Below are 54,447 nucleotides of genomic sequence, written 5' to 3'. Positions count from 1 at the left end.
GCGACAGCGAGATCCGTCGCGTGAGCCAGGTGCTCACCCGCCGCACGAAGAACAACCCCGTCCTGATCGGGGAGCCCGGCGTCGGCAAGACGGCCGTCGTCGAGGGGCTGGCGCAGCGGATCGTGGCGGGCGACGTGGCGGAGAGCCTCGCGGGCAAGGAGCTGATCGCCCTCGACATCTCCGCGCTCGTCGCGGGCGCGATGTACCGCGGCCAGTTCGAGGAGCGCCTCAAGAAGGTGCTGCAGGAGATCACCCAGTCCGAGGGGCGCGTGATCACCTTCATCGACGAGCTGCACGTGCTCATGGGCGCGGGCGGCGGCGAGGGATCCGTCGCAGCGGCGAACATGCTCAAGCCGATGCTCGCGCGCGGGGAGCTGCGCATGATCGGCGCGACGACGCTCAACGAGTACCGCGAGTTCATCGAGAAGGACGCGGCGCTCGAGCGGCGCTTCCAGCAGGTCTACGTCGGCGAGCCGAGCGCCGCCGACACGATCGCGATCCTGCGCGGCCTGAAGGAGCGCTACGAGGCGCACCACAAGGTTGCCATCAGCGACAGCGCGCTCGTCGCCGCCGCCTCGCTGTCGCATCGCTACATCCCCAGCCGCCAGCTGCCGGACAAGGCGATCGACCTCATCGACGAGGCGGCGAGCCGGTTGCGCATGGAGATCGACTCCGCGCCGCTCGAGATCGACGAGCTGCGCCGGCACGTGGACCGGCTGAAGCTCGAGGAGCTCGCGCTGAAGAAGGAGAAGGACGCGGCCGCGAAGGAGCGCCTCGCGGCGCTGCGGGAGACCCTCGCCCAGCAGGAGGAGGAGCTGTCCGGCCTGCAGGCCAGGTGGGAGGCCGAGCGCGCCACGCTCAACCGCGTCGGAGACCTCAAGACGCGGCTCGACGCCGCGCGCAGCTCGGCCGAGCGCGCGCAGCGCGAGGGCGACCTCGAGCGCGCCTCGCGCCTGCTCTACGGCGAGATTCCCGGGCTCGAGCGCGAGCTGGCTGACGCGGAGCGCGCCGAGCAGTCCGACGACCGCATGGTGGGCGACCAGGTCACGGACGAGGACATCGCGGGCGTGATCGCGGCGTGGACGGGGATCCCCGTCGGCCGTCTTCTCCAGGGCGAGAGCGAGAAGCTCATCCACCTGGAGGCCGAGCTCGGTCGCCGCCTCATCGGCCAGAAGGACGCGGTGACCGCCGTGTCGGACGCCGTGCGGCGCTCCCGCGCCGGCATCAGCGACCCGAACCGGCCGACGGGATCCTTCCTGTTCCTCGGCCCGACGGGCGTCGGCAAGACCGAGCTCGCGAAGGCGCTCGCCGAGTTCCTCTTCGACGACGAGCAGGCGATGATCCGCATCGACATGTCGGAGTACGGCGAGAAGCACTCCGTCAGCCGCCTCGTCGGCGCCCCTCCGGGGTACGTCGGCTACGACCAGGGCGGCCAGCTCACCGAGGCCGTGCGGCGGCGCCCCTACAGCGTCGTGCTGCTCGACGAGGTGGAGAAGGCCCACCCGGAGGTCTTCGACGTGCTGCTCCAGGTGATGGACGACGGCCGCCTCACCGACGGCCAGGGTCGGACCGTGGACTTCAAGAACACGATCCTCATCCTCACCTCGAACATCGGATCCCCCATCCTCGTGGATCCGGCGATCGCCGCCGAGGAGAAGCGGACGCAGGTGCTCGAGCTCGTGCACCGCGCGTTCAAGCCCGAGTTCATCAACCGGCTCGACGACATCGTCGTCTTCCAGGCGCTCGGCGAGGACGACCTCGCGCAGATCGTGGAGCTGCAGGTCGACCTGTTGCAGCGCCGCCTGGCGGATCGGCGGCTCACGCTCGCCGTGACCCCCGACGCGCGAGCCTGGCTGGCCGAGCGCGGCTACGACCCGGCGTTCGGCGCCCGGCCCCTGCGCCGCCTCATCCAGAAGGAGATTCAGGACCGCCTCGCGATGGCGATCCTCTCCGGCGGGATCCACGACGGGGACACGGTGCGCGTCGATGTCGCGCCGGAGGGAACGCACCTCGCGCTGACGGCGTAGCCGGAGCGGCACACGGCGCCCCCGTCCCCACGAAGGGGACGGGGGCGCCGTGTGTGCGAGGTCAGTCGTTGACGAGAACGGTCTCGGCGAGCGCGCGGCGCTCGCGCGGGGCGAGCTCGCGCTCGCGCATCGCGTCGGGAAGGATCTCGGGGTCGCCCGCCTCGCCGAGGGCGAGGAGCGTGAACGGCCGGAAGCGGTCCGCCAGGTCGAAGCGCTCGCTGACGACCGCCGGGTCGAAGCCCGTCATCTGGTGCACGAACAGGCCGTCGTGGTGCGCCTGGACCGAGAGGTGCGCGACCGCCTGGCCGAGGTCGTACTGCGCGGTGACGTTGGCGCGGCCCGCCTCGTTCTCCGTCTCGGCGATCGCCGCGATGAGCACGCCGGCGCGCGTCGCCCACGCGGCGTTGAACTCGACGAGCGCGGCCGACAGGCCCGCGAATGCCTCGGACCCGCGCCGCGCCACGATGAACCGCCACGGCTGCGAGTTGTACGCCGAGGGGCTCCACCGGGCGGCCTCGAGCGCGCGGGCGAGGGCGCCCTCGTCGACCGTCGCGGTCTCGTCGTACGCGCGCGGGCTCCAGCGCGCGGCGAGGATGTCGAGGACGGGAACGTCGGTCGGGGCCGTGCGGTCGAGGGTCGTCGCGGTCACAGTGTCTCTCCTATGCAGGTCGTCTCGGGGGCGGATCGCGCCCACGCGAGGCTACAACCACGGCGTTTCGCGAATATTCCGTCAGCCGGCGACGAACCGGAATTCTGGCCGAATGGGGGACAGACAGCGCGGCGAGTGCTTCTTAGGCTGGCGCCCGGGGGACACCGGAATGACCGAGAGAGATCAGATGGTCGGCGGCAGCCGACGCGCGACGCGCGAGGGTGTCGCCGGCCACTGGCCGCGCCCGGTCTTCCCCGAGGAGAGCGGCGCGGATCCGGATCCGCAGCATCCCGAGCGCCCCGAGCCGCTCTCCGCGGCCGAGGCGGCCCAGACCGCCCGCCGCTGGGGATGGACCCTGCTCGCCGCCGCCGGCGCGGTCATCGCGCTGGCCTTCGCGCTCCCGATCGGCTGACGCCTCAGCGCGCCAGGGCGTCGCGCCAGGACACGCGCGCCCCCATGCGCAGGAGCGAGTTCTCGTAAATGCGCGCCGCCAGCGCGACGACGCCGACGCAGGCCGCGAGGGACAGAACGATCGAGACGATCGGCTCCCACCATTCGGCCTCGCCGAAGAACATCCGGATCGGCATCGACACGGGCGAGGAGAACGGCACGTAGGACATGATGGCCATGACGAGCGGGTTGTTGCTGAAGAAGATAACGAGCATGTACGGCGCCATCACGAGGTAGAGGATCGGCGAGATCGTCTGGCTGATGTCTTCCTGGCGCGAGACCATCGCCCCCGTCGCGGCGAACAGCGTCGCGATGAGCAGGAAGCCCGTCACGAAGAACAGCGCGAACCAGAGCAGCGGCGACCCGAGGCCCGCGAGGATCTCGGTCTGGCCCGTCGCGAGCAGGGATCCGGAGACCGTGATCGCGACGAGCGCGATCTGCGCGAAGGCCATCGCGGTGTTGCCCAGGACCTTGCCGGCGAGCAGCGCGCGGGCGGGGATCGCGGTGATGAGGATCTCCACGACGCGCGTCTGCTTCTCCTCCACCACGCTCGTCGCCACGGGCATCCCGAACGACATCGCGGCGCCCATGAAGATGACCCCGAAGGCGATCCCCATGATGTAGCGCAGGGCGGACCAGGCGCCGTCGGGGTCGAGGAGCTCGACCGTGGGCGCGAGCGAGAGCGCCGAGACGAGGGCCTCGGGCGCCTCCGTCTGCGCGACGATCGTCACGCCCGCGGGCGAGTCGCCGTCCGCGACGACCGCCGCGTCGACCTCATCCTCCGCCACGAGCGCGCGGGCCTCCTCGGCCGACGCCGTCGTGGTCACTTCGATCCCGGAGCCGTCCGGCAGCTCGGCCGTGATAGCCGACGGCGCGGCGACCGAGGTCGTCTGCTGCCGGTCGCCGAGCAGCTGCATCACGACGAAGGCCACGACGATGCCGACGAGCAGGATCCCCGTCGAGACGAGAAAGGCCTTGCTGCGCACGCGGGTGACGATCTCGCGCTGCGCGACGAGCGCGGTCGCGCGGGACAGGGAGACGGGGCGGGCGGCGTTCATCGGACGACCTCTCGGAAGATCTGGGCGAGCGTGGGCTGTTGCGGGGCGAATCGGGACACGGATCCCTCCCCCACGAGGCGGCGAAGGACGCGCTGCGCCGTGTCGTCCGCATCGACGTCGAACACGGCGGATCCGCCGTCGAAGGAGACGACCTCCACGCCGGGCTCGTGGCGCAGCCAGCCGACGTCGCCGGTCGTCTCGACCTCGAACCGCGGGGCCGAGTGCGCCTGGCGCAGCGCCTCGCGGGGCCCGTGCGCGCGCACGACGCCGCCCGCGATGATCACGAGGTCATCGCACAGTCGCTCGACGACGTCGAGCTGGTGGGAGGAGAACAGCACGGCGGCGCCCGCGGCGGCGCGCTCCTGGAGCACGCCGACGACCGTCTCGACGGCCATCGGGTCGAGGCCGCTGAAGGGCTCGTCGAGGATGAGGACGTCCGGGTCGTGCACGAGCGCGGCCGCGATCTGCGCCCGCTGCTGGTTGCCGAGCGAGAGTGCCTCGACCGCGTCGTTCAGCCGCTCCCCCAGGCCGAGCTGCTCCAGGATCCGCGTCGCGCGGTCCGTCGCCTCCCGGCCCTCGAAGCCGTGGAGCCGCGCGAGGTAGGCGATCTGCTCGCGCACCTTCATCTTCGGGTAGAGGCCGCGCTCCTCCGGCATGTAGCCGAAGAAGCGGCGCGCGTCGGCCGAGAGCGGGGCGCCGTCGAGCGCGACCTCGCCGCCGTCGGATCGCAGCAGGCCGAGCACGATGCGCATGGTCGTGGTCTTTCCCGCACCGTTGCCGCCGACGAAGCCGGTCAGACGGCCGCGCGGGACGGTGAAGGACACGTCGTCGAGCACCGTGCGTTCGCCGAAGCGCTTGGTGACTCCCGTGAGATTGAGCATGAGTCCGACGCTACGGATCCGGCCCGCGGCGCACATCCGCCCGCGGGTGGAGAACGCGGATCCGCCCCCGGGTGGAGCATGCGCGGGAATACACCGCGCGGATCCGCCGTTGGGCTCACCGGCGGCGCAGCGCCGCCACCGCAACGCTAGGAGAAGTTTTCGTGACCAAGATTGGCTACATCGTCGGCTCGATCGCCGAGAAGTCGCTCAACCGCAGCCTCGCCGGAGCGCTCGTGCACCTCGCGCCGGAGGGTGTCGAGCTCGTCGAGCTCGAGATCAAGAACCTGCCGTTCTACTCGGTCGACGCCGAGGCGGACTTCCCGCAGGTCGCGAGCGACTTCAAGGCCGCGATCGAGGGCGTCGACGGCGTCATCATCGTCACCCCCGAGTACAACCGCTCGATCCCGGGCGTGCTCAAGAACGCGATCGAGTGGGCGAGCCGCCCCTACGGCGACTTCTCCTTTAGCGACACCCCCGTCGCCGTCATCGGCGCCTCCCCCGGCGCCATCAGCACGGCCGCCGCGCAGCAGCACCTCAAGGCGATCCTCAGCCACGTCAACGCGATCGTCATGGGCCAGCCGGAGGGCTTCATCCAGGTGACCCCCGGCCTCATCGACGCGGACGGCACCGTCACGAACGAGGGCACCCGCGCGTTCCTCGAGCAGTACCTCGGCGCCTTCCTCGCGCTCGTGGGCCGCGTGCAGAAGGCTCGCGCCTAACCATCCTCCCGGGCGGGCCAGCCCTCCTCCTCGGCGTCCGTGAACGGATCGTTTCCGGAGGCGGACTGGCCGCCCGCGGCGGCGCGCGGATCCATCCAGAAGAACTCGAGGACGTGACCGTCCGGATCCGTCATCGCCACGCCGTACATGAACCCGTGGTCCTCGGCGGGCCGGAACTCGCCCCCGCCGGCCGCGAGGACCGTCTCCCGCATCGCGGTGACCTCCTCGCGCGAGTCCTTGCCCAGCGCGATGAGGGTCCCCACGCCGTCCGCGGGGCTGAGCACCCGCCCGCCCGCCGTGAACGAGGCGAATCTCTCCCGCGAGAGCATCATGAAGAAGATCCCGCTGCCCCAGTCGACGCACGCCGTCGTCTCGTCCGAGAAGCCCGGCACGATCTCGGCGCCGAGCGCCGCGTAGAATGCCTTCGTCCGCTCGACGTCGGCGACGGGCAGATTCACGAAAATGGTGGCGGCCATGGCGACCTCCCTGTGTCCGATGGCCCGGTGCGCACCTGCGCGTTGCCAGGATGACCCGCTCCCCCCGCGCGCACAAGGGGTCCCCCCAGAGAGGGAGGCGCGCGGGGTCCGCCCCGCCTAGCCTGGGGGAATGTCCTCGTCCCCCGGCGGATCCGCCGTCGCCCGCCCCGAGCTCGTCCGCGAGCCGCCGACCCCCGCGCAGCTGCGGAACGACGTGTGGCTCGGGCTCGGGCTCTTCGCGGCGGCCATCCTCAGCTCGGTCCTGGGGTTCTTCGCGCAGCTGATGGGAACCGAGAGCCTCGACGCGCGCTGGGGCATCCTCTACGGCGCGCTCATCGCGCTCCCGTTCGTCGTCCGGCGGCGCTTCCCGATCGCCGTGGCGATCGTCGTGAACGTCGTGTACATCGTCGGAATGGAGGCGGGGGTCCCCGAGCTCTACGTCGGGCAGGTCGCGCTGTTCCTCACGATGTACACGATCGGCGCGTGGTCGCAGAACCGGCGCCGGGCGCTGTATGCGCGTCTCGGCATCATCGCCGCGATGTTCGTGTGGATGCTCGTCGCTACGTTCCGCGCGGCGACGGACGCCCCGAACTCCGACGTCGCGGCCGTGGGCGTCCTCTCCCCCGTGCTCGCCTACATGCTCATCATGTGGCTCGTGAACGTCGTCTTCTTCGGCGGCGCGTTCTATATGGGTGATCGGGCATACGACGCGGCGCTGAACCGCCAGGCGCTCGCCGAGCGGACCCGCCAGCTCGAGGAACAGCAGGAGCTCGCCGCCGCGCAGGCCGTCGCCCTCGACCGCGTGCGCATCGCGCGGGAGCTCCACGACGTGGTCGCGCACCACGTGTCGGCCATGGGGGTGCAGGCGGGGGCCGCGCGCGCCGTCGTCGACGCGGATCCGGCCGCCGCGAAGCGCGCGCTCGCGGCGGTGGAGGCCTCCGCACGCGAGGCGATCGGCGAGCTGCGGCACCTCCTCGACACGCTGCGCTCCGGCGACGCGGAGGAGGACGAGGCGCCGTCCACGCTGGGGCTCGAGGGCCTGGATCCGCTCGTGCGGGGCGTCGACGAGGCGGGGACCCCGGCGACGCTGCGGGTTGTGGGCGAGGAGGCGAGCGTGCCGGCGTTCGTGCAGGTGAACCTCTTCCGCATCGCCCAGGAGGCGCTGACCAACGCGCGTCGCCACGGCGGCCCGAACGTGCGCGCCGACGTGCGCGTGCGGCACGAGGCGGGGGCCGTCGAGCTCGAGGTCGCGAACACGGGACGGGTCGTGCTCGCCTCGCGCGCCGGGCTCGGCACCCTCGGCATGCGCGAGCGCGCGACGGCGATGGGCGCGCGCCTCGAGGCCGGGCCGCGCGACGGCGGCGGGTACCTCGTGCGGGTCCGCGTTCCGCTCGCGGAGGCGCCCGACGGGGGAGGATGGAGCGCATGAGCCCCCGCGTTCTCCTCGTCGACGACCACGCCACGATGCGCGCGGGCTTTCGGATGATCCTCGAGGCCTCGGGCATCGAGATCGCGGGCGAGGCCGCGACGGGGGCGGAGGCCGTCGAGCGGGCCGCTCACCTCGCCCCCGACGTCGTGTTCATGGACGTGCAGATGCCCGACATGGACGGCATCGAGGCGACCCGCCGCATCGTGCGGGCCGGATCCGCCGCGAGCGTCGTCATCGTGACGACCTTCGACCGCGACGACTACCTCTTCGCGGCGCTCGACGCCGGCGCGAGCGGGTTCCTCCTGAAGAACGCGCGCCCCGAGGACCTCGTGCACGCGGTGCGCGTGGCGGCCTCGGGCGATGCGCTGCTCGCCCCCGAGGTGACCCGCCGGGTCATCGCGCGGCACGGCGACGCGGCGGGCGCGGCCGCAGGCGAGCCGCTCCTGGCGGCGGATCTCACCGAGCGGGAGCGCGAGGTCCTGCGGCTTGTCTCGGGCGCGCTGAGCAACGCTGAGATCGCGGCGCGGCTGTTCATCGGCGAGGCCACGGTGAAGACCCACGTCTCGAACATCCTGCAGAAGACCGGATCCCGCGACCGCGTCGCCGCGGTCGTCTGGGCCCATCGCCGGGGGCTCGGCTAGCCGAAGATCATCGGCAGGTCGTCCTCGTCCTCGCCGTCGAGGTTCAGGTCGACGACGACCGGGACGTGGTCGCTCGGGCCCTCGCCCTTGCGCTCGTCGCGCTCGATCGACGCGCCCTCCACGGCGTCCGCGAAGGCGCGCGAGCCGAGGATGAAGTCGATGCGCAGCCCCTCGTTGCGCGGGAAGCGCAGCTGCTTGTAGTCCCAGAAGGTGAACCCGTCCGGCACGATCGGCCGCACGACGTCGGTGAGCCCGGCCTCCTCGAGGGAGCGGAACGCGGCGCGCTCGGCGGGGGAGACGTGCGTCGTCTGGCCCTCGACGATCGACGGATCGCCGTTGTCGGCGTCGAGCGGCGCGACGTTGAAGTCGCCCGTCAGGGCCAGGGGGAGGTCCGGATCCGCCCGCAGCGTGTCTCGCACGTAGTCGCGCAGCTTCTCGAAGAAGTGCAGCTTGTAGGCGTAGTGGGGGTCGTCGAGGCCGCGGCCGTTGGGGACGTAGAGGCTCCACAGCCGGGCGCCGTCGACGAGCGCGGAGATCGCGCGCGCCTCGAGCGGCGCGTCGTCGCCCTCATACCCCTTCTGGAATCCGGGCATGCCGGGGAAGGAATACTGCACGTCCTCGAGCGGCAGGCGGCTGGCGATCGCGACGCCGTTCCACTGGTTGAGCCCGTGCGCCTCGACGTGAAAGCCCGCGTCCTCGAACGGCGCGAAGGGGAACTGGTGGGGCTTGCACTTGATCTCCTGCATGAGGAGCACATCGATGCCCGCGCGCTCCGCGAAGGAGACGACGCGATCGACGCGCGCCCGGACGGAGTTGACGTTCCAGGTCGCGATCCGCATACCCCCAGCCTAGGCGGCTCGCGGATCCGCCTCAGTCGCGCGGGTCGGATCCCCACTTGAGGTTGTCGAAGAGATCGTCGACGGCCCGCCGGTCGTAGGCCCGGGCGCGGGGCGCGGCGGGGAAGTCGGGGCGGTCGACGAGCGCGGTGAGGGCGCGGCCTGCGCGGAGCCGGGCGATCACCTCGTCCAGGCGCTGGTCGACGTGGTCGCGGTCGTATCCGTCCGAAAAGAGGCCGGGCCGGGGGAGCGCGCGGCGCTCCAGCCAGTCCTCGAGGGGCTGCTCTGCCATGCGGCCAGCCTACGGGCACGGCGCGGGCGACGAGGCGGAGGCCGCCTAGACTGGGCCGCATGGCCATCGCATCCACGCCCGCTGCCGAGAACGACCGCCAGAAGCTCATCGAGCTCATCACGGACGAGGCGGTCTTCCACGGCGACTTCACGCTCTCGAGCGGCAAGCAGGCCACCTACTACGTGGACATGCGCAAGCTCACCCTCGACCACCGCGCGGCCCCCGCGATCGGCCGCATCATGAGCGACCTCATCGCCGACATCGACGGCGTGGTCGCGGTCGGCGGCCTGACGCTCGGCGCGGACCCCATCGCCAACGCCGTCCTGCACGCGACCGCCGCCACGCCGCGCCCGCTGGACGCGTTCGTCGTCCGCAAGGAGCCGAAGGACCACGGTCGCGGCCGCCAGATCGAGGGCGCCGAGGTCGAGGGCAAGCGAGTCGTCGTGCTCGAGGACACGTCCACGACCGGCCAGTCCGCCCTCACGGCCGTCGCGGCCCTGCGGCGCGCGGGCGCCGAGGTGGTGGCCGTCGCCGTCATCGTCGACCGCAAGACGGGGGCGCAGGCCGCGATCGAGGCCGAGGGCCTCGAGTGGCGCGCCGCGATCGACCTGGACGACCTGGGGCTCGCCCCGCAGTAGCGCGCTCCGCCCGGCGAGCGGCGGACCGCCCCGCGGTCGATACGCTTTTCGTCATGACCCGTTTTGCCCTCGCCGTCGACGTCGGCGGCACGAAGATCGAGGCCGCCCTGGTCGACGAGGCCGGCGCCGTGCTCGCGGCCAGCCGCACGCGCCAGCCGACCGGGCGCGCGATCGACCCCGCGGGGATGCGCCAGGCCGTCAGCGCGGTCGTCGCGCACGCCCTCGACGCGCTCCCGCAGGGCGCCGCGCTCGCGGGGGCGGGGATCGGATCCGCCGGCCCCGTGGACCTCGTCGCCGGCACGATCGCGCCCGTGAACATGCCGGGCCTTGCGGGCTTTCCCCTCGCCGAGGCGGTGCGCGACGCCGTCGTCGTCGCGACGGGGCAGGCGGATCCTCGCGTCGTCCTCCGCCACGACGGGGGAGCGCTCGCGCTCGCCGAGGCGTGGCTCGGCGCGGCCGCCGGCGCGCGCGCGTCGCTGTCGATCGTCGTGTCGACGGGCGTGGGGGGCGGGATCGTCGTCGACGGCCGCCCCGTCGGCGGATCCTCGGGGAACGCCGGTCATCTCGGTCAGACGCACGCGGCCGAGCACGGGGGAGAGCTGACGCTCGAGGAGATCGCCTCCGGCCCGGCGAGCGTCACGTGGGCGCAGCTGGCGGGCTGGCGCGGCACGACGGGGGAGCAGCTGGCGGCCGACGCGCGCCGCGCGGACCGCGTCGCGCGCGAGGCGATCGAGCGCTCGGCGCGCGCGGTGGGGCGGGCGCTCGCCGACGCCTCCACCCTCCTCGACCTCGAGGTCGTGGCGATCTCGGGCGGCTTCTCGTTCGCGAGCGACGATTACGTCGAGCTCGTCGCGGCCTCGCTCGCCGACTGGGCGGTGCTGCCGTACGCGGCGCGCACGCGCGTCGTCCGCAGCGGCCTCGGGCCCGACGGCCCGCTCGTCGGCGCGGCTGCGCTCGCGCTCCGCGCGTAGGCCGCGCCCTACTCCGGCGGGCGGCGCGGGCCGAAGGCGTCGTCGTCGTCGCGGCCGTTCTTCAGGCGGCCGAGGGCCCGGATCCCCATGACGATCGCGGCGACGCAGCTCAGCGCGACGACGACGAGAAAGGCCTCACCCATCGGCGGGCTTCCGCAGGAGGTCGGCCACGCTCGCGACCGTCTCGCTCGGCCGGAAGGGGTAGCGGTCGATCTCGCGCTGGTCGCTGATCCCGCTCATGACGAGGACCGTGTGCAGCCCGGCCTCGATGCCCGCGACGATGTCGGTGTCCATGCGGTCGCCGATCATCCCCGTGTTCTCGCTGTGCGCACCGATCCGGTTGAGCGCGGAGCGGAACATCATCGGGTTGGGCTTGCCGACGACGTAGGGCTCGCGGTTCGTGGCCTTCGTGATGAGCGCGTTGATCGCGCCCGTCGCGGGCAGCGGGCCCTCGGCCGACGGCCCCGTTGCGTCGGGGTTCGTCGAGATGAAGCGGGCCCCGTTGTTGATGAGCCGGATCGCCTTGGTGATCGCCTCGAAGGAGTAGTTGCGCGTCTCGCCGATGACGACGTATTCGGGATCCGACTCGGTCATGATGAAGCCCGCCTCGTGCATGGCGGTGAGGATCCCCGCCTCGCCGACGACGTACGCGGTCCCGCCGGGGGACTGGCTCCCCAGGAAGGTCGCGGTCGCGAGCGCGGAGGTCCAGATGCGATCCTCGGGCACCTCGATGCCGCTCGCGCGGAGGCGGGCGGAGAGGTCGCGCGGGGTGAAGATCGAGTTGTTCGTGAGGACGAGGAACGGGGTGCCGTCCTCGCGCCACTGGGTCAGCAGCTCGGGGGCGCCCGGGATGGCGCGGTTTTCGTGCACCAGCACGCCGTCCATGTCGGTCAGCCAGCACTCGATCTCGTCATGACTCGCCATGACTGAAGCGTAGGTCGTCGGGGCCCGGCGTGGGGAACGCCCCGCGTGTCGCGCCGGGGCGCCCCCGCGCCGCGTGCCGCAACGCCCCGGACACACGACGGGCCTACGCTCGCATCGTGAGCACACGCGCGGCGGACGCCTGGGATCCGCGGGACCTGCCGCCCCAGGACGGGCGCAGCTACCTCGTCACCGGCGCGAACGCGGGGCTCGGGTTCTTCACGTCGGAGAAGCTCGCCCGCGCCGGCGCCCACGTGATCATGAGCGGCCGCCACCCCAACCGCCTCCAGGCGGCGCACGACGCGCTCGAGGCCCGCGTGCCGGGCGCGTCGGTCGAGACGCTGCTCCTCGACGTGGCGAACCCCGGTTCCATACGCGCCGCGGCCGCCAGCGTCCGGGGCGGCCTCTTCCAGCGCGCGCGCCTCGACGGCGTCGTGTTCAATGCGGGCGTCGTGCACACCCCGCACGCGCGCGAGACCACGCGGGACGGCCGCGAGCTCGTCTTCGCCACGAACGCGCTCGGCCACTTCGTGCTCGGGGCCGAGCTGCTCACGCAGCTCGCGAAGGCCGCCACCCCGCGTCACCGCCCCCGCATGGTCTGGCTCGGCAGCGTCTCGACCCTGCTCGGCCGGTACGCGCCGGAGGATCCGCAGCTCGAGAGCGGCTACGGCGGGTGGAAGGCCTACGTGCAGTCGAAGGTCGCCGTCCAGGCCCTCGGGTTCGAGGCCGACGCGCGCCTGCGCGACGCGGGCGTTCCCGTCGACAGCGTCGTCGCCCACCCCGGCTATTCGATCGGCGGGCGCTCGCCGCGGGTCACGGGCGTGAACGAGCCCGGTCTCCTCAAGCGCCTACGCGACGGGCTGCAGGCCCCGATCGCGCAGGGCAAGGACACGGGCGCGGATCCGATCGTCCGCGCGCTCCTGGACCCGTCGATCGAGGGCGGCGAGTACTGGGGGCCGCGGCTACTTACGCGCGGCGAGCCGGCGCGCCAGCGCCCGTCGGCGACGTCGTCGGACCCGGAGGTGCGCGCGCGGCTCTGGGAGGCGTGCGAGCACCTCGCCGGGCTGACCTGGCCGTTCGAGAAGGCGGCCCGGGCGGCCCGCTGAACCGCCCCGCGTACGCTGGGGACATGCCCACGAGCCCCGCGGCCGACGACTATCTCAAGACGATCTACGCCCACACGGAGTGGCAGGACGCGCCGATCACGCCGTCCGTGCTCGCCGCGAAGCTGGGCGTCGCGCCCTCGAGCGTGACGGAGATGGTCAAGAAGCTCGCCGCCTCGGGCCTCGTGTCGCATCAGCCGTATCGGGCCGTCACGCTGACGGACGAGGGGCGCGCGCGGGCCGTGGCGATGACGCGGCGGCACCGCCTCATCGAGACGTGGCTCGTGCGCGAATTCGGCTACACGTGGGACGAGGTGCACGACGAGGCCGAGGTGCTCGAGCACGCGGTCAGCGACCGGCTGCTCGCCGGCGTCGACGAGCGCCTCGGCTTCCCGCGGTTCGACCCGCACGGCGACGCGATCCCGCGCCCCGACGGATCCGTCGAGCGCGAGCCGTTCGTCCTCCTGGGTGACGCCGGGCCCGGGCACACGGGCCGCGTGCTGCGGGTCCTGGACCGGGATCCGATGCTGCTGCGCGCCATTACGAGCTGCGGCATCGACGTGGGGAGCGAGCTGACCGTGACGGATCGGGGCGCCGCGCTCGGCGACCGCGACGTCGAGCTCCCCGAGGGCGCGCGGGAGGCGGTCTGGCTCACGGCGTGAACGTGAGCCAGAGGAGCACGCCGTTCAGCGCGATGAGGAACGCGCTGAAGAGTGCGCCGAGGCCCGTGGTCCACCAGCGGTTGCGGTGGCCGCCGAGCGTCCGCCGCTGGGCCGTGATGACGACGAGCGGGACGAGCGCGAACGGGATCCCGAACGACAGCACGACCTGGCTGAGGATGAGGGCCGTCGTCGGGTCGTAGCCGATCGCGAGGATCCCGAGCGCGGGCACGAGCGTGATGCCGCGGCGCGCGAGTAGGGGGATCCGGACGTGCAGGAGCCCCTGCATGATCTCGGACCCGGCGTAGGCGCCGACCGACGTCGAGGCGAGGCCCGACGCCAGGAGACCCACGGCGAACAGCGTCGCGATCGCGGGCCCGAGGCTGTCGGCGAGCGCCGCGTGCGCGCCCTCGAGGCTGTCGGTGCCCGGGACGCCGGGCAGGTTCGCCGCGCCGAGGAGGAGGATCGCGAGGTTGACCGTGCCGGCGATCGCCAGCGCGATCGTGACGTCCCATCGGGTGGCGCGGAGGAGGCGGCGGATCCGCGCCGGCCGCGGGGTGCCCCCGAGGTCGTCGCGCGCGAACCGGTCGCGCGCGAGCGCGGAGTGCGCGTAGATGGCGTGGGGCATGACCGTGGCGCCGAGGATCGAGGCGGCGAGCAGCACGGAGTCCGCGCCCTCGAAGCGGGGCACGAGCCCCGCGAGCACCGAGGGGCCGTCGGGCGGCCCCACGAAGACGCCGACGGTGAAGCCGACCGCGATGATCGCCATGAGCCCGATGATGACCGTTTCGAACGGCCGGGCCCCGCGGCGGGACTGGATCGCGAGCAGCGCCATCGAGACCGCGCCCGTGATGAGGCCGCCGGCCAGGAGCGGCACGTCGAAGAGGAGCCAGAGCGCGACGGCGCCGCCGATGACCTCCGCGACGTCGGTCGCCATCGCGACGAGCTCGGCCTGCGCCCAGTACGCCCGGCGCGCCCAGGGTGAGCGGATCCGCGCCCCGATCGTCTCCGCGAGGCTGCGGTCCGTGACGACGCCGAGCTTCGCGGAGAGGTACTGGATGAGCCACGCCATGGCGTTGCCGAGGACGACGACCCAGACGAGCAGGTAGCCGAACCGCGCGCCCGCGGACATGTTGGTCGCGACGTTACCGGGATCCAGGTAGGCGACGCCGGCGACGAGCGCGGGGCCGAGCAGCCAGGCGGATCGGGGGGCAGCGGTGCCGGTCGCGGGCGTCATGCGGCCAGTGTGGCACATTTTTCGGTGTACCGAAAAATTCGAATCGCCCGGGGAGTGGGACGATGGGGGAGTGAGCGAGACCCCCGCGCCCGAGCCCCACCGCGAGCAGTCGACCCACGGCGTCGGCCCCTGGCCGGGGACGTGGCCGGACGGCGACTGGTGGGATCCCGAACTGCTCGCGGCCGGCGACAGCCGCAACGTCGTCGACGGCTACCGCTACTGGCGGATGGACGCGATCGTCGCGGACCTCGACACGCGCCGGCACTCGTTCCACGTCGCGATCGAGAACTGGCAGCACGACATGAACATCGGCTCGATCGTGCGCAGCGCGAACGCGTTCCTCGCCGACACCGTCCACATCGTCGGCCGGAAGCGCTGGAATCGCCGCGGCGCCATGGTCACCGACCGCTACCAGCACGTCGTGCACCACGCGAGCGTCGCGGAGTTCCGGGAGTGGGCGGCGGCGGAGGGGATCCCCGTCGTCGCGGTGGACAACGTCGGCGACGCCGTGCCCGTCGACCGCGCGGACCTCCCCGAGCGCTGCGTGTTCCTCTTCGGTCAGGAGGGGCCGGGGCTCACCGAGGAGGCGCTCGCGGCCGCCACGAGCCACATCGAGATCACGCAGTACGGCTCGACCCGGTCCATCAACGCCTCGGCCGCGGGCGCGGTCGTCATGTACGAGTGGTGCCGCCGCTGGGCCTAGGCCCGGCCGGGGCTCACCCCGCCTGGCGCAGCCACGCGGATCCGCGCACCCGGCGGCCGAGCGTCCACGCCCGCATTCCCATGAGCACGCCGAAGAACGCGATCGCGACGCCCACGAGGCCCCAGGACCCCGCCGGCCGCGCCATCAGCAGGATCAGCAGGTAGGCGAGGAACGGGACGAGGTTCACGGCCCCCGCGAGGGCGAGATAGCGCGCGTCGTTCGCGCCCATGAGCACGCCGTCGAGGACGTAGACGACGCCCGCGAGCGGCTGCAGGGCGCCCATCGCGACGAGCGCGGGGAGGGTCAGCCAGGACATCTCCCACTCGCCGGTGAACGCGACGCCGAGAACGGGCGCGAGGCCCGCGATGAGCAGGCCGATCGCGACGCCGCACCACGCGCCCCAGGCGACGGTGCGCCGGAGCACGTACCGCACGCTCGCCTCGTCCCCCGAGCCGAGGTACTTCCCGATGAGGGCCTGCGCGGCGATCGCGAGCGCGTCGAGCGCAAAGGCCGCCGTGGATCCGATCGTGAAGACGATCTGCCACCCCGCGAGCTCCTCGGTGCCGAGCGCCGTCGCGGCCGCGACGGTGAGGAGCAGGCCGGCGCGCAGCGCGACCGTGCGCAGGAGCAGCCACCCGCCCGTCAGGGCCGTGCCGCCGAGGCCGGCGCGCGAGGGGAGGGCGGCGGATCGGTGCCGCTTGGCGAGCCGCGCGGCGATGCCTGCGTACGCGACGACCATGCCCCACTGCGCGGCGACCGTGCCGGCGGCGGATCCGGCGATGCCCCAGCCGAGGCCGTACATGAACAGCCAGTTGAGGAGCGCGTTGGCGGCGAAGCCGAGCCCCGCGATCCACAGCGGCGTCACGGTGTTCTGGAGCCCGCGCAGGAGACCGGTCGCGGCGAAGACGACGAGCATGGCGGGCAGCCCCCACATGCTGAGCCCGAGGTAGGCCTCGGCCTCCGCCGCCACCTCGGGCGTGGGCCCGAACAGGCCGACGGCCCACGGCGCGAGGGCGTAGCCCGCGACCGCGAGGACCGCGCCGATGCCGACCGCGAGCCACATCCCGTCGATCCCGCGGGAGACCGCCCGCGCGTCGTCGCCCGCGCCGTGGAGGCGGGCGACCGCCGGCGTCGTCGCGTAGGCGAGGAAGACCATCAGGCCGACGAGGGTCTGGAGCACGCTCGAGGCGATGCCGAGGCCCGCCAGCTCGGCCACGCCGAGGTGGCCGACCATGGCCGAGTCGAGCGCGAGGAAGATCGGCTCGACGACGAGCGACCCGAACGCGGGCACCGCGAGCCAGAGGATGTCGCGGTTGAGCGTGCGCTGCGGGGCCATGGCATAAGCGTAGGGCGGGCGTCCGACGCCGCCCGCGCGCGCCGACGTCGGTGGGCGAACCTACGATGGAGGCCATGACGCTTCCCGCTGGCCTCGCGACCGAGGAATTCTCCGACTCCATCCGCCCGCAGGACGACCTCTACCGGTACGTCAACGGATCCTGGATCGAGCGCACCGACATCCCCAGCGACAAGGCGCGCTGGGGCGCCTTCCATCAGCTCGCCGAGCAGGCCGAGAAGGACGTGCGGCAGATCGTCGAGGAATCGCGTGCGGCCGAGGAGGGCTCCGAGCCCCGCAAGGTCGGCGATCTGTTCACGAGCTTCATGGACACGGCCGAGATCGCCCGCCGCGGCCTTGACCCGATCCGCGAGCCGCTGGAGCGCGTCGCGGCCGTGACCGACCTGCCCGGATTCCTGCGCACGGTCGGCGCGCTCGACCGCGAGGGCGTCAGCAACGTCATCGGGGTGTTTGTCGAGCCGGACCCGGGCGACCCCACGCGGTACATCCCCTTCCTCGTGCAGTCGGGCATCTCGCTGCCGGACGAGCAGTACTACCGCGAAGAGCGCTTCGCCGAGACCCGCGACGCCTTCCGCGCGCACGTCGAGCGGATGCTCGCGCTCGCGGGCATGGCGGATCCGGCCGGCGACGCCGAGCGGATCCTCGCCCTGGAGACGGAGGTGGCGAGTCACCACTGGGACAACGTGCGCAGCCGCGACGCCGTCGCGACCTACAACCCCATGACGTTCGCCGAGGCGCAGGGGCTCGTGGGCGTCGACCTGGCCCCGTGGCTCGACGGCCTCCTCGGCGGGGGATCAGCGGCCGCCTTCGACGCGGTGACCGTCTACCAGCCCTCCTTCCTCGAGGGCCTCGGCACGCTCCTGACCGCCGAGCGGCTCGAGGACTGGAAGGCGTGGCTGCGCTGGAAGGTCGTCCGCGCCGCGGCGCCGTACCTGATCGACGAGATCGTCGCGGAGAACTTCTCTTTCGTGGGGACCACGCTGCAGGGCGTGCCGGAGAACCGCGAGCGCTGGAAGCGCGGCGTCAGCCTCGCGGAGGGCGCCATGGGGGAGGCCATCGGCAGGGTGTACGTCGAGCGGCACTTCCCGCCGCAGGCCAAGGCCGAGATCGACGCGCTCGTCGCGAACCTTATCGAGGCCTACCGCGGCTCGATCGAGACGCTGGAGTGGATGAGCCCCGCGACCCGAGAGCGGGCGCTGGAGAAGCTCGATGCGTTTACGCCGAAGGTCGGCTACCCCACGAAGTGGGTCGACTACGCCGCGCTCGAGATCGACCCGGCAGACCTGGTCGGCAACGTCCGCCGGGCGAGCGCGTTCGAGCACGATCGCCAGCTCGCGAAGGTCGGCCAGCCGATCGACCGCGAGGAGTGGCTCATGACGCCGCAGACGGTCAACGCCTACTACCACCCGCTCATGAACGAGATCGTGTTCCCCGCGGCGATCCTGCAGTACCCGTTCTTCGACCCCGAGCGCGACGCGGCCGCCAACTACGGCGGGATCGGCGCCGTGATCGGCCACGAGATCGGGCACGGATTCGACGACCAGGGCTCGCAGTACGACGGCACGGGCGCGCTCAACAACTGGTGGACCGACGCCGACCGCGCGGCGTTCGAGGAGCGCACGGCGAGCCTCATCGCCCAGTACGAGGCCCTCACGCCGGAGGGGCTGGACCCCGAGCACCACGTCAACGGCGCCCTCACGATCGGCGAGAACATCGGCGACCTCGGCGGCCTCGGGATCGCGCTGAAGGCCTACGCGCTGTCGCTCGAGGGGGCGGAGCCCGAGACGATCGACGGCCTCTCGGGCCTGTCGCGCGTCTTCCTCTCGTGGGCGCAGGTGTGGCAGCAGAAGGGCCGCGACGCCGAGACTATCCGCCTCCTCGCGGTCGACCCGCACTCGCCGAACGAGTTCCGCTGCAACCAGATCGTGCGCAACATCGACGCGTTCTACGAGGAGTTCGGCGTGACCGACGCCGACGCGCTGTGGCTCGAGCCCGGCGCGCGCGTGACCATCTGGTGACGCCAGGCGCCGGCCCGGGGCGAACCCTCGCCCCGGGCCGGCGCCGTCCGGCGGGCTACGCGAAGACGATCGTGTGGTTGCCGTGCCGGATCACGCGGTCCTGCGCGTGCCAGAGCACGGCGCGGCTGAGGACCGCGCGCTCGACGTCGGCGCCGTGGCGGCGCAGGTCGGCCGCCGAGTCGGCGTGCGTCACGCGCGCGACGTCCTGCTCGATGATGGGGCCCTCGTCCAGGTCCTCCGTCACATAGTGGCTCGTCGCGCCGATGAGCTTGACCCCGCGCTCCTTCGCCTTCTTGTACGGGTTCGCCCCGATGAAGGCCGGCAGGAACGAGTGGTGGATGTTGATGACCGGCACCCCCACCTTCTCGAGGAAGTCGTTCGAGAGCACCTGCATGTAGCGCGCCAGGACGACGAAGTCGACGTTGCCGCGCAGCAGCGAGAGGATCTCCGCCTCCGAGGCGGACTTGTCCGGCCCCGCCTGCGACGGCACGTGGAAGAACGGCACGCCGAGCGCGCGCACGTCCTCCGCCGACGTCGTGTGGTTCGACACGACCATGGGGATCGACACGGGCAGCTCGCCGCGGCGGTAGCGCCACAGGAGGTCCAGCAGGCAGTGGTCGCTCTGCGAGGCGAGAATCGCCATGCGCTTGGGTGTGCCCATGTCGCGCAGCGTCCACGTCATGCCGAGCGGCGTCAGGGTTCGCTCGAGGTCGGCCTCGATGTCGAGCTTCGCGGCCGCGAGCTCCGGGCGGTGGAAGACGACGCGCTGGAAGAAGTCGCCGCCGGACGGATCCGAGGAGAACTGGTCGAGCGAGACGATGTTGCCGGATCCGCGCTCGATGAGCTTCGTGATCGCCGCGACGAGCCCGGGCCGGTCGGGCCCCTGGACGATGAGGCAGGCGTGGTCGGGCTGGGTCGGGATCTGCGAGCTCACCCGCCCATCATGCCGCACGCGGGCCGTGGGGCCCGTCACAGCTCGATGCGCTCGGCGCCCGCGAGGGCGACGTCGTCCGCGCGGTGGCTGACGAGGAGCACGACACGATCGGCGGTCGCGCGCTGCACGTCGGCCATCATGTCGGCCGCGGTCGGCGCGTCGAGGTGCGCGGTCGGCTCGTCGAGGAGGATGACGTCCGCGCGCGTGAGCAGCGCGCGCGCCACGGCGAGCCGCTGGCGCTCGCCGCCGGACAGGGCGGATCCGCCCGCCCCCACGCCCGCGTCGAGCCCGCCCGGGAGCGCCTCGAGCAGGCGTTGAAGGCCCGCGCGGCGGAGCGCGTCGGCCATGTCCGCGTCGCTCGGTGCGTCGTCGCGCGCGCGGGCGAGGAGGAGGTTGGCGCGGATCGAGGAGTCGAACACGTACGCGTCCTGCGGGCACCACGCGATGCGTCGCCGCCAGGAGGCGAGCGACAGGTTGGTGAGGGGAACCCCGTCGGCCGTCACGGCGCCCTCGGTCGCGGGCAGCGCGCCCATGACGACCGACAGCAGCGTCGACTTGCCCGTGCCCGATCGCCCCGACACGACGAGCCACGCGCCGGCACGCGCCGTCCCCGTGACGCCGCGGAAGACCGGATCCGCCTGCCCCGGGTACTGCGCGGCCACCCCCGCGAGCGCCACCTCCCGCACCGGCTGCGGCGCCTCGGCCGTGCCGCTCGAGACGGGGGTCGGGGCGGACATCAGCGGGCTGAGGCGCCGCACGACCTCGCGCAGGGTCGGCAGCCGGTGCGCGGCGGCGACCAAACCCTCCAGCGGCTCGACGGCCGCGAGCGCGAGCAGCGCCACGACGCACACGAGCTCGGCTGGAGCGCCGACCGAGACGGCGGGGACGACGACGGCGAGGGCGGATGCGGCGAGGACGACGACCGCGCTGCCGAGGCCCGCCGACCAGGCGGTCCGGCGCTCGGCCGCGGCCAGGCGTGCCCCCGCCACCTCGAGGCGCGCCACGGCGCTCCCCGCGATCCCGTTCGCGCGCAGGTCGTCCGCGGCGCTCGCGAGCGCGGCCGTGCCGCGCACGAGCGCCGAGCGCTCCCTCACGCGGGCCCGGCTCGCGCCGCGCGCGGCGACGAGCGCCGCCGCGACGCCGAGCCCGGCCGCGACCACGAGGGTCACGGCGACGAGGAGGGCGAGGTGCGGGGCGACGAACCCCGTCGTGACGGCGATGCCCGCGATGGCCAGGACCCCGGCGGCGAGCGGCGGGAGCGTGCGGGGCAGCTGGTCTCGCAGGTCGTCGGAGAGCGTCACGAGGTAGTCGAGCGGGGATCCGCCCTCGAGGAGGCGTCGCGAGCCCGCCCCGCGCGCGGCGATCGACCGCCACAGGCGCAGCCGGAGCGCGTCGGTCGCGCGGAACGCGGCGTCGTGCGTCACGAGCCGTTCCGCGTAGCGCGAGACGGCCCGCCCGATCCCGAAGAACCGCACGCCGACGATCGCGACGAGCAGGTACATGATGTACTCCTCGACGCTGGCCCGCACGATGAGCCAGCCCGAGACGGCCGTGAGCGACAGGCCCATCGCGATCGTGGCGAAGGCCAGGAGGATCCCCAGCGCCCAGCGCCCGCGCGCGGGCCGCAGGATGCGCCCGAGGGCGCGCCAGGGCGACGGGGCCGCGGACCCGTGCAACACGCGGTGGCGCGGGCCCCGCAGCGCGGGGAGCTTCTCGGGGGCGGGTTCGACGAGGCGGATCTGGTCGGTGATGACGGGGATGCCGACGGTCGTGGTCGGCGGCTCGGCGGTCCCGCTCGCCGGCTCCTCGTCCGCGGGGGCCGCGGTAACGGATCCGCCGCGCGCGGTGGGCGCCGCGGCTGGCGCCGCCTCGCGCCTGCCGCGTGCCGCGTCGACCGCGAGGCGCCGCGTGGCGAGGGCCAGCGTCTCGGGCTCGTGGGTCGCCAGCACGATGGTCGCCTCGCCGGCGCGCCGCCGAATCGCGGCGCGGACGCGGTCGGCGCTCGCGGCGTCGAGGTGCGCCGTCGGCTCGTCGAGTACGAGCACGCTCGCGCCCTGGTCGACCCGCGCGAGGGCGCGAGCGACGGCGAGCCGGCGGAGTTCGCCGGGGCTCAGCTCGGCGATCGAGCTGTCGGCCACGCGGGCGAGGCCCAGCTCGCGCAGCGACGCCTCGGGGTTGGTCGCGCCGAACAGCGCGAGCTCGTCCCACGGCGTCGCGGTGAACGCGTGCGGCGCCTGCGGCGCCCACGCGACGCGCTCCGTGTCGATGCCCACGACCCAGCCCGACGACTCGGCGTCGGCGGGGAGGGTGCCCGTCAGGGCGCCCAGGAGCGTCGACTTGCCCGCGCCGGACGGGCCCGTGATCGCCGTGATCTCGCCGATCTCGGCGCTGAAGCCGAACAGCGTCGGCTCCGCGCGCCCCGCGTAGTGCACCGTGAGGTCGCGCACGACGATGGGGGGCGGATCCTGCTCCTCGGCCGGCGCGGGCTCGTCGGCCCACGCCGTGCCGGCCGCGATCTCCTCGAGCGTCGGGAAGTCCTTCGGCGCCTCGAAGCGCTCCGGGAGGTCCTTCGTCAGCGGCAGGTCGATCGGCTGCGTGATGTCGGCCACGACGGGCAGCTCGGAGCCGCGCACGTCCGACCGGCGGGCGCCGCCCAGGATCTCCCGCACGCGGGCGAGGGCCGACAGCCCGTTCTGCGACGCGTGGAACGCCGTGCCCAGCTCGCGCACGGCGGCGAAGCACTCGGGGGCCAGGATGAGCGCGACGAGCGCCGCCTCGAGGCCGACCGTGCCGTTCAGCAGGCGCAGGCCGAGGAACACGGCGACGATCGCGACGGAGATCGTCGCGATGAGCTCGAGCGCGAGCGCGGAGAGGAACGCCCAGCGGAGCGTCTCCTGCGTGCGCTGTCGATAGGAGCGCTGGATCCCCTCGAGCGCGCGGGACTGCTCGTCGACGCGCCCGAGCCCCACGAGCACGGGCAGGCCCCGCGCGAGCTCGGTCATGTGGTTCGCGAGCGTCGTGAGCGCGCCGAGCGCCTCGTCCGTGCGCGCTTGCGTGTGCCGGCCGATGAGCACCATGAACAGGGGCACGAGGGGGATCGTCAGGACGATCACGAGAGCGCTCACCCAGTCGGCGCCGAGGATCCATGCCCCGACGACGAGCGGCACGACGGCCGCCTGGACCGTCGCGGGCAGGCTCGAGGTGCAGTACTCATCGAGGTCGTCCAGCCCGTCCGTGGCCAGGACGGCGACGGATCCTTCGCCCTCGCGGCTCGTCGAGATGCGCGCCGGCGCGGTGGGCCGCTCGCCGCCCGCGGCCTCGGCTGCGGCGGCGCCCTCGGCGTCGCCGTGCGCGATGCGCCACCAGAGCTGGCCGCGCATCGTCCGCTTGAGGTCGATCGCGGCGCGCTGGGCGAGGACGCGGGTGCCCCACCCGGCCACCGCGCGGAGGATCGCGCCCCCGCACCCGAGCCAGAGCACCTGCCTCACGTCGAAGGATCCGGCCTGCACGCCCACGACGCCCGCCGCGACGGCGCCGGCCACGAGGACCAGGCCGACGGCCTTGAGGGCGGCGAGCACCCCGAGGGCGAAGAGGGTGATCTTCCCGAGGGGCCCGAGGTCCGGCCGACGGGCCGGCTCCTTCGGGCGGGCGGCCTCGATACGCCAGGGGTCGATGCTCATAGTGCTTCCATGCCTACCGGATGGGTCTGGACGACGCACTCACGCCGTGCCGATATGCGCCGCGGGCGCGGGCGCGGTCCTGTGGATCCGCCCGCGCCCGCCCCCGGGGCTACTTCGCGCGCAGGATCGCGGGGAGCACGATGTGCGCCTCGGGGATCATTCCCGGGGTGAGGCGCTGGCGGAACACCCAGTACGACCAGGCCTGGTAGCCGATGATGATCGGCAGCCCGATGCCCGCGACGACCGTCATGACGGTGAGCGTGTAGTCGCCGCTCGACGCGGTGAACGCGGTGAGCCCGAACGCCTCGTCGAGCGTCGACGGCAGGACGTAGGGGAACATGCCCGCGAAGATGGAGCCCGCGCCCGCGACGATGAACGCGCTGTAGCCGGCGAAGGCTCGCTTCTCGCGGCGCGCGCGGGCGGAGACCCACCCGAACGCGGCGCCCGCGACGGCGAGGACCACGAGGGCCCACGAGAAGATCGTGCCGCCGTGGAGGAACTGCACCCAGAGCGCCCATCCCGCGGCCGGAAGGAGCAGGAACGGCGCCCAGGTGCCGCTGAAGCGTGCGGCCCGCTCTCGGATCGCGCCCTCGGTCTTGAGCGCGAGGAACGTGGATCCGTGCACGAGCGCGAAGCCCACGACGCCGAGCCCGCCGAGGATGGCCGGGATCGTGAGCCACACGAACGGGTGCCCCACGCGATCGCCGTTCGCGTCGATCGGCAGGCCCGTCGAGGTGATCGCGAGGGCCGCGCCGATGCAGAACGCCGTGACGAGGGATCCGAGCCCGAGGGTCCAGGTCCAGAACCGCGCCCACTTCTCGGTGTGCACCTTGCCCCGGTACTCGATCGACACGGCGCGCAGAATCAGCGCGATGAGGGTGATCGTCAGCGGCACGTAGAGCGCCGAGAACAGCGCGGCGTACCAGAGGGGGAACGCCGCGAAGATCGCGGCGCCCGCCGTGATGAGCCAGACCTCGTTTCCGTCCCACACGGGGCCGATCGTGTTGAGCATCGTGCGGCGCTCCCGCTCGTCCTTCGTGGAGAAGAGCAGGTGCATGCCGACGCCGAGATCGAAGCCCTCGAGCACGAGGAAGCCGACCCAGAGCACCGCGATGGCGACGAACCAGACGACGGGAAGAACGTCCATGAGCATGTCTCCTTGTCAGCCGGGTCAGTACGCGAAGGCGAGCACGTCGCCGCCGGGGCGGGGGTGGGATCCGGATCCGGGATCGTCCGGATCCTCGTGGGGGGTGAGCTCGGGCATCGCGGCCGCGACGCCGCCGCGGACGTATCGCACGAGCAGGAAGAGCTCGACGACGAGGAGCACCCCGTAGACGGCCGTGAGTGAGATCACGGAGAAGAGCAGCTCGCCCACCGTGACTCCGGGGGAGACGGCGGCCGCCGTGAACATGAAGACCCCGTCGATGCCGGACGGATCCGGGTTCGGCGCGACGACGAACGGCTGGCGCCCCATCTCGGTGAAGATCCAGCCCGCGATGTTCGCGGCGAACGGCGCGACGATGCCGAGGATCGCGAGGCGCATGATCCAGGGCGAGCGCGGCACGGTGCCGCGGCGCGTGAGCCACAGGGCGATGACCGCGGCGCCCGCGACGATGCCGCCGAGGCCGATCATGAGGCGGAAGCCCCAGTACGTGATCCACATGACGGGCACGTAGTCGACCTCGCTGCCGGCGCGCTCGCCGTAGATCTCCTCATCGGGGATCGTCGCGCCGTACTGGTCGACGTACTCGGGCTCGAGGTCGGTGATGCCCGGCATGTCCGCGCCCCACTCGCCCGTGCCGAGGAATCCGAGGACGCCGGGCACCTCGATGAGCGTGATGACGTCGTCGCAGTCCCCGCCGGGGTCGCCGAGCGAGAGGACCGAGAAGGATCCGCCCGTGTGGCACGCGGCCTCGGCGGCGGCCATCTTCATCGGCTGCTGCTCGTACATGAGCTTGCCCTGTACATCGCCCGTGACGACCGTGCCGAGGAAGCCGAAGATTGCGACGACCGCACCGAAGCGCAGCGACCAGATCCAGACGCCGTGGTCCGTCCGATCGCGGCCGGGGGCGGCGCCCTCGCCGACGACGACGCGGCCCGCCTCGTCGACCGTGTCGATGCCGTCGTGGCGGCGGCGCCACAGGTGGTACCAGGAGATGCCGAGCAGGAACATGCCGGCGACGACGAGCGCGCCGAAGATCGTGTGCGTGAAGGCGGCGATTGCGGTGTTGTTGGTCAGCACGGCCCAGATGTCCGTCATGACGGGCCGGCCGTCGTCGCCGAGCTCGACGCCCACGGGGTGCTGCATCCACGAGTTCGCGACGATGATGAAGTACGCGGACACCCAGGATCCGGTCACCGCCAGCCAGAGCGCCATGAGGTGGATCCCCTTGCGCAGCCGGCCCCATCCGAAGATCCAGACGCCGAGGAAGGTCGACTCGGCGAAGAAGGCGAGCAGGCCCTCGAGCGCGAGCGGGGCGCCGAACACGTCGCCGACGAACCGCGAGTACTCGCTCCAGGCCATGCCGAACTGGAACTCCTGGACGAGGCCGGTGGCCACACCGAGGATGAAGTTGATCAGGTAGAGCTTTCCCCAGAACTTGGTGGCGCGCAGGAACTTCTCGTTCCCTGTGCGGACCCACGCGCTCTGCAGGATCGCGACGCTCATGCCGAGCCCCAGCGTGAGGGGGACCATCAGGAAGTGGTAGACGGTGGTGATGCCGAACTGCCAGCGGGCGATATCGAGAACGTCCACGCGGGCTCCTTCGTGTGTCGGGGGCCGGATCTCCGGCGATGGGGCGGCGATGGGACTGACCGCTTCTACAGAGTGTAGAAGCAATTTCGACAGAGTGTAGAAGTTTTTCGACGCGTCGTAGATTTTTCTCGACGAGCGGTAGAATAGGGAGACTTCATCGCCCGCACCAGGGGTCTTGCCCGCGCATACGCGCCGCGCGAGATCCGCGGAAAGGACCGCTGACGCCCGCTTTTGCGGATGGCGGGACGCGGGCCCGACGACTCAGAGGGGGGTGCCGTGGGCACACTGGGAGACCTGGAGCGCGGCGTCATGGACGTGCTGTGGGACGCCGACGAGGCGCTCACCGCGTACGACATCAAGGACGCGATCGAGGCTGATCGCGGCCGCGACATGGCCGCGACCACGGTCCTCACGGTGCTCTCGCGCCTGGAGAAGAAGGGCTTCGTCGCCCCCGACAAGTCGGTGCGCCCGCACCGCTACCGCGCCGTCGGCTCGCGCGCCGAGCACCAGGCCGAGCTCATGCACGAGGTCCTCGGCGACGCCGGCGACCGCACGGCCGTCCTCGCGCGCTTCGTCGGCGGCGTGTCCGCCGAGGAGGCGGCCTACCTGCGCGACCTCCTGGCCCGCGCCTCGTAACCACGCGTCCGGCGCGCGCCTAGGCTGGATCTATGTCGTTCGGCGCGCTCGCGGCGGGCCTCGCGCTCACGGTCGTCGCCGTGATCCTCGCGTGGCCCGCGCCGATCGTGCTGTCGCGCGCCGCCTGGCCGGCGCGCGCCCCCGTGCGCGCCCTCCTGCTCTGGCAGGCGATCGCGCTCGCCGGGGGCCTCAGCATGGTCGGCGCGCTGTGGCTCATCGGCACCGCCTTCTTCCCGCGCCACCCGTGGATCGCGGGGATCCCCGCCGCGGCGCTCGCCGCGTACCTCGTGGGGCACCTCGTCGTCACCGTGATCGTGTTCGAGCGGCAGCGCCGCCGCCACCTGCAGCTGCTCCTGCTTCTGAGCCAGCCCGACCCCGACCGCAAACGCACGCTCGTTCTCGACGATCAGGCGCCGGTCGCCTACTGCCTGCCGCGGGGCGTCGGATCCGTCACCGTGCTCTCCCGGGGCCTCTTCGAGGCGCTCGACGACGACGAGCTCGCCGCCGTCGTCGCCCACGAGCGGGCCCACGTCGAACAGCGCCACGAGGTGTTGCGCGTGTCGTTCCAGGCCTGGCGGGGCGCGCTGCCCTGGTTCCCCATGGCCGCGCGCGCCGAGAGCGAGGTCGAGGCGCTCGTGGAGATGCTCGCCGACGACCAGGCGCGCAAGACGCAGCCGGACGAGGTGCTGGCGCGCGCGATTCTCGCGGTCGGGCGCGTGCACGGCGAGGGCGCGTCGAGTCGCCGCAACCGCGCGGCCGACCGGTTCCGGCGCCTCGCGGGCTGAGGCGCCAGGGCCCGGCCGCGTCGCGGGTAGTCTGGCGCGCATGAGGTTCACGCGCCGCACGCTGCTGCGGGGCGCCGGGGCGGGCGCCCTCGCCGTGCTGCTCGCGTCCTGCACGCCGCGCACGACGGATCCGGATCCCTCCGTAAGCGCCACGCCGAGCGCGACGCCGACGCCCGTCGGCGAGGTGCCGGCGGCCGCCGCGTTCGTGCGGTCGCAGTGGGCGACCGATCCGTTCGCCCGGGGCTCGCGCGTCACGCGCCCCGTCGGGGCGACCGACGCCGACCTCCGCACGCTCGCGGAGCCGGTCGCGGAGCGGGTGTTCTTCGCGGGCGACGCGACGGATCCGGACCGCCCGGGCACCGTGGCCGGCGCGCGGGCCTCGGGCGAACGCGTCGCGATCGATCTGAGCGCGCTCGCGACGACCGACGAGCGCGTCGCGGTCATCGGGGCGGGGATCGCCGGCGCGACCGCCGCGCGCACCCTCGCCGACGCTGGCTACGACGTCACGGTGATCGAGGCGCGCCGCGCCGCGGGCGGGCGGCTTTCCACGGCCGCGGACGAGGACTGGCCCGTGCCGCCGCAGCGCGGCGCCTGGTTGTTCGGCGCCGAGGACGCGGGGGTGACGACGGAGATGGCCCTCGGCGGCGCGACGTTCGCGACCGTCGCGGAGTCCGCGGCCCGCGGCGCCCGGGGCGAGGAGACGTTCTCCGATGGCACGGTCGTCGCGGAGGCCATCGCGGAGGCGTCGGACGCGCCGGCCGACGTCGCGCTCGCCGACGCCATCGCGGACACCGGCGTGCCGGGCTCGGACGCGCTGGGCGCCTACCTCGCGTGGCTCTCGGCGCTCACGGGCATCGACCCTGCGACGGCGTCGACGTGGTTCGCGCCCGAGCTCCCGGGAGGCGAGTTCGAGGCCGCGACGGCGGACGTGTCGGCGGTCGTCGCGGATCCGCTGGACGGGCTCACGGTCACCTACTCGACGCCCGTGTCCGGCGTCATCTACGACGACACGGGGGTGAGCCTGCGCCTGGCGACGGGGGAGGCCCTGACCTTTGACCGCGTCGTCGTGACAGTGCCGATCGGGGTGCTGCAGACCGACGCGATCGCCTTCGATCCGCCCCTGCCGTTCGCCCATCGCGGCGCCATCTCCGCGCTCGAGATGGGCGCGATCGAGGTCGTCTGGCTCCGCTTCGACGAGCCGTTCTGGGAGACGGAGGCGGGCCTCTGGCATGTCGTGGGGCCGCTCACCCCGGAGGAGAGCGCGTCTCCCACGCCGTCCCCGACGCCGGGGGTCGAGGCGTCTCCGGACACGACGATTCGCTCGTGGGTCAACCTGATGCCCGCGACGGGCGAGCCGATCCTCGTCGGCATTGTCGGCGGGCCCGCCGCGCGGGCGGTCGCGGACCTCGGCGACGACGAGCTCCTCACGCTCGCGGCCGAGTCGCTCGCGCCGTTCGTCGGGGCCTAGGACCCCGACGCGAGAGGGGAGCCGGGCGCGTGCCCGGCTCCCCTCTCGCGGTTCTCGCGTGCGGCGGTTCAGCCGCCGGCGAGCTGGTCGTCGAGGTCGCGGATCGCCTGCGCCATGTCGCGCAGCGCCGTGGCCATGTCGGTCACGCCGTCCGCGGCCTCCTTCATGCCGTTCGTGAGGTCCTCGTAGCCGTCGCGGAACTTGCCCGACGCCTTCTCCGTCTTGAACCCGTCCTCGACGAGGTCGTCGACGTGGCCCTGCAGCTCGTCCAGCAGCGAGTCGATCGACTCCTTGCCGTCGTCCAGCTTCGTGGCCGTCGACTCCATCTCGTCATAGGTTGCACCGAAATCGCTCATCGGTATCCACCCCCACCTTCTCGTGTGTCGTCGGCCCGGCCGGACCGCCCACCACACACGCTAAGGCCAGACGCGCGCGGTCGCGATGGGGAGAAGTCCCCATGCGTGCGGGGGTCAGGATCCGGCGCCCCGGCGCCACCGGCTGAGCGCGATCAGCCCGCTCGCGACGCCCGCGAACACCCCGAGCGCGAACGCGCACGTCGCGAGGAACTCCCCGATGCCGCTGACCTGGCGCAGGTCGAGGAAGTAGTACGGGTACCAGCCGATCTGCGCTCCGCGCCAGAGCGTGAAGATCCCCCACACGACCGGGAAGGCGAGCACGTACGCGATGAGGCGCCAGTGCGCCACGCCCCCGCCCGGGCCGAGGATCCACGCGATCAGGGAGAGCGCGGGCAGGACGAAGTGGAGCACGTGATCCGACCAGGGCACCGTCATGGGGATCCCGCGCGCGCCGGCCTGCCACACGAGCAGGCCGAAGACGAGCCCCGCCGTGATCGTCCAGCTGAGGACCGTCGTGCGCAGGTCCGTGAGCCAGCCCGGATCCGTCTCGCGTCGGAGCGCGATGACCCCGCCCGTCGCCGCGAGGGCCAGGAACGCGACGTTCGACTGGATCGTCAGGTACGCGAAAAAGTTCTGGCCTGCGATGGTCTGCGAGCCGAGTCCCCAGAAGAGTCGGTGGACGAGCGCCGCGCCGCACAGCGCGGCGGCGGCGAGGCGCGCGTACGCGAACCACGTGCGACTCGTCACCGATCGGCCTCCTCCCGCCGTGGCCCGAGTCTACGAAAGGGGAGGGGGCGGGGCGCGCGGGCGGCGCGCGCCCCCGGGGGCATACGCTGGGGAACATGCGTGAGATCCGCGACCTGGACACTGTCGAACTCATCCTCGAGGCGCAGGGGGTGCTCGACGCGATCCGCGGTCCCGAGCGCGTCGTGGACGCCGGGACCCTGCGCGCGCTGCAGCAGGCCGGCAACTACGCCGTGGGCCTGTTCGACGAGGGCCGCATGGTGGGCGCGTCGGTCGCCTTTTTCGGGGAGCCCGCCTCGCGATCGATGCACTCGCACATCACGGCGCTCCTGCCGGAGTTCCGGGGGCGCGGCTGGGGCCGCGAGCTCAAGGAGCACCAGCGCCAGTGGGCGCTCGCGCACGGCGTCGGCCACGTGACCTGGACCTTCGACCCGCTCGTGGCGCGCAACGCGCACTTCTTCCTCACCGTGCTGGGCGCGCGCGTGACGGGGTACGCCGTGAACCAGTACGGCATCTTCGGCGGCGGCGACGCGGGCGACGAGAGCGACCGGCTGGACGTGAAGTGGTCGCTCGCCGAGGTCGCGAAGGCGCCCGAGGCGTCCGCCGTCGTTGCGACGGTCGCCATCCCCGTCGACGTCGAGCGCATGCGCGAGGAGTCGCCGGCCGAGGCGCACGAGTGGCGCATGCGGCTGCGCCGCGACATGGCCGTCCTCACGGGCCGCGGCCTCGCGATCGCGGGCTTCGACGCGGAGCGCGGCTACCTGTTCGTCGAGGCCTGACCCCTCAGGCGCGCGCGGCGTCCGACGCCGCGCGCGGGATGAACAGCGTCAGCGCCGTCGCGACGATGGCGGCCGCGATCGCGATCCAGAAGCACGTCTGGAACGCCTCGGCGGTGGGCATGCCGACGCCGTCGACCTCGACGCTCATGGCGGCGAGCACCCCGCCCATCACGGCCGACGCGCTTGACGTGCCGACCGAGCGGAACAGCGCGTTCAGGCCGTTGGACACGCCGGTCTCGTCGGCGGGGACCGCGCGCATGATGATCATCGGCATGGCCGCGAAGCTGAACGCGATCCCGACGCCGATGATGCAGTTCGCCACGACGATGTGCCAGACCTCGCTCGAGAGCACGAGCACGAAGACGTACGCCACGACGATGAACGCGCAGCCGATCGTGAACAGCGGCCGCGGCCCGAACGCGCGCTCGAGCTGGCCCGACAGGGGCGAGAGCACCATCATGATGAGGCCCGACGGCATGATGCACAGGGCCGCCTCCATCATCGTCAGCCCGAACCCGATGCCCGTCGCCTCCGGCAGCTCCAGCAGCTGCGGGAAGGACACGTTGGATCCGAACAGGGCGAATCCCATGCCGATCGCCGCGAGGTTGGTCAGGAGGACCGCGGGCCGGGCGGCGACGCGCAGGTCGACGAGCGGCTCGCGCGTGCGCAGCTGATAGGCCCCCCACGCGATGAGGGCGACGACGCCGATCGTGACGGATCCGAGCGCGAGCGGGGATCCCCACCCCCAGTCCGCGCCGCGCGAGACGAAGAGGAGCAGGCCCGCGAGTCCCACCGCGAGCCCGAGCGCGCCCAGGACGTCGAGGCGGCCGGGGGACAGCAGCGTGTCCTCCGGAACGATCAGGCGGATCGCGACGAAGCCCACGACCCCGAGCGCCAGCGACGCCCAGAAGAGCGCGTGCCAGTCGTAGTTCTCCGCGATGTATGCCGCGGCGGGCATGCCGACGGCGCCGCCCACGCCCATCGTGGCGCTCATGAACGCGACCGCGGTGCCGAGCCGCGCGGGCGGCAGCACGTCGCGCATGATCGCGATGCCGAGGGGGATGACGCCGGTCGTGATGCCCTGCAGGCCGCGCCCGACGATGACGCCCACGATGTCCTGCGAGAGCGCCGCGACGAGGGATCCGACCATGAGCGCGACGAGGAGGTAAAGGATCACGCGGCGCTTGCCGTACATGTCGCCGAGGCGCCCGGAGATCGGCGTCGCGACCGCCGCCACGAGCAGCGTGATGGTCACGACCCACGTGGTGTCCTCGCGGGAGGCGTCGAGCAGGTGCGGCAGCTCGGACTGCAGCGGCACGACGAGCGTGAACATGAACGCCGAGCTGAGGCCGGCGAACGCGAGGGCGGCGACGATCGCCCATCCGGGTGAGCGGGGGGCGTGGGTGGGTCTGTCTCCGGAATCGTCGCTCACCGCTCGATGCTATCGGTCTGCTGTGCGTCGGGGGCCGGTACACCCGTTCCCGCGACCGCACCAGGGCGTGTGACGCCCCGCGACGGCGCATGACGCCCCGTTGCGGAGCATTGCGGAGCGTTGCGGTGCGGGCGGCGACCGGCCGCGGCCGCGCGCCAGGATGGGCGGATCCGCGCCTCGCGAGGAAGGACCACGATGACGACGTCACTGCCGGCCGCGGCCGCCCCGGCTCCCGCCCGCCGCCCCGCGCTGCCGAGCGACTACCCGTCGCTCCGCGCGCACTTCGGGCCGATCTTCGAGCGGATCGCCGAGGGCGCCCTCGAACGCGAGCGCGAGCGGCGCCTGCCGTTCGACGAGATCCGCGCGCTCGACGAGGCCGGGTGGGGAACGCTGCGCGTGCCGACGTCGTACGGCGGCCCGGGCGCGAGCATCGAGACGACCACGCGGCTGCTCGTTGACCTGGCGGAGGCCGACTCGAACGTCGCGCACCAGTACCGCTCGCACCTGGGGTTCGTTGACTCCCTAATCTTCCAGCCCGAGCGGGTGCGGACGCGGTGGTACGAGCGGATCCTCGCCGGCGCGACGGTGGGCAACGCGTCGACCGAGAAGGGTGGGAACCGCCTGGGCACGCTCCAGACCGTCGTCACGGACGGACCCGACGGGCCGCGGCTCACGGGAACGAAGTTCTACTCCACCGGCACGATCTTCGCCGACTACACCCGCGTGTCCGCCGCCGTCGACGGCGGCGATGGGCGGCGGTTCGCCGTCGTCGCGACCGACGCGGACGGGGTGGAGATCCGGGACGACTGGGATGGGTTCGGGCAGAAGCTCACCGGCACGGGGACGACGGTGTTCTCGGGCGTCGCGGTCGAGGAGGACGGCCTGCTGGATCGCGTGCCGCGCTCGGCGGACGCGACCCACGAGGCCGCCTACTTCCAGCTCATCCTTCTCGCGGTCCTCGCCGGCATCGCCCGCGCCGCGCGCCGCGACGCGGCCGCGCTCGTGGCGGGCCGGGCGCGCACCTTCAACACGGGGCTCGGGATGCCGTTCCGGGAGGATCCGCTCATCCAGGAGGCCGTCGGGCGGATCGCCGCGAAGGCATACAGCGCGGAGGCGATCGTCGCCCAGACCGCGCGGGTGCTGGACGAGGGCGTGGCCGCCGCGCTCGCCGCGGGTCGGCCGGACTCGGCCGAGGAGACGCCGCGCGAGGTGCACGCGTCCGAGATCGCGGTCGAGCACGCGCAGGTCTCCGTGCCCGAGCTGGCGCTCGGCGCCGCCCAGGACCTGTTCCTCACGGTCGGCGCCTCCGCGACCTCCGTGTCCAAGGGCCTCGACCGCCACTGGCGCAACGCGCAGACGGTCGCGACCCACAACCCCATCGCGTTCCGGGCGCGCGCGATCGGCGACTACTGGATCAACGGCGTGCTGCCCGAGGGCCTCAACGCGATCGGCGACGCCCGCGCCGCGAAGGAGAACCGATGACGCTCACGGCCCCCGGTCCCTCCGCCCCCGCGGGGACGGCGCGCATGCGCCGCCGCGTGCTCGTCTCGGCCTTCGCCGGGACGACCGTCGAGTGGTACGACTTCTACCTCTACGGCACGGCGGCCGCGCTCGTCTTCAACGCGCAGTTCTTCCCGACCGATAGCGCGTTCGCGAGCACCGTCGCCTCGTTCGCGTCGCTCGCCGTCGGCTTCCTCGCGCGCCCCGTCGGCGGCATCGTCGCGGGCCACCTCGGCGATCGGGTGGGGCGCAAGGCGCTGCTCGTCGCCTCGCTCGTGCTCATGGGCGTCGCCTCGACGCTCATCGGCCTCCTGCCGACGTACGCCGCGATCGGCGGGCTCGCGCCGGCCGCGCTCGTGGCGCTCCGGCTCGTGCAGGGCTTCGCGGCGGGCGCCGAGTGGGGCGGATCCGCCCTGTTGTCCGTCGAGCACGCGCCGGACGCGCGCCGCGGGCTGTTCGGCTCGTTCACCCAGGTGGGGTCGGCCGCCGGCATGCTCCTCGCCACGGGCGCCTTCGTGATCGTGCAGGCGCTGACGACGAACGAGCAGTTCCTCGCGTACGGCTGGCGGATCCCGTTCCTCGCCTCGGCCCTCCTCGTCGCGCTCGGCCTCTGGGTGCGCCTCGGGGTCGTCGACGGGCAAGAGTTCCGCGAGCTCAAGGCCGCGGGCCGCACGGCGGCGCAACCGGTGCGCGAGATCTTCGTGCACCACTGGCGCCCGCTCCTCGTGACGATCGCCCAGCGGGTCGCGCAGAACAGCGTCTACTTCCTCATCACGGTGTACATGCTGAGCTATCTCCAGGCCACGCGCGGCGACAGCGAGGCGGGCGTGACGGCCGTCATGATCGCCTCGGCTGTGGGCCTCCTCACGGGGCCCGCGTGGGGGTGGGTCTCGGACCGCGTCGGGCGCAAGCCGCCCACGGCCTTCGGGTTCCTCGCGATCGCCGTCTTCGGGTGGGTGTTCTTCGCGGTGCTCACGTACGGATCGCTCGCGCTCTTGCCCCTCGTCGTCATCTTCGGGATGAACGTCGCCCACGACGCCGTGTACGGCCCCCAGGCCGCCTGGTTCGCGGAGCAGTTCCCCGTCGAGGTGCGCTATTCGGGCGTGACCCTCGGCTACCAGCTCGGGTCCGTCATCGGCGGCGGCATCATGCCGCTCGTCGCGGCGCTGCTGTTCGCGTGGGGCGGGGACACGCCCTGGCTCATCTGCGCCTACCTCACCGCCATCAGCGCCCTGTCGCTGACCGCCACCCTGCTCGCGAAGGATCCGCGCGGATCCGCCCTGCGCGCCGCGCGCCGCGCCTGAGACTGACGAAGGACCCCGCCATGACGAGCCCCCGCATCCTGCTGAACGCCTTCGACATGATCACCCCCGTGCACCAGTCGCCGGGGCTCTGGCGTCACCCCGAGTCGCGCGCGAACGAGTTCCAGAAGCTCGAGTACTGGACAGAACTCGCGCGCACGCTCGACGACGGCGGGTTCGCCTCGCTTTTCCTCGCCGACATCGTCGGGGTCTACGACGTGTACGGCGGGAACGGCGACGCGGCGGCGCGCCACGGCGTGCAGTTCCCGCTGCTGGATCCGCTCGTCGCGGTGCCCGCGATGGCCGCCGTCACCGAGCGGTTGGGCTTCGGCGTCACGGCGTCGGTCACGTACGAGCACCCGTACCTGCTCGCCCGCACGCTCACGACGCTGGATCACTTCACGAACGGCCGTGTCGCGTGGAACATCGTCACGAGCTACCAGGACTCGGCGGCGCGCAACATCCTGGGGCGCGACGCGCAGGTCCCGCACGCGGAGCGCTACGACCGCGCCGACGAGTACATGGACGTCATGTACGAGCTGTTCGAGGGTTCCTTCGCCCCCGGAGCCGTCGTGGCGGATCGCGAGGCGAACGTGTTGGTGGATCCGTCGCGCGTGCGCGAGATCGGTCACGACGGCCAGTGGTTCCGCGTGCCGGGCCAGGCGCTCGCGGCGCCCGGGCCGCAGCGCACACCCTTCCTGTTCCAGGCGGGGGCGTCGAAGCGCGGCCAGCAGTTCGCTGTGGATCACGCAGAGGCGATCTTCTTCTCGGGCGGCACGCCGCAGCTCGTGCGGCGGTGGGTCGACGGGGTGCGCGACGGGCTTGAGGAGTCCGGCCGCGCTCGCGACGCCGTGAAGATCTTCTCGCTCGCGACCGTCATCGTCGACGAGACCGACGAAGCGGCCCACGCGCGCCTGACGGAGTACCGCTCGTACGTCGACACCGAGGCCGCGCTGACGCTGTTCAGCGGGTGGACGGGCGTCGACTTCTCGGGCGCGCATCCTGACGACACGGTCGAAGACATCGTGACGGAGGCGAGCCGCTCGGCTCTCGCCTCGTTCACGACCCTCGCGAGCGGCCGCACGTGGACGGTGCGCGAACTCGCGGAGTTCGTGTCGATCGGGGGCCGTGGGCCCGTGATCGTCGGATCCCCCGAGACGGTCGCGGACGAGCTCGAGCGGTGGGTCCGGGAGGCCGGCGTCGACGGCTTCAACGTGTGTGCCGCCGTGCGCCCCGCCGACCTCGAGCGCTTCGCGCGCCTCGTCTCGCCCGAGCTGCGTCGCCGGGGACTCCTCGACGACGACGGCGAGGGGCTGACGCTGCGGGAGCGGATCGGCGGTCGCGGCCCGCACCTCGCGGACGATCACGCGGGCGCACGCCACCGCTTCGCGGGCTGAGGCGCAGCGTGTCATCGCGATGCCATCGGCGCGTGCGACATTGCGGATTGACGCTTGCCGTGGTGCGGCACGCGCCCTAACTTGGCCGAATGGTGACGATTGGCGACGACTGGATCGCGCACCGGCGCGCGAGCGACCGCGAGCTCGTGGGGTGGATCCGCCCCTCCGGCGACGCGTGGCAGGCCGTGACGCTGTTCGCGCGGCCAGCGACCGACCCGGTCGAGTGGGATGTCGCGGAGGACGCGCTCGAGCACGCGAGCCTGTCGTGGATGGCCGAGCCGTGGATCCTTGAGCGCGACGGTCGTGCGATCCGCGTGCGCATCGTCGAATTTCGTCCGGACGAGCCCGGCGGATCGCCCGGCCGCGTCGTCGTGAAGACCGACGACTTCGGCGCGATCGGCGTGCCATACGAGCTCATCGATCTGCCGTGGCCTCCGCCGCCCGAGTTGCGGGAGCTCACGGAGGGCGACGCCGCGCAGCCCTGGCGCTGACATTCGATAGCGGTTCGTGTGTCGGGGGTCGATGCGATCCTCGTGACATGGACGACGACGAACCGGGCACTCCGGGCGGCACGGCAGAGCGGCCGGCGGTCTTCTTCCGCGACGCGGCCGAGTTCCGCGCGTGGCTGGAGCGCCACCACGATTCGGCATCCGAGCTGTGGATGGGGCTACGGCTCGCCCACGTGCCCGATCGCGGCCTTACCTGGGGCGAGGCGGTCATCGAGGCGCTGTGCTTCGGGTGGATCGACTCGGTCTCGCAACCGATCGACGACGACGCGCGCCGCCAACGATGGACGCCGCGGTCGGCGCGCAGCACGTGGTCGAAGGTCAACATCGCCCACGTCGAGCGCCTGCTCGAGCAGGGGCGCATGCATCCCGCGGGCATCGCCGCGTACGAACGACGCAGCGAGGCGCGATCCGGCACCTACTCGCACGAGAACCCGGAGGCCGAGCTCACGCCCGGGCTGCAGGCCATCCTCGATGCATCCCCGGCCGCGCTAGCTTTCCTCGCGGAGGCAACGCCCGGATATTGCAAGGCCGTGCGGCACTGGATCATGTCGGCGAAGCAGGAGGCGACCCGAGAGCGCCGCGCGCGCCAGCTCGCCGACGACAGCGCCGCCGGACGGCTCGTGCCGCCCCAGCGCCCCGGCAAGACGCCGGCCTGGCTTGCCCGCGCCGCTGCCGCGGCCCGCACCTCGCGGACGATCACGCGGGCGCCGGATACCGCGCGGCCGGCTGACCGGGGGCCTGGAACCGGGCGCCGTCCCCACGGCTAGGATTGGGGCATCGGCGTGCCGGCTCTCGGACGCGCCCGCACATCCCCGAAACGACCATTGGAGCCACCGTGGCCGAGCAGTCTCGCCTCGACAAAGTCATCGCCCTCGCCCGCCACCGCGGGTTCGTGTTCCAAGCGGGTGAGATCTACGGCGGGTCGCGGTCGGCGTGGGACTACGGCCCCCTCGGCACGGAGCTGAAGGAGAACATCCGCCGCCAGTGGTGGCAGACCTTCGTCCGCGGCCGCGGCGACATGGTGGGCCTCGACAGCTCCATCATCCTGCCGAGCAAGGTGTGGGAGGCGTCGGGCCACGTGGCGACCTTCACGGATCCGCTCGTCGAGTGCCTGCAGTGCCACAAGCGCCACCGCGAGGACCACCTCATCGAGGCGTTCGTCGCGAAGAAGGGCCGCGAGCCCGAGGGCGGGATGGCCGACATCGTCTGCCCCGACTGCGGCACCCGCGGCAAGTGGACCGAGCCTAAGTCGTTCTCGGGCCTCGTGAAGACCTACCTCGGCGTCGTCGACGACGAATCGGGCCTGCACTACCTGCGCCCCGAGACGGCGCAGGGCATCTTCGTGAACTTCGCCAACGTCGTCACGGCCGCGCGCAAGAAGCCGCCGTTCGGCATCGGCCAGGTGGGCAAGGCGTTCCGCAACGAGATCACGCCCGGAAACTTCATCTTCCGCACGCGCGAGTTCGAGCAGATGGAGATCGAGTTCTTCGTCGCTCCCGACGAGGCACCGGCGTGGTTCGACAGCTGGGTCGAGGCCTGCTGGAACTGGTTCGTCGACCTCGGCGTTGACCCCGAGAACATGCGCCGCTTCGACGTTCCGGACGGCGAGCGCGCGCACTACTCCGACCGCACGATTGACGTCGAGTACAACTTCGGCTTCGCCGGCAAGGGCTGGGGCGAGCTCATGGGCATTGCCAACCGCACCGACTTCGACCTGACGAACCACATCGAGAAGTCGGGCGCGAACCTGCACTTCTTCGACCAGGCCTCGGGCGAGAAGTACGTGCCCTACGTGATCGAGCCGTCCTTCGGCCTGACCCGCTCGATGATGGCGTTCCTCGTCGACGCGTACACGGAGGAGGAGGTGCCGAACGCGAAGGGCGGCACCGACACCCGCACCGTCCTGAAGCTCGACCCGCGCCTCGCGCCGACGAAGGTCGCCGTGCTGCCGCTCAGCCGCAACGAGAAGCTCTCGCCGCTCGCGCGAAAGGTCGCCGACGACCTGCGCGGATCCTGGAACGTCGACTTCGACGATGCCGGCGCGATCGGGCGCCGCTACCGCCGCCAGGACGAGATCGGCACGCCGCTGTGCGTCACGGTTGACTTCGACAGCCTCGAGGACGACGCCGTGACGGTGCGCGACCGCGACACGATGGGCCAGGAGCGCGTCTCGCTCGATAACCTCTACGGCTACCTGGCCGAGCGCCTCCGCGGCGCCTGACGCACACGACGAGGGGCCCCGACGCGTCGTCGGGGCCCCTCGTCGTCCCTGCGGTCTCCCGCCGAGGCACGGGAGGAGTCAGGCCTTCCGCGCCTTCGCGGCGGCCTTCATCGCCTTCTTGTTCTCGCGCACCCGCGCGAGCGACTCCGGGCTCGTGATGTCGGCCACGGAGAGGAAGGATCCGTCCTCGCCGTAGGGCGCGGCGGCCTCGCGCCACCCCGCGCCCGCGAAGCCGACCTGCTTGCCGAGCAGGGCGAGGAAGATCTTCGCCTTCTGCTCGCCGAAGCCGGGCAGACGCTTCAGCCGCGCGAGCACCTCGGATCCGCTCGGCTCGCCCGCGGTCCAGATGGCCGCCGCGTCGCCGCCCCAGGCGTCCGCTACCTCGCGGCAGAGCTTCTGCACGCGCTCCGCCATCGAGCCAGGGTAGCGGTGCACGGCGGGCGTCTGCCGAAACGCGTCGACGAACGCCTCGGGGTCGTAGTCGGCGATCGCGCTCGCGCTCACGGATCCCGTGCGCTGCCGGATCTTCTCGGGCCCCGCGAAGGCGGTCTCCATCGCGACCTGCTGGTCCAGCAGCATCCCAATGAGGAGCGCGAGCGGGTCGTTCGAGAGCAGCGCGTCGGCGTCGGCGTCGCCGGTGATGTGGAGGGCCATGGCACCAGTCTTGCACCGGCGCGCACACCACGGAGCGACCGTCACATCGCGGGATGGACGATACATGCAAAATGCATGCCTCGTATGATGATTGCATGACGACGATCCAGGTCCGCAACGTCTCGGACGAGACGAGCCGTGCGCTCAAGGCGAAGGCCGCGCTCGAGGGGCGCTCCCTGAGCGACTATCTGCTGCGCGAGCTCGATCGTCTGGCGACGCGTCCGAGCCGGGCCGAACTGCTGGAACGGATCGCGAGCCGCGGCGTCGTCACGCTCGAGCCGGCAGCGCAGGTGCTCGACGAGCAGCGTCCCGGTCGATGACGCTCGTCGTCGATGCGTCGGCGGTCGCCGAGATCCTGCTCGGAACCTCGGCGGGGCAACGGGCGGCTGCGCTGCTCGACGAGCACGAGCTGTGGGCGCCGCAGCACCTCACGGCAGAAGTCGCCTCCGTCATCCGCGGCTGGTCGCTCAGCCGTCAGATCACCGATGAGCAGGCGCTGCGCGCGTTTCGCGAGTTCGAATCGCTCGGCGTCGAGCAGGTGCCGATGATGTCCATGCTGCCCGCCGTTTACGACCTCCGGCACAATGTCAGCGCGTCTGGCGCCATGTACGTCGTGCTCGCCCGCGCCGCGCAGTGCTCCTTGCTCACCCTCGATGCGCGCCTCGCAGCATCCGCCCCGGATTGCGCGCTGCTGCCGTGATCCTCGCGCGGTCAGATCGGTAGCCGCTCCCGGGAAGCGCCTTACGCGTCGCGGCGCGCGCGGGCGAGGTCGCCCGGGGTGTCCACGTCGTCGAGGGCGCCGGCGGGCGCGTCGACGGCGACGGGATCCACCCCCTCCAGCAGGGCGCGGAGCGGGAGGTTCGCGGGCGGGCCCGCGGCGCGGATCCGCGCGCGCAACACGGTCGCGGGCCACGCGGAGCACAGCGGCTGCAGCCGGCTCGCGGCGTCGCGGGCGACGGCGGGCCGCTCGCCCGCCGCGGCGAGGAGCGTGGTGAGGAGCCCGGGGGTCAGCCGGGGCATGTCGCCGCCGAGCAGGAGGACGGCGTGGGCGTCCGGGCCGACGGCCGGTAGCGCGGCCGCGACGCCCGCGAACGGCCCGCCGAAGGGCGGATCCTCGCGGACCACGGTCGTTGACGCCAGGTCGCGGAGCCCCTCGGCGCTCCCCGCGATGACGATCGCCGCGCCCGGCGCCGCGCGCCGGGCGGCGCCCGCGACGCGGTCGAGGATCGACGCGCCGCCGACCTCGAGCGCCGGCTTGTGCACCCCGCCGAGGCGCGCGGATCGCCCGCCAGCCAGGATGATCGCGGCGATGCCCATGCGCGCCACCCTATCCGCGGGCGGCGGTGGGATCAGCTCGCGCGGTAGTCGGCGCTGGCCGGGCACTCCGCGGGCGGCGTCCGCGCGCTCGCCGCGGGCCGGGCGTCGACGCCGAACAGCGTCTCGAGCGCCTGGAAGACATCGTCGGCGCGGCCGTCGACCGCGGCCTCCTGCGCGCGCACGGTGGGCGTGTGCAGGAGCATGCCGGTGAAGTGGCGCAGCGCCTGCTCGATCGCCTCGGCGTGCTCGTGGTTGCGGCCCCGCTCGAGCTCGCGCTCGAGGAGCGAGAACGCGTGCGTGCGCAGCGCCACGACGGCCGGCTGCGCCGACTCCTGGCGCCCTGCCTGGGCGAACCTGGCGGCCGCGTCGCGCACGATCTCGCGCGCCGCGTCGGTCGCCTGCAGCTCCTCGAGCGGCGCGTGCAGGCGGATCGTCTCGAGGTCGAGGAGCGTGATGCCCTCCACGTCGGCGACGTCGGGGGCGACGTTGCGCGGCAGACCGAGGTCGATGACGAAGGCACGCCCCGCGAAACCCCCCGCGGCGAGGACGCCCGCGTCGAGCACGGGCTCCTCCTGCGAGGTGCAGGTGATGATCATGTCGACGCTCGCCGCGGTGCGTGCGTAGGACGCGGCGTCGACGCGCTCCAGACCGTGCTTGAGCGCGAACTGCTCGCGGCCGGACGGCGAGTAGGTGAGCACCTCGCCCGCGCCGCGGTCGCGCAGGGCGGCGAGCGTCGCGGCGGCGTACGCGCCCGTCCCGACGAGCAGGACCGTGAGCGCCGACCAGTCGGCGATGCGGCTGTCGGCGAGGTCGAGCGCGAGGCGCACGAGCGAGCGGCCGGCGCGGCCGAGGGCCGTCGCGTTCTTGACGCTTTTCTGGGTCTCGGTGGCGCGCTGGAATAGGCGCTCGAGGTCGCGGGAGGTGGTGCCGAGCTCGCGGGCCTCGGCGAGCGCGCGGCGCACCTGGCCGCCGATCTCGCCCTCGCCGACCACGACCGACTCGAGGCCGGAGGCGACGGCGAACAGGTGCTCGGCGACGCGGCCGCCGACCGAGACCTCGCAGGATCCGCCGAGCTCGTCGACCGAGACGCCCGTGGCCTGCTCGATCGCGCGCTGGGCCGCGTCGATGCCGGCGTCCGGTGTCGCGCGGTCGATGTCGACATACGCCTCGACGCGGTTGCAGGTCGAGAGCACGACGGCGCCCACGATCCCGTCGGTCTCCGAGGGGATGAGGGGGGCGATCGACTCGGTGTGCGCGCTCAGCCGTTCGAGGAGCTCGAACGGGGCGGTCTGATGACTCGCGGACACACACAGAAGCACAATCCGTCATTCTACAGGTTGTCGAAACCAGATCTGAATGATTCCAGAGAAGATAGGGGAGCCTTACCCGCGCGACCGCCGGCGGGGCGCGGGGCGGGGCGACCCGTATATTGAGCGAATGACTACCGATCGCGCCGCGTCGGCTCCGGGCAGCATGCCGCCCGCGATCCGGATCCTCGTCGTCCTCTCGGGCACCGTCCTCGTCCTCGCCGGGCTGTGGCTCGCGCGCGACATCTTCGGGCCCCTCGCGCTCGCGGCGATCATCGTCATCATCTGCTATCCCGTCGGCCCCGCCGTCGTGCGCCGCGGCGCCCCGCGGTGGGTCGGGAGCACGGCGGTGATCCTCGTGGCCTACGTCGTCCTCGCGGTCCTCGCGCTGTTGATGTCCTTCGCGATCGTCGAGTTCATCCGGCTGGTCACGGAACTGCTCCCCGAGGTGTCGGCGATGACCAGCCAGGTCACGGCCTGGCTCGACGACCTCGGCGTGAGCGCGCAGATCGGCGCGCAGCTCTCGTCCCTCCTCAGTGCCTCCAACCTGTTGGGCATCGCCACCTCGCTCTCCGGCAGCGCGGTGTCGGTCGGCACGGCGTTCTTCTTCGTGCTCGCGTACGTCATCTTCATGGGCGTCGACGTCTCGCGCTACGCGGGCGCGGAGCGCGTGTTCGGCGCGCGGATCCGCCCCACGATGGACCGGATCCGGGCCTACTGCGCGGGCGTGCGGCGCTACTTCGTCGTCAACGCGTCCTTCGGCCTCATCGTCGCCATCATCGACGGCATCGCGCTGTACATCCTCGACGTGCCGGCCCCGCTCGTCTGGGCGATCCTCGCGTTCGTGACGAACTTCGTGCCGAACATCGGCTTCATCCTGGGCCTCGTTCCGCCCGCCGCCCTCGCCCTCGTCGCGAACGACTGGGTCACGGCGCTGATCGTCGTCGGGGTCTACATCGTCGTCAACGTCACGCTGCAGGTCCTCATCCAGCCGAAGTTCGTCAGCGACGCCGTCGGCCTGAGCCTCACGCTGAGCTTCTTCTCGGTCATCTTCTGGACGTTCGTCATCGGCCCGCTCGGCGCGATCCTGTCCATCCCCCTGACGCTCCTCGCGCGCGCCCTCGTGCTCGAACCGGATCCGTCCGCCCGCTGGCTGCGCTGGCTCTCCGGGGACGACGACGTGGCCGCGGAGGAGGATCCGCCCGCGATCCGTCCCCGCACGCCGTAGCCAGGGGCGGCCCAGGGGAGGGGGTGCCATGATGGGCGCATGTCTCTCACCGACGCGCCCCTGCTCCGCGCCCTGCGCGGCGACCGCCCCGACCAGACCCCCGTGTGGTTCATGCGTCAGGCCGGCCGTTCTCTCCCCGAGTACCGGAAGCTGCGCGTCGGGACGGCGATGCTCGACGCGTGCCTCGACCCCGAGACGGCGGCCGAGATCACACTGCAGCCCGTGCGCCGCCACGGCGTGAACGCGGGCATCTTCTTCAGCGACATCGTCGTACCGCTGAAGATCGCGGGCGTCGAGGTCGAGATCGAGCCGGGCCGCGGGCCCGTGTTCGCGGATCCGATCCGCACGGCCGACGACGTCGCCCGCGTCACGAGCATCCCCGTGGAGTCGATCCTCGACGGCGCCGAGCCGATCCGGGAGGCCGTCGCGCTGACGGTGACGGAGCTCGGGGCGCAGGGGATCCCGCTCATCGGCTTCGCGGGCGCCCCCTTCACGCTCGCGGCGTACCTCGTGGAGGGCGGCCCGTCGAAGGAACACCTCCGCGCCCGCGCCATGATGCACGCGGATCCGGAGGCCTGGCACCGCCTCGCCGGGTGGCTGTCGGAGCTGTCGGCCGCCTTCCTCGGCGTCCAGGTCGGCGCCGGCGCGAGCGCCGTGCAGCTGTTCGACTCGTGGGCCGGATCCCTGTCACCCGCCGACTACCGCGCCTTCGTCGAGCCGCACTCGCGCGCCGCGCTGGGCGGGGTCACGGGCGTCCCGCGGATCCACTTCGGCGTCGGCACGGGCCCGATCCTCTCGGACATGACGCTGCGCGGGGAGACCGAGGCCGTGGGGGTGGACTGGCGCCTGCCGCTCGACGAGGCCGCCGCGATCGTCGGCCCGGACGTCACGCTGCAGGGCAACATCGACCCGGCCATGCTGCAGGCGCCGTGGGAGGTGCTCGAGGCGCACCTCCGCGACGTCGTCCGCCGCGGCCGCGCGGCGCGCTCCCACGTCGTGAACCTCGGACACGGCGTCCCGCCCGAGACCGACCCGGACGTCCTCACGCGCGTCGTCGAGCTCGTGCACTCCCTGTGATGGCGGGCGAGGGCTCCTTCGACCTCGCCGCGCTGCACGAGCGGGCCGAGGCCGCCCGGGTGGTCATCGTCGGCGCGGGCATCGGCGGCCTCGTCGCCGCGCTCGAATTCGCCCGCTTGGGGATGCGCGTCGTCGTCGTCGAGGCGGCGGAGCGCGCGGGCGGCGCGATCCGCACGGGCGAGGTCGCTGGCCTCACGCTCGACCTGGGCGCCGAGAGCTTCGCGACCCGCGGCGGGCACGTGCGCCGCCTGGTCGACGAGCTGGGGCTCGACGGCGAGGTCGTCGCGCCCGAGGCGGGCGCGGGCGGCGCGTGGGTCGCAGGCGTGCCGGGCGTGGGCGCGGCCCCGCTGCCGCGCGGGGGGATCCTCGGGATCCCGCAGAACCCGTTCGCCGATGACGTCCGGCGCATCCTCGGCTGGCCGGGCGCGTGGCGCGCCTACCTCGACCGGATCCGCCCCGTGCTGACGATCGGGCACGCCGACTCCCTCGGCCAGCTCGTGCGCACCCGTCTCGGATCGCGCGCGCTCGACCGGCTGGTCGCGCCCGTGACCTCCGGGGTGTACTCGGCCTCGGCGGACCTCATCGACCCGGACATCGCCGCCCCCGGCCTGAACGCCGCCGTCACCCGCGCGGGCTCGCTCACGGGCGCCGTCGCGGCGCTCGCCGCCGAGCGCCGGAGCGCGCCGGGCGGCGCCGTCGAGGGCCTGCGCGGCGGGATGGGCGGGCTCGTAGCGGCGCTCGTGCGCCACCTCGAGGAGCTCGGATCCGCCGTCATCACCTCCGCGCCCGTCGCGCGCCTGGAGCGCGCGGAGGACGCCGAGCACGCGTGGCGCGTCGTCCTGTCCGACCCCGCCGCGGATCCGCTCGACGCCGACGCCGTCGTGCTCGCGACGGAGGAGGGCCCCGCGCGCGCGCTCGCGGCGCCGTTCGCGGCCGACCTGGAGGCCGAGCCGCCCGCGCCGGGGCCCGTCGTCGATATCGTCACGCTCGTCGTGCGCGCGCCCGAGCTGGACGCCGCGCCGCGCGGCACCGGCGTGCTCACCGTCCCGGGATCCCACCGCGCGAAGGCCCTCACGCACGCGAGCGCCAAGTGGGCGTGGGTGCGCGACGCGGCCGGGCCCGGGGTCCACGTGATCCGGGTGTCGTTCGGCTCGGCCGCGGAACCCCCCGCCACGGAGGGTCTGGACGAGGCGGGCGTGGCACAGCTCGCGCGCGAGGAGGCCGAGGCTCTGCTCGGCGTCCCGATCCCGCCGGATCGGGTCCTCGGCGCGCGACGTGAGCGCTACGCCCAGTCGCAGCCGGCCGCGACGATCGGCCAGCGCGGCCAGGCCGCCGCCGCGCGCGAGGCGATCCGCGGGGTGACGGGACTCGGCGCCGTCGGCGCGTGGCTGTCGGGCACGGGTCTCGCGCAGGTCGTTCCCGACGCGGTCGCGGAGGCCGACCGGGTGCGCCGCGCACTGCTGTTCGCCGGGGACTGAGCGGGAGAGATTCCCGTTTGGGAATGCATCCCCTAACGTAGAGACCGCTGCAGCTGATCGAGATCACGAAGGGGCACCCCATGCGAGGAAAGATCGGGCTGGTCGTCGGCCTGGGAGTCGGATACGTGCTGGGCACGCGAGCCGGGCGGGCGCGCTACGAGCAGATCAAGACGCAGGCCGAGCGCGTCTGGGCGCTCGAGCCGGTGCAGAAGCAGGTCGGCAAGGCCAAGGGCCTCATGCAGGCGAGCGCCATGGCCGTCCCGCGCATCGCGTGGAACGGCGTCGTGAAGGTCGTGCGCACCACGACGGCGCCGGGCGCGACGCCCGGACAGAAGTTGGACGCCGCCATCGACGAGGTCGAGGACGCCGCGGAGGACATCCGGAAGGCGACCAGCTGATGGCCCGTCACGCGCCGTCGCCCGTGCGCGATCGCGCCGACGACAGCCTGTTCACGCTGCTCGGCGACCTGCCGGAGCTCGTGAAGAACCTCATCCGCGCCGAGCTGGGCGCCGTGAAGACCTACGTCGGCAAGCTCGTCAAGCACGGCGGCTGGACGGCGATCATGGCGGTCGCGGCGCTGTTCTTCCTGTTCTGGACGATCCCGGCGTTCCTCGCGTTCCTCATCATCCTGCTCGACCTGTGGATGCCGCTCTGGGCGAGCGCGCTCATCGTCCTCGGCATCGGCGTGGTCATGATCGTCGCGTGCGCCGCGTACGCCTACCTCGTCCACGTCCGGGCGATCAAGCGGCTCGAGAGCCCGGGCGCGGCCGCGAAGGCCGACGCCGCCATCGTGAAGGAGTTCGCGGATGAGTTCTGAGCAGAAGTCGACGATCGTCCCGAGCGGGATCCACGACCCCGTGCAGCTCGCGCGCGTCGAGCTACAGGCGGCGCTCGCGGCGATCGAGATCAAGGCGAACTACCCGCGGCGCATCAGCGAGGCCGCGGATCGCGCGGTGACGAAGGCGCGCCAGGTGGCCGACGAGAAGCCGGCGGCGGCGCTGGCCGCCCTCGTCATCGGGGCGACCGCGATCGGATCCGCCGTCTGGGCGATCGCCCGCATCGCCTCGCGCTGACGCCTCCGGCGCCTGGGCGATTACTCTCCCAGCCGTCGGGGGAGCATGATGGAGGCATGTCCGAGATCTCTGCTCCCACGGGTGACGACTACAGCCTCTGGACCGTGTGGCGGCGCGACCCGCACCGCCCCCTCGCCGAGGAAGACACCGCCGGCGCCCAGCGCGTCATCGACGCGCTGGCGGAGACCGGCGTGACGGTGCGCGGCTTCTACGACGTCAGCGGCATGCGCGCCGACGCCGACCTCATGATCTGGCTGCACGGCAAGGTGCCGGAGGACCTGCAGCGCGCGACCCGCGACCTGCGCCGCACTGGCTTGCTCTCGCACCTCCTGCCGACGTGGAGCGGCATGGCCGTGCACCGCGACGCGGAGTTCAACAAGGCCCACGTCCCGGGCTACCTCCGGGGCGAGCACGCCCGCCGCTGGCTCGTCGTGTATCCGTTCGTGCGCAGCTACGAGTGGTACCTCCTGGACGACGGCGAGCGCCGCGCGATGCTCGCCGACCACGGCCGCAAGGGCGCCGCCTTCCGCGGCGTCGTGGCGAACACGATGGCGTCGTTCGCGCTCGGCGACTACGAGTGGATGCTGCCGATGGAGTCGGACGAGCTGACCGAGCTCGTCGACATGATGCGCGAGCTGCGCTACACCGAGGCGCGCCGCCACGTGCGCGAGGAGGTCCCGTTCTATACGGGCCGGCGGATCCCTCTCGAGGAGGTCCCCGAGGTCCTCAGGTAGGTCGCCATGAGCACCACGACCCCCCTGCGCCTCGGTACGCGCCGCAGCCGCCTCGCGATGGCCCAGTCGGGCATGATCGCCCGGGCCCTCGAGCGCGTCTCCGGCCGACCCGTCGAGCTCGTGCAGATCACCTCCGAGGGCGACACCAACCGCGCCTCGCTCGCCTCGCTGGGCGGCACGGGCGTGTTCGCGACCCGCCTGCGCGAGGCGCTCGCCGCCGGCGAGTGCGACGTGCTCGTGCATTCGCTGAAGGACCTGCCCGTCGCGCCCGCGCCCGGACTCGTGATCCAGGCGCTCCCGGCCCGCGCCGACGCGCGCGACGTCGTCATCACGCGCGACGGCACGCCGCTCGACGCGCTCCCCTCCGGCGCGCGCGTCGGCACGGGGTCCCCCCGCCGCATCGCGCAGGTCGCCCGGGCCAACCCGCGGGTGGCGACCCACGATCTGCGCGGCAACATCGACTCCCGCATGGGCCGCGTGCGCGACGGCGACCTCGACGCCGTGATCCTCGCCGCCGCCGGCCTCGGCCGCGTCGATGCCGGCGGCGCGTCCGTTCCCACCGCCGACGGCCTCCATATCGAGCCGCGCGGGCTCGCGCGCTGGCCGACGGCCGCCGGCCAGGCGGCGCTCGCCGTCGAGATCCGGCAGGACGCGGATCCGCAGCTGCGCGCCTGGGTGTCCGAGCTGGACGACCCGGTCACGCGCTTCGCGGTGACGGTCGAGCGCGAGGCGCTCGGCGGCATCGAGGCCGGGTGCCACGCGCCCGTCGGCGTGCACGTCGCCGTGACGGGCGAGGACGTGCGGATCCGCGCGAGCGTGTACGCCGCGGATCCGGCCAGCGACGTGAGCGTGGACAACGGCCTGCGCATCCCGGGTTTTGCGGGCCTGATCGAGGAGTATATTCGGGGGCGTGGCAGCGGAGCAGCTGTCGACAGCGCGGCCCTTTCGGGGCGCGCCCGTGAGATCGGAAGCGACCTCGCGCGTCGGCTGCTGGACAACGGGGCAGCCGACATCGTGACGAGAGAGGCATCCCCCACCTCATGACCAACGAGACCAAGACCGACAAGCCCCTGACCGGATGGCGCGTGCTCGTGCCGCGGGGCGGCCCCTGGGGCGACAGCGTCGCCGCGAGCCTGCGCGCGCAGGGCGCGATTCCCGTCGTCTCCCCGCTCATCAACTTCGCCCCGGCCGCCGACCCGGCCCCGCTGGAGGCCGCGCTCGCCGAGCTCGCGGAGGGCCGTTTCGCGTGGGTGACCGTGACGAGCGCGACGACCGTCGACGTCCTCCACGCCTACGGAGCGAAGGTCCCGGCGTCCACGCGCATCGCCGCGGTCGGCGAGACGACCGCGGCCGCGCTCAAGGCCGTCGGGTACCCCGTCGACCTCGTGCCAGAGCGCGACAACTCGGCCGCGGGCCTCGCCGAGCAGATGATCGCGCTCGAGACCGAGCCGCGCCGCGTCCTGACGCTCCGCAGCGAGATCGCCAAGCCCGTCCTGAGCGACCGCCTGCGCGCCGCCGGGCACGACGTGCACAGCGTCGTGGCGTACCGCACGGTCGGCGTGCCCGCGACGGAGCGCGCCTCGCGAGACGTGCTCAACGGCCGGGTCAACGCGATCCTCGTGACGAGCGGATCCGTCGCCCAGCAGGTGCGCGAGCAGTTCCCCGAGATTCCCGACCAGACCGTGATCGCGGCGATCGGCCCGCGCACGGCGCAGGACGCGAACGAGGCGGGTCTGCCGATCCAGGTCGTCGCGCCGCGGCGCTCGGTCGGATCCCTCATCGACGCGCTTGCCGACCTGCCGGTGCCGCCGCCGACGCCGGAGGCGATGGCGGTGCCCGAGACGGGGACCTTCGACGTGGCCGCGACCCGGCGGGGGCACGCCTCATGAGCTTTCCCGCCCGCCGCCCGCGCCGCCTGCGGTCCTCGGCGGCCGTGCGCCGCCTCATGGCCGAGACGCACCTCGTGCCGTCTCAGCTCGTCCTGCCGATGTTCGTGCGGGAGGGCATCGCGGATCCGCAGCCCATCACGTCCATGCCCGGCCAGGAGCAGCACACCCTCGATTCCCTGCGCCGCGCGGCCGCCGAGGCCGCCGAGGCCGGGATCGGCGGGCTGATGCTCTTCGGAGTGCCGGCCGTGCGCGACGCGGTCGGTTCCGGCGCAGATGACCCGGAGGGGATCCTCAACGTCGCGACCGCCGCGGTCGCGGAGGAGGTCGGCGACGCGCTCGTCGTGCAGACCGACCTCTGCCTCGACGAGTTCACCGACCACGGCCACTGCGGCGTCCTCACGCCCGGCGGAGCCGTCGACAACGACCGCACGCTCGAGCGCTACCGGGCGATGGGCCTCGCCCAGGCCCGCGCCGGGTCGCACCTGCTCGGCCTGTCCGGCATGATGGACGGCCAGGTCGAGGCGGTGCGCGACGCGCTCGACGCCGAGGGCTTCACGGACACCCTGATCCTCGCCTACTCGGCCAAGTACGCGGGCGCGTTCTACGGGCCGTTCCGCGAGGCCGTGGACTCGCAGCTCACGGGCGACCGGCGCACCTACCAGATGGATCCGCCCAACGCGCGGGAGGGCCTCGTGGAGGCCCTCCTCGACGTCGAGGAGGGCGCCGACGTCGTCATGGTCAAGCCCGCGCTGCCGTACCTCGACGTGCTCGCGGACGTGCGCCAGGCCGTGGACGTGCCGGTGTGGGCGTACCAGGTGTCGGGGGAGTACTCGATGGTCGAGGCCGCGGCCGGCAACGGCTGGATCGACCGCCGGGCCACGATCCTCGACTCGCTGATGGCGATTCGCCGCGCGGGCGCCGACGCGATCCTCACCTACTGGGCCGTGGAGGCGGCGGGCTGGATCCGCTCCGGGCTCTGAGGCTCGCCCTCACCCCTCGTTCACGGTGACGAGGAGGCGCTGCCAGCCGGAGGATCCGTTCGGATAGATCGGGGCGCTCTCCTCGATCTGCGTCTCGCCGTCGCGGTTGATCGCGCGGACGGCGACGTAGTGGGTGCCGGGGGAGGCGTCCCAGTCCAGGCGCCACTGCACCCACGAGTCGTCGTTGATGGGGTTCGACAGCTCGGCCTCTTGCCACGCGCCGTCGTCGATCGAGACCTCCACGCGCTCGATGCCGACGGTCTGCGCCCACGCCATTCCCGCGATCGGAACGCGCCCCGCGGCGACCGGGGTGCCCGTGCGCGGGGTGTCGATTCGGGACGAGAACTTGATCGGCGCCTTCGCGGAGTAGCCGCGCGGGGTCCAGTAGGCCTCGTCCTCGGCGAAGGTCGTGACCTTCAGCTCCGTCAGCCACTTCGTCGCGGAGACGTAGCCGTACAGGCCCGGCACCACCATGCGGACGGGGAAGCCGTGCTCGGGCGGCAGCGGCTCGCCGTTCATGCCGACGGCGATGATGGCGTCGAGCCCGTCGTCCGTGAGCGAGCCGAGCGGCGTCGAGGCCGTGAAGCCGTCCACGCTCCGCGAGAGCACCATGTCGGCGTCGGCGTCGGGCCGCGCGAGGGCCAGCACGTCGCGCACGGGGACCCCGAGCCAGATCGCGTTGCCGACGAGGTCGCCGCCGAGCGGGTTCGAGACGCAGGTGAGGGTCACGCCGTACTCGTCGAGGCCCATGTCGAAGAGGTCCTGCAGGGTGATCTCGACCTCCTCCTCGACCCGCCCCGTGATCCGGAGGGTCCAGGTCGCGGGGTCGACGGTCGGTACGACGAGCGCCGTGTCGACGCGGTAGAAGTCGGCGTTGGGGGTGACGATGGGCGCGAGCCCCTCGATCTCGAAGTCGGCGCCGGCCGGGACCTCGACCGTGCGCCCGGGGCTCGGCAGGCGGAGCTCGGATCGCAGCGCCTCGGCGCTCGAGGTCGCCGCGTCCACGAGGCGCGCGCCGACACCGACGAGCACCGCCGCGGCGCCGGCGACGGCGGTCGCGCGGAAGAACGCGCGGCGGTCGAGCCCGCGCGGCGCGGCCGGGTCCTTGGGCACGGCGGGCGCGGCCCGCCACGCGCGCAGCCGCGCGATGAGCAGCATGAGCACGACCGCGCCCACGATCGCGCCGACCGTGCCCGGCACCCACGCCCACGCGGGCGCGCCCGGCCGGGTGACGGCGGCCGCGACGGCAGCGGCCCCCGCGACCCCGACGATCGCGACGCCCGCGGGGCGCGCGCGGTACTGCAGGATCCCGGCGGCGGCCGCGGCGACGAGCACCGCGAGCCCGAGGCCGGCGAACAGCGCGACCTTGTCGTACGCGCCGAAGAGGGAGATCGCGAGCTCCTTCAGCGGGCGCGGGATCGTGTCGACGACGACGCCCCCGACCGCGACGAGCGGCCCGCCGCCCGGGCTCGCCACGAGGGCGAGCGCCTCCGCGGTCGCGAGAAACGCCGCCGCCGCGACGACTCCCGCCAGCGCGCTCCAGGGCCAGACCCGCTCGGTGTCCTGCGCCATGATCTCCCGCCTCCCGGGGCGCCGGTGTCCCCTCGTTCGGATATTCGTCGCCCGGCGCGGATCGGATGGGTCAGGCGGCGTCCGCCGTCGCCTCCCAGGCGAGGCGGACGAGCCGCCTGAGCACGTCCAGGTCGATGTCGCCGAGCCCGTTCACGTACACGCACCCGACCCCCTCGGAGTACGTCCCGAGCTCGGGGAGGAGCGCGGCGCCCTCCGGAGCGTCCTTCAGCCCGTAGAGCGAGTGGCGGGCCTTGCGCGGCGAGAACGCCACGCGCGGCCACCTCCCGCGCGTGCGGGGGTTGACGGGCGAGACGTACGCGAAGGATCCGTACCCCACCATCGACGGACCCCACATGACCGGATCCGCCCCCGTCACCTCGCGGAAGAGCGCGTCGAGGACGGCGCCCTCCTCGCGTCGCCGGGGCGTCGCGGCGGCGGCGAGAAAGTCCTCGACGCTCGCGTCGGTGGGCTGGGTCTTGTTCTCGGCCATGGGCCCATCCTCTCCCCACCGCGGCCGCGAGACAATGGAGGCATGACCGATCGCAACGACGAGCTCTTCAGCCATGCCCGCAGCGTCATCCCCGGCGGCGTGAACTCGCCCGTCCGGGCATACGGATCCGTCGGCGGCACCCCGCGCTTCCTCGCCTCGGCGCGCGGCGCGTACGTCACGGACGCGGCCGGTCGCGAGTACGTCGACCTCGTCGCGAGCTGGGGTCCGGCCCTCCTCGGTCACGCCCACCCCGAGGTCGTCGCCGCGGTGCAGGAGGCGGCCGCCCAAGGGCTGTCCTTCGGCGCCCCGACGGAGGGCGAGGTCCGCCTCGCCGAGCTCATCGCCTCGCGCGTGCGCGCGGGCGGCCTCGCGCCCGTCGAGGAGGTGCGCCTCGTCTCGACCGGGACGGAGGCGACGATGACCGCGATCCGCCTTGCGCGCGGCGTCACGGGCCGCGACCTGCTCGTGAAGTTCGACGGCAACTACCACGGTCACTCGGACGGCCTCCTCGCGGCCGCCGGGTCCGGCGTCGCCACGCTCGCGCTGCCCGGGACCGCGGGGGTGCCCGCCGGCGTCGCGGCCGAGACGCTCGTCGTCCCCTACGGCGACCTGGACGCCGTGCGCGCCGTGTTCGCCGCGCACGGCGAGCGGATCGCCGCGATTATCGTCGAGGCCGCCCCCGCCAACATGGGCGTCGTGGAGCCGCCGGCGGGGTTCAACGCGGCCCTCGCGGACATCGCGCACGCCGCGGGCGCCCTGCTGATCGTCGACGAGGTGCTCACGGGCTTCCGCGTGCACCCCGCGGGCGAGTGGGGCCGCCAGGTCGAGGCGGGGCACGCCTACCTGCCCGACATCCTCACCTTCGGCAAGGTCGTCGGCGGCGGCATGCCGCTCGCGGCCCTCGGCGGGCGCCGCGACGTCATGGAACAGCTCGCACCCACGGGGCCCGTGTACCAGGCGGGGACCCTCTCCGGGAACCCGCTGTCGGTCGCGGCGGGCATCGCGACGCTCGAGCGCGCGACGCCCGAGGTCTACGACCGGCTGAACGCCGCGGCGGATCGGGTGATCGCGGCGCTCACCGGCGCCCTC

Annotated in this window: 56 protein-coding genes (2 of these 56 running past the window's edge); 34 read left to right on the top strand and 22 right to left on the bottom strand. The window is 73.0% G+C overall.

What is annotated here, in order from left to right; genetic code table 11:
• On the top strand, nt 1-2,027 hold the 3' portion of the coding sequence (locus G8E01_RS01455; protein WP_166314873.1) for an ATP-dependent Clp protease ATP-binding subunit. 109 nt of this gene lie to the left of the window's left edge; the window shows 2,027 of its 2,136 coding nt (coding positions 110-2,136); its start codon lies off the left edge, out of view; it ends in the stop codon at nt 2,025-2,027.
• A gap of 61 nt (nt 2,028-2,088) precedes the next feature.
• Here G8E01_RS01455 and G8E01_RS01450 read toward each other — a convergent pair whose 3' ends face one another.
• On the bottom strand, nt 2,089-2,676 hold the full coding sequence (locus G8E01_RS01450; RefSeq protein ID WP_166314871.1) for a nitroreductase family protein: 588 nt from the start codon (nt 2,674-2,676) through the stop codon (nt 2,089-2,091).
• Nucleotides 2,677-2,845: 169 nt separating this feature from the next.
• On the opposite strand from G8E01_RS01450, the gene G8E01_RS01445 reads away from it, so the two are divergent.
• Complete coding sequence (locus G8E01_RS01445) at nt 2,846-3,088, top strand: hypothetical protein (protein WP_166314869.1); 243 nt, start codon at nt 2,846-2,848, stop codon at nt 3,086-3,088.
• Nucleotides 3,089-3,092: 4 nt separating this feature from the next.
• On the opposite strand, the gene G8E01_RS01440 is transcribed toward G8E01_RS01445, so the two are convergent.
• The gene (locus G8E01_RS01440; protein WP_166314867.1) at nt 3,093-4,184 is read right to left on the bottom strand and encodes an ABC transporter permease; all 1,092 of its coding nucleotides are present in this window, start codon (nt 4,182-4,184) and stop codon (nt 3,093-3,095) included.
• A complete protein-coding gene (locus G8E01_RS01435; RefSeq protein ID WP_166314865.1) occupies nt 4,181-5,065 on the bottom strand; it encodes an ABC transporter ATP-binding protein in 885 nt (294 codons plus the stop codon). The genes G8E01_RS01440 and G8E01_RS01435 overlap by 4 nt, the downstream gene beginning before the upstream one ends.
• A gap of 161 nt (nt 5,066-5,226) precedes the next feature.
• Between G8E01_RS01435 and G8E01_RS01430 the strand changes: the two genes are divergently transcribed.
• Nucleotides 5,227-5,784 (top strand): NAD(P)H-dependent oxidoreductase, encoded by a 558-nt coding sequence (locus G8E01_RS01430; protein ID WP_166314863.1) that lies wholly within the window; start codon nt 5,227-5,229, stop codon nt 5,782-5,784.
• Here the strand turns inward: G8E01_RS01430 and G8E01_RS01425 are convergent.
• Nucleotides 5,781-6,260 carry a VOC family protein gene (locus tag G8E01_RS01425; RefSeq protein WP_166314861.1) on the bottom strand — a complete coding sequence of 160 codons (480 nt, stop codon included), beginning with the start codon at nt 6,258-6,260 and terminating at the stop codon, nt 5,781-5,783. The two genes, G8E01_RS01430 and G8E01_RS01425, sit on opposite strands and share 4 nt — an antisense overlap.
• Before the next feature lie 130 nt (nt 6,261-6,390).
• Here G8E01_RS01425 and G8E01_RS01420 point away from each other — a divergent pair, with 130 nt between their 5' ends.
• Complete coding sequence (locus G8E01_RS01420) at nt 6,391-7,689, top strand: sensor histidine kinase (RefSeq protein WP_166314859.1); 1,299 nt, start codon at nt 6,391-6,393, stop codon at nt 7,687-7,689.
• Nucleotides 7,686-8,330, top strand: coding sequence for a response regulator (locus G8E01_RS01415; protein WP_166314857.1), 645 nt, complete (start codon nt 7,686-7,688; stop codon nt 8,328-8,330). The genes G8E01_RS01420 and G8E01_RS01415 overlap by 4 nt, the downstream gene beginning before the upstream one ends.
• Here G8E01_RS01415 and G8E01_RS01410 read toward each other — a convergent pair.
• A complete protein-coding gene (locus G8E01_RS01410) occupies nt 8,327-9,169 on the bottom strand; it encodes an exodeoxyribonuclease III (protein ID WP_166314855.1) in 843 nt (280 codons plus the stop codon). The genes G8E01_RS01415 and G8E01_RS01410 overlap by 4 nt on opposite strands.
• Before the next feature lie 31 nt (nt 9,170-9,200).
• Nucleotides 9,201-9,458 (bottom strand): hypothetical protein, encoded by a 258-nt coding sequence (locus G8E01_RS01405; protein ID WP_166314853.1) that lies wholly within the window; start codon nt 9,456-9,458, stop codon nt 9,201-9,203.
• A 59-nt stretch (nt 9,459-9,517) separates the two neighbouring features.
• On the opposite strand from G8E01_RS01405, the gene pyrE reads away from it, so the two are divergent.
• Nucleotides 9,518-10,096, top strand: a complete 579-nt coding sequence (gene pyrE, locus G8E01_RS01400; protein ID WP_155049351.1) for an orotate phosphoribosyltransferase — start codon at nt 9,518-9,520, stop codon at nt 10,094-10,096.
• A 53-nt stretch (nt 10,097-10,149) separates the two neighbouring features.
• Nucleotides 10,150-11,067 carry an ROK family protein gene (locus G8E01_RS01395; protein ID WP_166314851.1) on the top strand — a complete coding sequence of 306 codons (918 nt, stop codon included), beginning with the start codon at nt 10,150-10,152 and terminating at the stop codon, nt 11,065-11,067.
• An 8-nt stretch (nt 11,068-11,075) separates the two neighbouring features.
• Here G8E01_RS01395 and G8E01_RS12910 read toward each other — a convergent pair whose 3' ends face one another.
• Entirely contained in the window at nt 11,076-11,210 is a 135-nt protein-coding gene (locus tag G8E01_RS12910) for a hypothetical protein (protein WP_268866083.1), read from the bottom strand.
• Nucleotides 11,203-11,991, bottom strand: a complete 789-nt coding sequence (locus G8E01_RS01390; protein WP_166314849.1) for an HAD-IIA family hydrolase — start codon at nt 11,989-11,991, stop codon at nt 11,203-11,205. Before G8E01_RS01390 ends, G8E01_RS12910 begins: the two co-directional genes overlap by 8 nt.
• Before the next feature lie 116 nt (nt 11,992-12,107).
• On the opposite strand from G8E01_RS01390, the gene G8E01_RS01385 reads away from it, so the two are divergent.
• Both G8E01_RS01385 and G8E01_RS01380 read left to right on the top strand, forming a co-directional pair.
• Nucleotides 12,108-13,094, top strand: a complete 987-nt coding sequence (locus G8E01_RS01385; protein ID WP_166314847.1) for an SDR family NAD(P)-dependent oxidoreductase — start codon at nt 12,108-12,110, stop codon at nt 13,092-13,094.
• A gap of 23 nt (nt 13,095-13,117) precedes the next feature.
• Entirely contained in the window at nt 13,118-13,753 is a 636-nt protein-coding gene (locus G8E01_RS01380; protein ID WP_166314845.1) for a metal-dependent transcriptional regulator, read from the top strand.
• Here the strand turns inward: G8E01_RS01380 and G8E01_RS01375 are convergent.
• The gene (locus tag G8E01_RS01375; RefSeq protein ID WP_205827196.1) at nt 13,743-14,987 is read right to left on the bottom strand and encodes an Nramp family divalent metal transporter; all 1,245 of its coding nucleotides are present in this window, start codon (nt 14,985-14,987) and stop codon (nt 13,743-13,745) included. The genes G8E01_RS01380 and G8E01_RS01375 overlap by 11 nt on opposite strands.
• A gap of 70 nt (nt 14,988-15,057) precedes the next feature.
• Here G8E01_RS01375 and G8E01_RS01370 point away from each other — a divergent pair, with 70 nt between their 5' ends.
• Nucleotides 15,058-15,690 carry a TrmH family RNA methyltransferase gene (locus G8E01_RS01370; RefSeq protein ID WP_338100714.1) on the top strand — a complete coding sequence of 211 codons (633 nt, stop codon included), beginning with the start codon at nt 15,058-15,060 and terminating at the stop codon, nt 15,688-15,690.
• 13 nt (nt 15,691-15,703) lie between these two features.
• On the opposite strand, the gene G8E01_RS01365 is transcribed toward G8E01_RS01370, so the two are convergent.
• The gene (locus tag G8E01_RS01365; protein ID WP_166314839.1) at nt 15,704-17,026 is read right to left on the bottom strand and encodes an MATE family efflux transporter; all 1,323 of its coding nucleotides are present in this window, start codon (nt 17,024-17,026) and stop codon (nt 15,704-15,706) included.
• Between the two features lie 65 nt (nt 17,027-17,091).
• Between G8E01_RS01365 and G8E01_RS01360 the strand changes: the two genes are divergently transcribed.
• The gene (locus G8E01_RS01360; protein WP_420826033.1) at nt 17,092-19,062 is read left to right on the top strand and encodes a M13 family metallopeptidase; all 1,971 of its coding nucleotides are present in this window, start codon (nt 17,092-17,094) and stop codon (nt 19,060-19,062) included.
• 55 nt (nt 19,063-19,117) lie between these two features.
• Here the strand turns inward: G8E01_RS01360 and purU are convergent, their stop codons facing one another.
• The 4 genes from purU to G8E01_RS01340 all read right to left on the bottom strand — a co-directional run bounded on the left by purU (nt 19,118) and on the right by G8E01_RS01340 (nt 26,431).
• Nucleotides 19,118-19,996: a formyltetrahydrofolate deformylase gene (gene purU, locus G8E01_RS01355; protein WP_338100713.1), complete on the bottom strand. Its 879-nt coding sequence runs from the start codon at nt 19,994-19,996 to the stop codon at nt 19,118-19,120.
• Between the two features lie 35 nt (nt 19,997-20,031).
• The gene (cydC, locus tag G8E01_RS01350) at nt 20,032-23,676 is read right to left on the bottom strand and encodes a thiol reductant ABC exporter subunit CydC (RefSeq protein WP_166314833.1); all 3,645 of its coding nucleotides are present in this window, start codon (nt 23,674-23,676) and stop codon (nt 20,032-20,034) included.
• 109 nt (nt 23,677-23,785) lie between these two features.
• Entirely contained in the window at nt 23,786-24,823 is a 1,038-nt protein-coding gene (cydB, locus tag G8E01_RS01345; RefSeq protein WP_166314831.1) for a cytochrome d ubiquinol oxidase subunit II, read from the bottom strand.
• Between the two features lie 24 nt (nt 24,824-24,847).
• Nucleotides 24,848-26,431: a cytochrome ubiquinol oxidase subunit I gene (locus tag G8E01_RS01340; protein WP_166314829.1), complete on the bottom strand. Its 1,584-nt coding sequence runs from the start codon at nt 26,429-26,431 to the stop codon at nt 24,848-24,850.
• A gap of 276 nt (nt 26,432-26,707) precedes the next feature.
• On the opposite strand from G8E01_RS01340, the gene G8E01_RS01335 reads away from it, so the two are divergent.
• From G8E01_RS01335 to G8E01_RS12905, 3 genes are read left to right on the top strand one after another with little or no spacing between them, the layout of a single operon-like run.
• A complete protein-coding gene (locus G8E01_RS01335) occupies nt 26,708-27,067 on the top strand; it encodes a BlaI/MecI/CopY family transcriptional regulator (protein ID WP_166314827.1) in 360 nt (119 codons plus the stop codon).
• Nucleotides 27,068-27,099: 32 nt separating this feature from the next.
• Nucleotides 27,100-27,852 (top strand): M56 family metallopeptidase, encoded by a 753-nt coding sequence (locus G8E01_RS01330; protein WP_166314825.1) that lies wholly within the window; start codon nt 27,100-27,102, stop codon nt 27,850-27,852.
• A 40-nt stretch (nt 27,853-27,892) separates the two neighbouring features.
• Nucleotides 27,893-29,320: a flavin monoamine oxidase family protein gene (locus tag G8E01_RS12905; RefSeq protein WP_166314822.1), complete on the top strand. Its 1,428-nt coding sequence runs from the start codon at nt 27,893-27,895 to the stop codon at nt 29,318-29,320.
• A 68-nt stretch (nt 29,321-29,388) separates the two neighbouring features.
• Here the strand turns inward: G8E01_RS12905 and G8E01_RS01320 are convergent, their stop codons facing one another.
• Nucleotides 29,389-29,676 (bottom strand): WXG100 family type VII secretion target, encoded by a 288-nt coding sequence (locus tag G8E01_RS01320; protein WP_166314820.1) that lies wholly within the window; start codon nt 29,674-29,676, stop codon nt 29,389-29,391.
• 114 nt (nt 29,677-29,790) lie between these two features.
• Nucleotides 29,791-30,423, bottom strand: coding sequence for a Pr6Pr family membrane protein (locus G8E01_RS01315; RefSeq protein ID WP_166314817.1), 633 nt, complete (start codon nt 30,421-30,423; stop codon nt 29,791-29,793).
• Between the two features lie 95 nt (nt 30,424-30,518).
• Between G8E01_RS01315 and G8E01_RS01310 the strand changes: the two genes are divergently transcribed.
• Nucleotides 30,519-31,199: a GNAT family N-acetyltransferase gene (locus G8E01_RS01310; RefSeq protein ID WP_166314814.1), complete on the top strand. Its 681-nt coding sequence runs from the start codon at nt 30,519-30,521 to the stop codon at nt 31,197-31,199.
• 4 nt (nt 31,200-31,203) lie between these two features.
• Here the strand turns inward: G8E01_RS01310 and G8E01_RS01305 are convergent, their stop codons facing one another.
• Entirely contained in the window at nt 31,204-32,631 is a 1,428-nt protein-coding gene (locus G8E01_RS01305) for an MFS transporter (RefSeq protein ID WP_338100712.1), read from the bottom strand.
• A gap of 195 nt (nt 32,632-32,826) precedes the next feature.
• On the opposite strand from G8E01_RS01305, the gene G8E01_RS01300 reads away from it, so the two are divergent.
• The 6 genes from G8E01_RS01300 (at nt 32,827) to G8E01_RS01275 (ending at nt 39,559) form a co-directional block, all read left to right on the top strand.
• Complete coding sequence (locus G8E01_RS01300) at nt 32,827-34,113, top strand: acyl-CoA dehydrogenase family protein (protein WP_166314811.1); 1,287 nt, start codon at nt 32,827-32,829, stop codon at nt 34,111-34,113.
• Nucleotides 34,110-35,435 carry an MFS transporter gene (locus G8E01_RS01295; RefSeq protein ID WP_166314795.1) on the top strand — a complete coding sequence of 442 codons (1,326 nt, stop codon included), beginning with the start codon at nt 34,110-34,112 and terminating at the stop codon, nt 35,433-35,435. Before G8E01_RS01300 ends, G8E01_RS01295 begins: the two co-directional genes overlap by 4 nt.
• A 20-nt stretch (nt 35,436-35,455) precedes the next feature.
• Nucleotides 35,456-36,829 (top strand): LLM class flavin-dependent oxidoreductase, encoded by a 1,374-nt coding sequence (locus tag G8E01_RS01290; RefSeq protein WP_166314792.1) that lies wholly within the window; start codon nt 35,456-35,458, stop codon nt 36,827-36,829.
• An 89-nt stretch (nt 36,830-36,918) separates the two neighbouring features.
• Complete coding sequence (locus tag G8E01_RS01285) at nt 36,919-37,320, top strand: hypothetical protein (RefSeq protein ID WP_166314789.1); 402 nt, start codon at nt 36,919-36,921, stop codon at nt 37,318-37,320.
• 47 nt (nt 37,321-37,367) lie between these two features.
• Nucleotides 37,368-38,105: a YdeI/OmpD-associated family protein gene (locus tag G8E01_RS01280; protein ID WP_166314786.1), complete on the top strand. Its 738-nt coding sequence runs from the start codon at nt 37,368-37,370 to the stop codon at nt 38,103-38,105.
• Nucleotides 38,106-38,173: 68 nt separating this feature from the next.
• Nucleotides 38,174-39,559, top strand: coding sequence for a glycine--tRNA ligase (locus tag G8E01_RS01275; protein ID WP_166314783.1), 1,386 nt, complete (start codon nt 38,174-38,176; stop codon nt 39,557-39,559).
• A gap of 78 nt (nt 39,560-39,637) precedes the next feature.
• Here the strand turns inward: G8E01_RS01275 and G8E01_RS01270 are convergent, their stop codons facing one another.
• Nucleotides 39,638-40,213 carry an HhH-GPD-type base excision DNA repair protein gene (locus tag G8E01_RS01270; RefSeq protein ID WP_166314780.1) on the bottom strand — a complete coding sequence of 192 codons (576 nt, stop codon included), beginning with the start codon at nt 40,211-40,213 and terminating at the stop codon, nt 39,638-39,640.
• A gap of 95 nt (nt 40,214-40,308) precedes the next feature.
• Here G8E01_RS01270 and G8E01_RS01265 point away from each other — a divergent pair, with 95 nt between their 5' ends.
• Both G8E01_RS01265 and G8E01_RS01260 read left to right on the top strand, forming a co-directional pair.
• Nucleotides 40,309-40,533, top strand: coding sequence for a FitA-like ribbon-helix-helix domain-containing protein (locus G8E01_RS01265; protein ID WP_166314777.1), 225 nt, complete (start codon nt 40,309-40,311; stop codon nt 40,531-40,533).
• Nucleotides 40,530-40,913 carry a type II toxin-antitoxin system VapC family toxin gene (locus G8E01_RS01260; RefSeq protein WP_166314774.1) on the top strand — a complete coding sequence of 128 codons (384 nt, stop codon included), beginning with the start codon at nt 40,530-40,532 and terminating at the stop codon, nt 40,911-40,913. Before G8E01_RS01265 ends, G8E01_RS01260 begins: the two co-directional genes overlap by 4 nt.
• Before the next feature lie 41 nt (nt 40,914-40,954).
• On the opposite strand, the gene mobA is transcribed toward G8E01_RS01260, so the two are convergent.
• Both mobA and G8E01_RS01250 read right to left on the bottom strand, forming a co-directional pair.
• Nucleotides 40,955-41,530 carry a molybdenum cofactor guanylyltransferase gene (mobA, locus tag G8E01_RS01255; protein WP_166314771.1) on the bottom strand — a complete coding sequence of 192 codons (576 nt, stop codon included), beginning with the start codon at nt 41,528-41,530 and terminating at the stop codon, nt 40,955-40,957.
• A gap of 32 nt (nt 41,531-41,562) precedes the next feature.
• Nucleotides 41,563-42,849, bottom strand: coding sequence for a glutamyl-tRNA reductase (locus G8E01_RS01250; RefSeq protein ID WP_166314768.1), 1,287 nt, complete (start codon nt 42,847-42,849; stop codon nt 41,563-41,565).
• 118 nt (nt 42,850-42,967) lie between these two features.
• Here G8E01_RS01250 and G8E01_RS01245 point away from each other — a divergent pair, with 118 nt between their 5' ends.
• The 10 genes from G8E01_RS01245 to hemB all read left to right on the top strand — a co-directional run bounded on the left by G8E01_RS01245 (nt 42,968) and on the right by hemB (nt 51,296).
• Nucleotides 42,968-44,065 (top strand): AI-2E family transporter, encoded by a 1,098-nt coding sequence (locus G8E01_RS01245; RefSeq protein WP_166314765.1) that lies wholly within the window; start codon nt 42,968-42,970, stop codon nt 44,063-44,065.
• A 39-nt stretch (nt 44,066-44,104) separates the two neighbouring features.
• The gene (gene hemE / locus G8E01_RS01240) at nt 44,105-45,142 is read left to right on the top strand and encodes a uroporphyrinogen decarboxylase (protein ID WP_166314762.1); all 1,038 of its coding nucleotides are present in this window, start codon (nt 44,105-44,107) and stop codon (nt 45,140-45,142) included.
• Nucleotides 45,142-46,620 (top strand): protoporphyrinogen/coproporphyrinogen oxidase, encoded by a 1,479-nt coding sequence (locus G8E01_RS01235; protein WP_166314760.1) that lies wholly within the window; start codon nt 45,142-45,144, stop codon nt 46,618-46,620. Before hemE ends, G8E01_RS01235 begins: the two co-directional genes overlap by 1 nt.
• Nucleotides 46,621-46,700: 80 nt before the next feature.
• The gene (locus tag G8E01_RS01230) at nt 46,701-47,018 is read left to right on the top strand and encodes a hypothetical protein (protein WP_166314757.1); all 318 of its coding nucleotides are present in this window, start codon (nt 46,701-46,703) and stop codon (nt 47,016-47,018) included.
• Nucleotides 47,018-47,437, top strand: coding sequence for a phage holin family protein (locus tag G8E01_RS01225; protein ID WP_166314754.1), 420 nt, complete (start codon nt 47,018-47,020; stop codon nt 47,435-47,437). The genes G8E01_RS01230 and G8E01_RS01225 overlap by 1 nt, the downstream gene beginning before the upstream one ends.
• The gene (locus tag G8E01_RS01220) at nt 47,427-47,693 is read left to right on the top strand and encodes a hypothetical protein (RefSeq protein WP_166314751.1); all 267 of its coding nucleotides are present in this window, start codon (nt 47,427-47,429) and stop codon (nt 47,691-47,693) included. Before G8E01_RS01225 ends, G8E01_RS01220 begins: the two co-directional genes overlap by 11 nt.
• A gap of 56 nt (nt 47,694-47,749) precedes the next feature.
• Nucleotides 47,750-48,427, top strand: a complete 678-nt coding sequence (gene hemQ, locus G8E01_RS01215) for a hydrogen peroxide-dependent heme synthase (RefSeq protein WP_166314748.1) — start codon at nt 47,750-47,752, stop codon at nt 48,425-48,427.
• Nucleotides 48,428-48,433: 6 nt separating this feature from the next.
• Nucleotides 48,434-49,471, top strand: coding sequence for a hydroxymethylbilane synthase (gene hemC, locus G8E01_RS01210; RefSeq protein ID WP_166314745.1), 1,038 nt, complete (start codon nt 48,434-48,436; stop codon nt 49,469-49,471).
• Nucleotides 49,468-50,316, top strand: coding sequence for a uroporphyrinogen-III synthase (locus G8E01_RS01205; protein ID WP_166314742.1), 849 nt, complete (start codon nt 49,468-49,470; stop codon nt 50,314-50,316). The genes hemC and G8E01_RS01205 overlap by 4 nt, the downstream gene beginning before the upstream one ends.
• Nucleotides 50,313-51,296: a porphobilinogen synthase gene (hemB, locus tag G8E01_RS01200; protein WP_166314739.1), complete on the top strand. Its 984-nt coding sequence runs from the start codon at nt 50,313-50,315 to the stop codon at nt 51,294-51,296. Before G8E01_RS01205 ends, hemB begins: the two co-directional genes overlap by 4 nt.
• Nucleotides 51,297-51,305: 9 nt before the next feature.
• On the opposite strand, the gene G8E01_RS01195 is transcribed toward hemB, so the two are convergent.
• Nucleotides 51,306-52,868 (bottom strand): molybdopterin-dependent oxidoreductase, encoded by a 1,563-nt coding sequence (locus G8E01_RS01195; protein ID WP_166314736.1) that lies wholly within the window; start codon nt 52,866-52,868, stop codon nt 51,306-51,308.
• Between the two features lie 70 nt (nt 52,869-52,938).
• Nucleotides 52,939-53,358, bottom strand: a complete 420-nt coding sequence (locus G8E01_RS01190) for a DUF1801 domain-containing protein (RefSeq protein WP_166314733.1) — start codon at nt 53,356-53,358, stop codon at nt 52,939-52,941.
• A gap of 42 nt (nt 53,359-53,400) precedes the next feature.
• Here G8E01_RS01190 and hemL point away from each other — a divergent pair, with 42 nt between their 5' ends.
• Nucleotides 53,401-54,447, top strand: partial view of a glutamate-1-semialdehyde 2,1-aminomutase gene (gene hemL / locus G8E01_RS01185; protein WP_166314730.1) — the 5' portion only. 270 nt of this gene lie beyond the right edge of the window; the window shows 1,047 of its 1,317 coding nt (coding positions 1-1,047); the start codon lies at nt 53,401-53,403; the stop codon falls past the right edge of the window.

Origin of the sequence: Microbacterium excoecariae, from assembly GCF_011326725.1 — a bacterium.
GTDB lineage: Bacteria > Actinomycetota > Actinomycetes > Actinomycetales > Microbacteriaceae > Microbacterium > Microbacterium excoecariae.
Note: the sequence above shows the minus strand (reverse complement) of the source record. Positions and strands in the feature narration are given on the sequence as shown.

What these genes read in the sequence shown, in the direction of transcription:
- G8E01_RS01445 (WP_166314869.1), top strand. Translation starts at nt 2,846, where the DNA reads ATGACCGAGAGAGATCAGATGGTCGGCGGCAGCCGACGCGCGACGCGC.
- G8E01_RS01440 (WP_166314867.1), bottom strand. Translation starts at nt 4,184, where the DNA reads ATGAACGCCGCCCGCCCCGTCTCCCTGTCCCGCGCGACCGCGCTCGTC.
- G8E01_RS01435 (WP_166314865.1), bottom strand. Translation starts at nt 5,065, where the DNA reads ATGCTCAATCTCACGGGAGTCACCAAGCGCTTCGGCGAACGCACGGTG.
- G8E01_RS01425 (WP_166314861.1), bottom strand. Translation starts at nt 6,260, where the DNA reads ATGGCCGCCACCATTTTCGTGAATCTGCCCGTCGCCGACGTCGAGCGG.
- G8E01_RS01420 (WP_166314859.1), top strand. Translation starts at nt 6,391, where the DNA reads ATGTCCTCGTCCCCCGGCGGATCCGCCGTCGCCCGCCCCGAGCTCGTC.
- G8E01_RS01415 (WP_166314857.1), top strand. Translation starts at nt 7,686, where the DNA reads ATGAGCCCCCGCGTTCTCCTCGTCGACGACCACGCCACGATGCGCGCG.
- G8E01_RS01410 (WP_166314855.1), bottom strand. Translation starts at nt 9,169, where the DNA reads ATGCGGATCGCGACCTGGAACGTCAACTCCGTCCGGGCGCGCGTCGAT.
- G8E01_RS01405 (WP_166314853.1), bottom strand. Translation starts at nt 9,458, where the DNA reads ATGGCAGAGCAGCCCCTCGAGGACTGGCTGGAGCGCCGCGCGCTCCCC.
- pyrE (WP_155049351.1), top strand. Translation starts at nt 9,518, where the DNA reads ATGGCCATCGCATCCACGCCCGCTGCCGAGAACGACCGCCAGAAGCTC.
- G8E01_RS01395 (WP_166314851.1), top strand. Translation starts at nt 10,150, where the DNA reads ATGACCCGTTTTGCCCTCGCCGTCGACGTCGGCGGCACGAAGATCGAG.
- G8E01_RS12910 (WP_268866083.1), bottom strand. Translation starts at nt 11,210, where the DNA reads ATGGGTGAGGCCTTTCTCGTCGTCGTCGCGCTGAGCTGCGTCGCCGCG.
- G8E01_RS01390 (WP_166314849.1), bottom strand. Translation starts at nt 11,991, where the DNA reads ATGGCGAGTCATGACGAGATCGAGTGCTGGCTGACCGACATGGACGGC.
- G8E01_RS01380 (WP_166314845.1), top strand. Translation starts at nt 13,118, where the DNA reads ATGCCCACGAGCCCCGCGGCCGACGACTATCTCAAGACGATCTACGCC.
- G8E01_RS01375 (WP_205827196.1), bottom strand. Translation starts at nt 14,987, where the DNA reads ATGACGCCCGCGACCGGCACCGCTGCCCCCCGATCCGCCTGGCTGCTC.
- G8E01_RS01365 (WP_166314839.1), bottom strand. Translation starts at nt 17,026, where the DNA reads ATGGCCCCGCAGCGCACGCTCAACCGCGACATCCTCTGGCTCGCGGTG.
- G8E01_RS01360 (WP_420826033.1), top strand. Translation starts at nt 17,092, where the DNA reads ATGGAGGCCATGACGCTTCCCGCTGGCCTCGCGACCGAGGAATTCTCC.
- cydC (WP_166314833.1), bottom strand. Translation starts at nt 23,676, where the DNA reads ATGAGCATCGACCCCTGGCGTATCGAGGCCGCCCGCCCGAAGGAGCCG.
- cydB (WP_166314831.1), bottom strand. Translation starts at nt 24,823, where the DNA reads ATGGACGTTCTTCCCGTCGTCTGGTTCGTCGCCATCGCGGTGCTCTGG.
- G8E01_RS01330 (WP_166314825.1), top strand. Translation starts at nt 27,100, where the DNA reads ATGTCGTTCGGCGCGCTCGCGGCGGGCCTCGCGCTCACGGTCGTCGCC.
- G8E01_RS12905 (WP_166314822.1), top strand. Translation starts at nt 27,893, where the DNA reads ATGAGGTTCACGCGCCGCACGCTGCTGCGGGGCGCCGGGGCGGGCGCC.
- G8E01_RS01320 (WP_166314820.1), bottom strand. Translation starts at nt 29,676, where the DNA reads ATGAGCGATTTCGGTGCAACCTATGACGAGATGGAGTCGACGGCCACG.
- G8E01_RS01310 (WP_166314814.1), top strand. Translation starts at nt 30,519, where the DNA reads ATGCGTGAGATCCGCGACCTGGACACTGTCGAACTCATCCTCGAGGCG.
- G8E01_RS01300 (WP_166314811.1), top strand. Translation starts at nt 32,827, where the DNA reads ATGACGACGTCACTGCCGGCCGCGGCCGCCCCGGCTCCCGCCCGCCGC.
- G8E01_RS01295 (WP_166314795.1), top strand. Translation starts at nt 34,110, where the DNA reads ATGACGCTCACGGCCCCCGGTCCCTCCGCCCCCGCGGGGACGGCGCGC.
- G8E01_RS01290 (WP_166314792.1), top strand. Translation starts at nt 35,456, where the DNA reads ATGACGAGCCCCCGCATCCTGCTGAACGCCTTCGACATGATCACCCCC.
- G8E01_RS01285 (WP_166314789.1), top strand. Translation starts at nt 36,919, where the DNA reads ATGGTGACGATTGGCGACGACTGGATCGCGCACCGGCGCGCGAGCGAC.
- G8E01_RS01280 (WP_166314786.1), top strand. Translation starts at nt 37,368, where the DNA reads ATGGACGACGACGAACCGGGCACTCCGGGCGGCACGGCAGAGCGGCCG.
- G8E01_RS01270 (WP_166314780.1), bottom strand. Translation starts at nt 40,213, where the DNA reads ATGGCCCTCCACATCACCGGCGACGCCGACGCCGACGCGCTGCTCTCG.
- G8E01_RS01265 (WP_166314777.1), top strand. Translation starts at nt 40,309, where the DNA reads ATGACGACGATCCAGGTCCGCAACGTCTCGGACGAGACGAGCCGTGCG.
- G8E01_RS01260 (WP_166314774.1), top strand. Translation starts at nt 40,530, where the DNA reads ATGACGCTCGTCGTCGATGCGTCGGCGGTCGCCGAGATCCTGCTCGGA.
- mobA (WP_166314771.1), bottom strand. Translation starts at nt 41,530, where the DNA reads ATGGGCATCGCCGCGATCATCCTGGCTGGCGGGCGATCCGCGCGCCTC.
- G8E01_RS01245 (WP_166314765.1), top strand. Translation starts at nt 42,968, where the DNA reads ATGACTACCGATCGCGCCGCGTCGGCTCCGGGCAGCATGCCGCCCGCG.
- hemE (WP_166314762.1), top strand. Translation starts at nt 44,105, where the DNA reads ATGTCTCTCACCGACGCGCCCCTGCTCCGCGCCCTGCGCGGCGACCGC.
- G8E01_RS01235 (WP_166314760.1), top strand. Translation starts at nt 45,142, where the DNA reads ATGGCGGGCGAGGGCTCCTTCGACCTCGCCGCGCTGCACGAGCGGGCC.
- G8E01_RS01230 (WP_166314757.1), top strand. Translation starts at nt 46,701, where the DNA reads ATGCGAGGAAAGATCGGGCTGGTCGTCGGCCTGGGAGTCGGATACGTG.
- G8E01_RS01225 (WP_166314754.1), top strand. Translation starts at nt 47,018, where the DNA reads ATGGCCCGTCACGCGCCGTCGCCCGTGCGCGATCGCGCCGACGACAGC.
- G8E01_RS01220 (WP_166314751.1), top strand. Translation starts at nt 47,427, where the DNA reads ATGAGTTCTGAGCAGAAGTCGACGATCGTCCCGAGCGGGATCCACGAC.
- hemQ (WP_166314748.1), top strand. Translation starts at nt 47,750, where the DNA reads ATGTCCGAGATCTCTGCTCCCACGGGTGACGACTACAGCCTCTGGACC.
- hemC (WP_166314745.1), top strand. Translation starts at nt 48,434, where the DNA reads ATGAGCACCACGACCCCCCTGCGCCTCGGTACGCGCCGCAGCCGCCTC.
- G8E01_RS01205 (WP_166314742.1), top strand. Translation starts at nt 49,468, where the DNA reads ATGACCAACGAGACCAAGACCGACAAGCCCCTGACCGGATGGCGCGTG.
- hemB (WP_166314739.1), top strand. Translation starts at nt 50,313, where the DNA reads ATGAGCTTTCCCGCCCGCCGCCCGCGCCGCCTGCGGTCCTCGGCGGCC.
- G8E01_RS01195 (WP_166314736.1), bottom strand. Translation starts at nt 52,868, where the DNA reads ATGGCGCAGGACACCGAGCGGGTCTGGCCCTGGAGCGCGCTGGCGGGA.
- G8E01_RS01190 (WP_166314733.1), bottom strand. Translation starts at nt 53,358, where the DNA reads ATGGCCGAGAACAAGACCCAGCCCACCGACGCGAGCGTCGAGGACTTT.